Origin of the sequence: Enterobacter sp. E20 (assembly GCF_000801755.2) — a bacterium.
In the GTDB taxonomy this organism is placed as follows: Bacteria; Pseudomonadota; Gammaproteobacteria; order Enterobacterales; family Enterobacteriaceae; genus Enterobacter; species Enterobacter asburiae_B.
The window spans coordinates 2,335,417-2,391,342 of record NZ_CP012999.1; the positions used below are offsets into that span (position 1 = coordinate 2,335,417).

Annotated in this window: 60 protein-coding genes (2 of these 60 cut by a window edge); 39 read left to right on the forward strand and 21 right to left on the reverse strand. The window is 55.5% G+C overall.

Features of this window, described 5'->3' with window-relative positions; genetic code table 11:
• Positions 1–319, forward strand: partial view of a tellurite resistance methyltransferase TehB gene (tehB, locus tag NI40_RS11005; protein ID WP_071884842.1) — the 3' portion only. Its footprint begins 296 nt before the window's first position; only the last 319 of its 615 coding nucleotides appear in the window; its start codon lies off the left edge, out of view; the stop codon is at positions 317–319.
• On the opposite strand, the gene pepT is transcribed toward tehB, so the two are convergent.
• Positions 316–1,545, reverse strand: a complete 1,230-nt coding sequence (pepT, locus tag NI40_RS11010) for a peptidase T (RefSeq protein ID WP_039262510.1) — start codon at positions 1,543–1,545, stop codon at positions 316–318. The two genes, tehB and pepT, sit on opposite strands and share 4 nt — an antisense overlap.
• Before the next feature lie 111 nt (positions 1,546–1,656).
• Between pepT and NI40_RS11015 the strand changes: the two genes are divergently transcribed.
• The gene (locus NI40_RS11015; RefSeq protein WP_039262509.1) at positions 1,657–3,252 is read left to right on the forward strand and encodes an ABC transporter substrate-binding protein; all 1,596 of its coding nucleotides are present in this window, start codon (positions 1,657–1,659) and stop codon (positions 3,250–3,252) included.
• A 135-nt stretch (positions 3,253–3,387) separates the two neighbouring features.
• Positions 3,388–4,062, forward strand: a complete 675-nt coding sequence (locus tag NI40_RS11020) for a DUF3313 domain-containing protein (protein WP_033145514.1) — start codon at positions 3,388–3,390, stop codon at positions 4,060–4,062.
• A gap of 34 nt (positions 4,063–4,096) precedes the next feature.
• Here the strand turns inward: NI40_RS11020 and NI40_RS11025 are convergent, their stop codons facing one another.
• Positions 4,097–4,993, reverse strand: a complete 897-nt coding sequence (locus NI40_RS11025) for a DMT family transporter (protein WP_039262508.1) — start codon at positions 4,991–4,993, stop codon at positions 4,097–4,099.
• Positions 4,994–5,166: 173 nt separating this feature from the next.
• Between NI40_RS11025 and NI40_RS11030 the strand changes: the two genes are divergently transcribed.
• Complete coding sequence (locus tag NI40_RS11030; protein ID WP_032657103.1) at positions 5,167–6,039, forward strand: helix-turn-helix transcriptional regulator; 873 nt, start codon at positions 5,167–5,169, stop codon at positions 6,037–6,039.
• Here NI40_RS11030 and NI40_RS11035 read toward each other — a convergent pair.
• Positions 6,019–7,185, reverse strand: a complete 1,167-nt coding sequence (locus NI40_RS11035; RefSeq protein ID WP_039262507.1) for a benzoate/H(+) symporter BenE family transporter — start codon at positions 7,183–7,185, stop codon at positions 6,019–6,021. The two genes, NI40_RS11030 and NI40_RS11035, sit on opposite strands and share 21 nt — an antisense overlap.
• Before the next feature lie 92 nt (positions 7,186–7,277).
• Between NI40_RS11035 and NI40_RS11040 the strand changes: the two genes are divergently transcribed.
• Both NI40_RS11040 and NI40_RS11045 read left to right on the forward strand, forming a co-directional pair.
• Positions 7,278–7,805: a helix-turn-helix domain-containing protein gene (locus NI40_RS11040; RefSeq protein WP_039262505.1), complete on the forward strand. Its 528-nt coding sequence runs from the start codon at positions 7,278–7,280 to the stop codon at positions 7,803–7,805.
• 80 nt (positions 7,806–7,885) lie between these two features.
• The gene (locus NI40_RS11045; RefSeq protein ID WP_039262504.1) at positions 7,886–9,850 is read left to right on the forward strand and encodes a peptidase U32 family protein; all 1,965 of its coding nucleotides are present in this window, start codon (positions 7,886–7,888) and stop codon (positions 9,848–9,850) included.
• Here NI40_RS11045 and NI40_RS11050 read toward each other — a convergent pair whose 3' ends face one another.
• Entirely contained in the window at positions 9,851–10,081 is a 231-nt protein-coding gene (locus NI40_RS11050; RefSeq protein WP_039262502.1) for a DUF2554 family protein, read from the reverse strand.
• Between the two features lie 245 nt (positions 10,082–10,326).
• On the opposite strand from NI40_RS11050, the gene NI40_RS11055 reads away from it, so the two are divergent.
• Positions 10,327–10,689, forward strand: coding sequence for a hypothetical protein (locus NI40_RS11055; protein ID WP_039262500.1), 363 nt, complete (start codon positions 10,327–10,329; stop codon positions 10,687–10,689).
• A gap of 163 nt (positions 10,690–10,852) precedes the next feature.
• On the opposite strand, the gene NI40_RS11060 is transcribed toward NI40_RS11055, so the two are convergent.
• Positions 10,853–11,389, reverse strand: coding sequence for a dihydrofolate reductase family protein (locus tag NI40_RS11060; RefSeq protein WP_039262499.1), 537 nt, complete (start codon positions 11,387–11,389; stop codon positions 10,853–10,855).
• Positions 11,390–11,429: 40 nt separating this feature from the next.
• Positions 11,430–12,437 (reverse strand): transcriptional regulator FtrA, encoded by a 1,008-nt coding sequence (ftrA, locus tag NI40_RS11065; protein ID WP_039262624.1) that lies wholly within the window; start codon positions 12,435–12,437, stop codon positions 11,430–11,432.
• Positions 12,438–12,510: 73 nt separating this feature from the next.
• On the opposite strand from ftrA, the gene NI40_RS11070 reads away from it, so the two are divergent.
• The 8 genes from NI40_RS11070 (at position 12,511) to zinT (ending at position 20,528) form a co-directional block, all read left to right on the forward strand.
• Positions 12,511–12,924: a rhodanese-like domain-containing protein gene (locus tag NI40_RS11070; RefSeq protein ID WP_039262498.1), complete on the forward strand. Its 414-nt coding sequence runs from the start codon at positions 12,511–12,513 to the stop codon at positions 12,922–12,924.
• Positions 12,925–13,081: 157 nt separating this feature from the next.
• Positions 13,082–14,185, forward strand: coding sequence for a cobalamin-independent methionine synthase II family protein (locus tag NI40_RS11075; RefSeq protein ID WP_039262497.1), 1,104 nt, complete (start codon positions 13,082–13,084; stop codon positions 14,183–14,185).
• Positions 14,186–14,387: 202 nt separating this feature from the next.
• On the forward strand, positions 14,388–15,659 hold the full coding sequence (gene urtA, locus NI40_RS11080) for an urea ABC transporter substrate-binding protein (RefSeq protein WP_039262496.1): 1,272 nt from the start codon (positions 14,388–14,390) through the stop codon (positions 15,657–15,659).
• Positions 15,660–15,681: 22 nt separating this feature from the next.
• Positions 15,682–17,256, forward strand: a complete 1,575-nt coding sequence (urtB, locus tag NI40_RS11085; protein ID WP_039262494.1) for an urea ABC transporter permease subunit UrtB — start codon at positions 15,682–15,684, stop codon at positions 17,254–17,256.
• On the forward strand, positions 17,256–18,329 hold the full coding sequence (gene urtC / locus NI40_RS11090) for an urea ABC transporter permease subunit UrtC (RefSeq protein ID WP_039262493.1): 1,074 nt from the start codon (positions 17,256–17,258) through the stop codon (positions 18,327–18,329). Before urtB ends, urtC begins: the two co-directional genes overlap by 1 nt.
• On the forward strand, positions 18,329–19,126 hold the full coding sequence (urtD, locus tag NI40_RS11095) for an urea ABC transporter ATP-binding protein UrtD (protein WP_023311769.1): 798 nt from the start codon (positions 18,329–18,331) through the stop codon (positions 19,124–19,126). Before urtC ends, urtD begins: the two co-directional genes overlap by 1 nt.
• 9 nt (positions 19,127–19,135) lie before the next feature.
• The gene (gene urtE, locus NI40_RS11100; protein ID WP_039262492.1) at positions 19,136–19,834 is read left to right on the forward strand and encodes an urea ABC transporter ATP-binding subunit UrtE; all 699 of its coding nucleotides are present in this window, start codon (positions 19,136–19,138) and stop codon (positions 19,832–19,834) included.
• A gap of 52 nt (positions 19,835–19,886) precedes the next feature.
• A complete protein-coding gene (gene zinT, locus NI40_RS11105) occupies positions 19,887–20,528 on the forward strand; it encodes a metal-binding protein ZinT (protein ID WP_039262623.1) in 642 nt (213 codons plus the stop codon).
• Between the two features lie 46 nt (positions 20,529–20,574).
• On the opposite strand, the gene ydeE is transcribed toward zinT, so the two are convergent.
• Positions 20,575–21,768 (reverse strand): efflux MFS transporter YdeE, encoded by a 1,194-nt coding sequence (gene ydeE / locus NI40_RS11110; RefSeq protein ID WP_039262491.1) that lies wholly within the window; start codon positions 21,766–21,768, stop codon positions 20,575–20,577.
• A 194-nt stretch (positions 21,769–21,962) separates the two neighbouring features.
• Here ydeE and eamA point away from each other — a divergent pair, with 194 nt between their 5' ends.
• Complete coding sequence (eamA, locus tag NI40_RS11115) at positions 21,963–22,868, forward strand: O-acetylserine/cysteine exporter (RefSeq protein WP_033145532.1); 906 nt, start codon at positions 21,963–21,965, stop codon at positions 22,866–22,868.
• A gap of 32 nt (positions 22,869–22,900) precedes the next feature.
• On the opposite strand, the gene marB is transcribed toward eamA, so the two are convergent.
• The 3 genes from marB to marR are packed head-to-tail and all read right to left on the reverse strand — an operon-like array spanning position 22,901 to position 23,987.
• Positions 22,901–23,119, reverse strand: a complete 219-nt coding sequence (gene marB / locus NI40_RS11120; RefSeq protein ID WP_029741246.1) for a multiple antibiotic resistance protein MarB — start codon at positions 23,117–23,119, stop codon at positions 22,901–22,903.
• A 32-nt stretch (positions 23,120–23,151) separates the two neighbouring features.
• Entirely contained in the window at positions 23,152–23,532 is a 381-nt protein-coding gene (gene marA, locus NI40_RS11125; protein WP_008502237.1) for an MDR efflux pump AcrAB transcriptional activator MarA, read from the reverse strand.
• Between the two features lie 20 nt (positions 23,533–23,552).
• Entirely contained in the window at positions 23,553–23,987 is a 435-nt protein-coding gene (gene marR, locus NI40_RS11130; RefSeq protein ID WP_008502236.1) for a multiple antibiotic resistance transcriptional regulator MarR, read from the reverse strand.
• A 255-nt stretch (positions 23,988–24,242) separates the two neighbouring features.
• Between marR and NI40_RS11135 the strand changes: the two genes are divergently transcribed.
• Positions 24,243–24,908: a MarC family NAAT transporter gene (locus NI40_RS11135; protein WP_023311775.1), complete on the forward strand. Its 666-nt coding sequence runs from the start codon at positions 24,243–24,245 to the stop codon at positions 24,906–24,908.
• A gap of 43 nt (positions 24,909–24,951) precedes the next feature.
• Here NI40_RS11135 and NI40_RS11140 read toward each other — a convergent pair whose 3' ends face one another.
• The gene (locus tag NI40_RS11140; protein WP_039262488.1) at positions 24,952–26,148 is read right to left on the reverse strand and encodes a sugar transporter; all 1,197 of its coding nucleotides are present in this window, start codon (positions 26,146–26,148) and stop codon (positions 24,952–24,954) included.
• A 177-nt stretch (positions 26,149–26,325) separates the two neighbouring features.
• Between NI40_RS11140 and NI40_RS11145 the strand changes: the two genes are divergently transcribed.
• The 3 genes from NI40_RS11145 to NI40_RS11155 all read left to right on the forward strand — a co-directional run bounded on the left by NI40_RS11145 (position 26,326) and on the right by NI40_RS11155 (position 28,500).
• Positions 26,326–27,114 (forward strand): PhzF family phenazine biosynthesis protein, encoded by a 789-nt coding sequence (locus NI40_RS11145; protein WP_039262486.1) that lies wholly within the window; start codon positions 26,326–26,328, stop codon positions 27,112–27,114.
• Positions 27,115–27,141: 27 nt separating this feature from the next.
• Positions 27,142–27,933, forward strand: a complete 792-nt coding sequence (locus NI40_RS11150; protein WP_039262484.1) for a PhzF family phenazine biosynthesis protein — start codon at positions 27,142–27,144, stop codon at positions 27,931–27,933.
• Between the two features lie 84 nt (positions 27,934–28,017).
• Positions 28,018–28,500 (forward strand): GNAT family N-acetyltransferase, encoded by a 483-nt coding sequence (locus tag NI40_RS11155; protein ID WP_039262482.1) that lies wholly within the window; start codon positions 28,018–28,020, stop codon positions 28,498–28,500.
• Here NI40_RS11155 and ptrR read toward each other — a convergent pair.
• Entirely contained in the window at positions 28,454–29,332 is an 879-nt protein-coding gene (gene ptrR / locus NI40_RS11160; protein WP_023335713.1) for a putrescine utilization regulator PtrR, read from the reverse strand. The genes NI40_RS11155 and ptrR overlap by 47 nt on opposite strands.
• A gap of 98 nt (positions 29,333–29,430) precedes the next feature.
• Here ptrR and sad point away from each other — a divergent pair, with 98 nt between their 5' ends.
• From sad to NI40_RS11205, 9 genes are all read left to right on the forward strand, one after another.
• Complete coding sequence (sad, locus tag NI40_RS11165) at positions 29,431–30,819, forward strand: succinate-semialdehyde dehydrogenase (protein WP_039262480.1); 1,389 nt, start codon at positions 29,431–29,433, stop codon at positions 30,817–30,819.
• A 122-nt stretch (positions 30,820–30,941) separates the two neighbouring features.
• On the forward strand, positions 30,942–32,531 hold the full coding sequence (locus NI40_RS11170; protein WP_039262478.1) for a methyl-accepting chemotaxis protein: 1,590 nt from the start codon (positions 30,942–30,944) through the stop codon (positions 32,529–32,531).
• A gap of 62 nt (positions 32,532–32,593) precedes the next feature.
• Positions 32,594–33,520: a glutaminase B gene (glsB, locus tag NI40_RS11175; protein ID WP_039262476.1), complete on the forward strand. Its 927-nt coding sequence runs from the start codon at positions 32,594–32,596 to the stop codon at positions 33,518–33,520.
• Positions 33,520–33,882 (forward strand): DUF4186 domain-containing protein, encoded by a 363-nt coding sequence (locus NI40_RS11180; RefSeq protein WP_039262474.1) that lies wholly within the window; start codon positions 33,520–33,522, stop codon positions 33,880–33,882. The genes glsB and NI40_RS11180 overlap by 1 nt, the downstream gene beginning before the upstream one ends.
• Positions 33,883–33,989: 107 nt before the next feature.
• Positions 33,990–35,429, forward strand: a complete 1,440-nt coding sequence (locus NI40_RS11185; protein WP_039262473.1) for a sensor domain-containing diguanylate cyclase — start codon at positions 33,990–33,992, stop codon at positions 35,427–35,429.
• 119 nt (positions 35,430–35,548) lie between these two features.
• The gene (locus tag NI40_RS11190; protein ID WP_039262472.1) at positions 35,549–36,514 is read left to right on the forward strand and encodes a sensor domain-containing diguanylate cyclase; all 966 of its coding nucleotides are present in this window, start codon (positions 35,549–35,551) and stop codon (positions 36,512–36,514) included.
• An 82-nt stretch (positions 36,515–36,596) separates the two neighbouring features.
• Entirely contained in the window at positions 36,597–37,124 is a 528-nt protein-coding gene (locus tag NI40_RS11195; protein ID WP_039262470.1) for a GNAT family N-acetyltransferase, read from the forward strand.
• A gap of 117 nt (positions 37,125–37,241) precedes the next feature.
• Entirely contained in the window at positions 37,242–38,693 is a 1,452-nt protein-coding gene (locus NI40_RS11200; RefSeq protein ID WP_039262469.1) for a tagaturonate reductase, read from the forward strand.
• Between the two features lie 200 nt (positions 38,694–38,893).
• Complete coding sequence (locus tag NI40_RS11205) at positions 38,894–39,808, forward strand: bestrophin family protein (protein WP_039262467.1); 915 nt, start codon at positions 38,894–38,896, stop codon at positions 39,806–39,808.
• Here NI40_RS11205 and NI40_RS11210 read toward each other — a convergent pair.
• Entirely contained in the window at positions 39,796–40,344 is a 549-nt protein-coding gene (locus NI40_RS11210; RefSeq protein ID WP_039262465.1) for a GNAT family N-acetyltransferase, read from the reverse strand. The two genes, NI40_RS11205 and NI40_RS11210, sit on opposite strands and share 13 nt — an antisense overlap.
• Before the next feature lie 117 nt (positions 40,345–40,461).
• Here NI40_RS11210 and NI40_RS11215 point away from each other — a divergent pair, with 117 nt between their 5' ends.
• From NI40_RS11215 to NI40_RS11240, 6 genes are all read left to right on the forward strand, one after another.
• The gene (locus NI40_RS11215) at positions 40,462–40,932 is read left to right on the forward strand and encodes a GNAT family N-acetyltransferase (protein ID WP_039262464.1); all 471 of its coding nucleotides are present in this window, start codon (positions 40,462–40,464) and stop codon (positions 40,930–40,932) included.
• 12 nt (positions 40,933–40,944) lie between these two features.
• Entirely contained in the window at positions 40,945–41,385 is a 441-nt protein-coding gene (locus NI40_RS11220; protein WP_039262463.1) for a GNAT family N-acetyltransferase, read from the forward strand.
• A 145-nt stretch (positions 41,386–41,530) separates the two neighbouring features.
• Positions 41,531–42,526, forward strand: coding sequence for an alpha/beta fold hydrolase (locus tag NI40_RS11225; protein ID WP_039262462.1), 996 nt, complete (start codon positions 41,531–41,533; stop codon positions 42,524–42,526).
• 44 nt (positions 42,527–42,570) lie between these two features.
• Entirely contained in the window at positions 42,571–43,311 is a 741-nt protein-coding gene (locus tag NI40_RS11230) for a response regulator (RefSeq protein WP_033145553.1), read from the forward strand.
• Entirely contained in the window at positions 43,308–44,606 is a 1,299-nt protein-coding gene (locus NI40_RS11235; protein ID WP_039262460.1) for an ATP-binding protein, read from the forward strand. The genes NI40_RS11230 and NI40_RS11235 overlap by 4 nt, the downstream gene beginning before the upstream one ends.
• Before the next feature lie 135 nt (positions 44,607–44,741).
• Complete coding sequence (locus NI40_RS11240; protein WP_039262459.1) at positions 44,742–45,932, forward strand: cytochrome c biogenesis protein/redoxin; 1,191 nt, start codon at positions 44,742–44,744, stop codon at positions 45,930–45,932.
• A 4-nt stretch (positions 45,933–45,936) separates the two neighbouring features.
• Here NI40_RS11240 and tam read toward each other — a convergent pair whose 3' ends face one another.
• Positions 45,937–46,695: a trans-aconitate 2-methyltransferase gene (tam, locus tag NI40_RS11245; RefSeq protein WP_033145556.1), complete on the reverse strand. Its 759-nt coding sequence runs from the start codon at positions 46,693–46,695 to the stop codon at positions 45,937–45,939.
• Positions 46,696–47,078: 383 nt separating this feature from the next.
• Between tam and NI40_RS11250 the strand changes: the two genes are divergently transcribed.
• A complete protein-coding gene (locus NI40_RS11250; RefSeq protein ID WP_039262458.1) occupies positions 47,079–47,717 on the forward strand; it encodes an acyl-homoserine-lactone synthase in 639 nt (212 codons plus the stop codon).
• A gap of 14 nt (positions 47,718–47,731) precedes the next feature.
• Here NI40_RS11250 and NI40_RS11255 read toward each other — a convergent pair whose 3' ends face one another.
• Positions 47,732–48,424: a helix-turn-helix transcriptional regulator gene (locus NI40_RS11255; RefSeq protein ID WP_023311808.1), complete on the reverse strand. Its 693-nt coding sequence runs from the start codon at positions 48,422–48,424 to the stop codon at positions 47,732–47,734.
• Between the two features lie 302 nt (positions 48,425–48,726).
• A complete protein-coding gene (locus NI40_RS11260) occupies positions 48,727–49,311 on the reverse strand; it encodes a GDP-mannose pyrophosphatase (protein ID WP_039262456.1) in 585 nt (194 codons plus the stop codon).
• An 86-nt stretch (positions 49,312–49,397) separates the two neighbouring features.
• Between NI40_RS11260 and NI40_RS11265 the strand changes: the two genes are divergently transcribed.
• On the forward strand, positions 49,398–50,165 hold the full coding sequence (locus tag NI40_RS11265) for a DeoR/GlpR family DNA-binding transcription regulator (protein ID WP_039262455.1): 768 nt from the start codon (positions 49,398–49,400) through the stop codon (positions 50,163–50,165).
• A gap of 92 nt (positions 50,166–50,257) precedes the next feature.
• Here NI40_RS11265 and NI40_RS11270 read toward each other — a convergent pair whose 3' ends face one another.
• From NI40_RS11270 to NI40_RS11280, 3 genes are all read right to left on the reverse strand, one after another.
• On the reverse strand, positions 50,258–50,686 hold the full coding sequence (locus NI40_RS11270; RefSeq protein WP_039262454.1) for a DUF4354 family protein: 429 nt from the start codon (positions 50,684–50,686) through the stop codon (positions 50,258–50,260).
• A gap of 36 nt (positions 50,687–50,722) precedes the next feature.
• The gene (locus NI40_RS11275) at positions 50,723–51,166 is read right to left on the reverse strand and encodes a PACE efflux transporter (protein ID WP_039262452.1); all 444 of its coding nucleotides are present in this window, start codon (positions 51,164–51,166) and stop codon (positions 50,723–50,725) included.
• A gap of 75 nt (positions 51,167–51,241) precedes the next feature.
• Positions 51,242–52,204 (reverse strand): NAD-dependent epimerase/dehydratase family protein, encoded by a 963-nt coding sequence (locus tag NI40_RS11280; protein ID WP_039262450.1) that lies wholly within the window; start codon positions 52,202–52,204, stop codon positions 51,242–51,244.
• 94 nt (positions 52,205–52,298) lie between these two features.
• Between NI40_RS11280 and NI40_RS11285 the strand changes: the two genes are divergently transcribed.
• A complete protein-coding gene (locus NI40_RS11285; protein WP_039262449.1) occupies positions 52,299–53,207 on the forward strand; it encodes a LysR family transcriptional regulator in 909 nt (302 codons plus the stop codon).
• 253 nt (positions 53,208–53,460) lie between these two features.
• Here the strand turns inward: NI40_RS11285 and NI40_RS11290 are convergent, their stop codons facing one another.
• Positions 53,461–54,561 (reverse strand): alpha/beta hydrolase, encoded by a 1,101-nt coding sequence (locus NI40_RS11290; RefSeq protein ID WP_039262448.1) that lies wholly within the window; start codon positions 54,559–54,561, stop codon positions 53,461–53,463.
• A 160-nt stretch (positions 54,562–54,721) separates the two neighbouring features.
• Here NI40_RS11290 and NI40_RS11295 point away from each other — a divergent pair, with 160 nt between their 5' ends.
• A complete protein-coding gene (locus NI40_RS11295) occupies positions 54,722–55,636 on the forward strand; it encodes an AraC family transcriptional regulator (protein ID WP_039262446.1) in 915 nt (304 codons plus the stop codon).
• 81 nt (positions 55,637–55,717) lie between these two features.
• Here the strand turns inward: NI40_RS11295 and silA are convergent, their stop codons facing one another.
• On the reverse strand, positions 55,718–55,926 hold the 3' portion of the coding sequence (gene silA, locus NI40_RS11300; protein ID WP_039262443.1) for a Cu(+)/Ag(+) efflux RND transporter permease subunit SilA. Its footprint extends 2,932 nt past the window's final position; 209 of the gene's 3,141 nt are visible here — the last part of the coding sequence; its start codon lies off the right edge, out of view; the stop codon is at positions 55,718–55,720.

Here is a 55,926-nt window from a genome sequence, read left to right on the forward strand (position 1 = left end):
CGGCGAGTACGATTTCATTCTCTCCACCGTGGTGCTGATGTTCCTGGAGTCAAAAACCATCCCGGGACTTATCGCCAACATGCAGCGCTGCACCAGGCCCGGCGGCTACAACCTGATTGTTGCCGCGATGGACACGGCGGATTACCCGTGCACCGTCGGCTTCCCGTTTGCGTTCAAAAGCGGTGAGCTGAGCAACTACTACGAAGGCTGGGAGTTGCTCAAATACAACGAAGACGTTGGCGAACTGCACCGCACCGACGAAAACGGCAACCGCATCAAGCTGCGCTTTGCCACGATGCTGGCGCGCAAGCCCGCTTAGCGGGCAGCCAGCAGGCAGATCTGCAGGGCGGTGTGGTAAGACGCCTCGAACGACGACAGCGGCAGGAATTCAAACTTCGAGTGGAAGTTATGCGCGCCGGTGAAGAAGTTCGGCGTGAGCAGCCCTTTTGCCGAGAGCGCCGCGCCGTCGGTACCGCCGCGCATGGGAGTCGGCTTCGGCGTGATGCCGAGTGATTCCATTGCCTCGAACATCAGATCGATGGCGCGTCTGTCCTCACCAATCGCATTGCTGATATTGCTGTAGGTATCTTCAATGCGATAGTCCACCCTGGCCGTTGGATACTGGGCGGCAATCAGCGCGGCAACGTCGGCAATCTGCTGCTTGCGGGCGGCAAAGTTGTCCTTGTCAAAGTCGCGGATATTGGCCTTAAGAATGGCCTCGCTTTGCCCGGCCTGAATGCCGTTAAACCAGATATAGCCCTCACGCCCCTCGGTGCACTCCGGCGTTTGCTGGCGGTCAAAATGGTTGATGTAGTCAGTCGCCATCAGCAGGGGATTCACCAGCACGCCTTTGGCGGACATCGGGTGCGCCGTTACGCCGGTAAAGCGGATCTCAGCGGCTGCCGCATTAAAGTTCTCGTAGACAATTTCCCCCAGCTCGCAGCAGTCGATGGTCCAGGCGAAGTCGACGTCAAAGCGCTTAAGGTCCAGCGCTTTTGCACCGTTCAGGCCGATCTCTTCGTCAGGCACAAACGCCACGACGATATCCCCGTGCTGATGTTCCGCCGTCAGGTTTTCCAGCACCGTCATGACCACCGTGACCGCCGATTTATTATCCGCGCCCAATACGCTGGTTCCGTCGCTGAAAATAATCTCCTCATTCGGATACGCCAGAATTTCAGGGTGCTCGTTAACCCGCAGCCAGATGTCTTTCTCTTTATTCAGGCAGAGATCTTCACCGGTAAAGGTTAATATTTGTGGATGAATATCCGGTGATAATCCCACGTCCACGGTATCAATATGGGTAATAAAGCCGATGCGCGGCGCGCCGGGCACGTTGCCTTTTTTGACCGCCGTTACCGTGGCGAATTCATCAATCACAATATCGTCTAACCCCAGCTGTGCCAGCTCCTGCGCCAGCTCCCGCGCCATGTCGTGCTGGCCCGGCGTTGAGGGCAGGGTTTTGACCTTGGGGTCGCTCTGGCTGGTGATCGCGAGATAGCGGAAAAAACGGTGCGTTAATTGTCTGGAAAGCGGCGAGCCCATAGTGATTTATTCCTTATTTATTTTTCAGGTGTTTGCCACATCACTTTAATGTTATTTATGAAATGGCAAAAGAATTAATTAGCCGTCGAATTAAAAAGACAGGAATAAATGATGAAAAGCAAACTCACAACTATAACGCTGGCGCTTGCTGTACTCACGGTCAGTTCCACCGTCGCCGCGAAAACGCTGGTGTATTGCTCCGAGGGATCGCCGGAAAACTTTAATCCTCAGCTATACACCTCGGGAACCAGCGTGGACGCCAGCGCCGTGCCGGTCTATAATCGGCTGGTTGATTTCAAACCCGGCACCACGGAGTTGGTGCCAAGCCTGGCGGAGCGCTGGGAGGTGAGCGACGACGGCAAGGTTTACACCTTCCATCTGCGTAAGGGCGTCAAATTCCAGAGCAATAAATCCTTCACGCCGACCCGCGACTTTAACGCCGACGACGTGATTTTCTCGTTTATGCGCCAGAAAGACGTGAATCATCCGTATCACAACGTCTCTAACGGTAGCTACTCCAACTTCGAAAGTCTGGAGTTTGGCAGCCTGATTACCGGCATTGATAAGGTTGATGACCACACCGTGCGCTTTACCCTGGCGCACCCGGAAGCGCCGTTTGTCGCCGATCTGGCATGGTATTTTGCCTCGATCCTGTCCGCGGAATATGCCGACGCGATGCTCAAAGCGGGCACGCCGGAAAAGGTGGATATGGAGCCTATAGGTACCGGGCCGTTTAAGCTGGCGCAGTATCAGAAGGATTCGCGGATCCTGTTTACGGCGTTCGACGAATACTGGCAGGGGAAATCGAAGCTGGATCGGCTGGTGTTTAGCATCACGCCGGATGCCTCCGTGCGGTTTGCCAAAATTGAGAAGAACGAATGTCAGGTGATGCCGTTCCCGAACCCGGCGGACCTGCCGCGCATGAAGGCGAACAAAGACATCAACCTGATGAGCAAAGCCGGACTGAATACCGGCTTTCTGGCGTTTAATACCCAAAAGCCGCCGCTGGATAACGTAAAAGTCCGTCAGGCGCTGGCGATGGCCATCAATAAACCGGCCATTATTGATGCGGTTTTCCACGGCACCGGCACTGCGGCAAAGAACCTGCTGCCGCCGGGCGTCTGGAGCGCAGACAGCGAGCTTAAGGATTACGATTACGATCCTGAAAAGGCAAAAGCGCTGCTGAAAGAGGCCGGTTTTGCCAACGGCGTGAGCGTCGACCTGTGGGCGATGCCGGTGCAGCGTCCGTACAATCCGAATGCGAAACGCATGGCGGAGATGATTCAGGCCGACTGGGCGAAAGTCGGCGTGCAGACCAAAATCGTCACCTACGAGTGGGGCGAATATCTGAAACGCGTGAAGGGCGGAGAGCATCAGGCCGCGCTGATGGGCTGGACGACCGCAACGGGCGATCCCGACAACTTCTTTGGTCCGCTATTTACCTGTACCTCGGCAAACGGTGGCTCAAATTCGGCGAAATGGTGCTATAAGCCCTTCGATAACATTATTGCGGAAGCAAAATCAACGACCGATCGCGATAAACGCGTGGCGCTGTATAAAGAGGCTCAGCAAATGATGCATGATCAAATGCCGGCGGTGATGATTGCGCATTCAACCATTTTCGAACCGGTGCGCAAGGAGGTGACGGGCTATGAAATTGACCCGTTTGGCAAACATCTGTTCTGGCAACTGGATATAAATCAGTAATTTTTCACTGCCCGGCACGCTTGCGGGCAGTCTTTTCGCAATTTGTGCTCTCCGCATCATTTTTTGTCACAACAAACCCGCCGGTCTTTTGCTATAACTTCAAATGCATACTTGCAGATAACATGGAAAACTATCATGCGTACTCAAACTTTTTTTAAAGTTGCAGTGCTTACTGGTCTGTTGGCGTTGGCGGGCTGTTCTTCAAAAGTCGCGGCTCCCGAACAATATTCTGGCTTTTTAAAAGACTATTCAGGCTTGCAGCAGACGACGTCTGCGACGGGTAAACCAACGCTGCGTTGGGTTGATCCTTCTTATAACGAAGCTAATTACGACAGTATTCTCTGGACGCCGATTACGTATTATCCTGCGCCTAAACCGACCACTCAAATTGGTCAAAAAACGCTTGATGAGCTGTTGAATTACACCAATAACAAAATGAAAACCGCTATTGGTACCCGTAAGCCAGTTGTGACCACGCCGGGTAAACACAGCCTGATTTTCCGCGGTGCAATTACCGGGGTGAGTTCGCAGAAAGAAGGTCTGCAGTTCTATGAAGTGGTGCCGGTCGCGCTAGTTGTAGCAGGTACGCAGATGGCAACCGGGCATCGCACCATGGATACGCATCTCTTCTTTGAAGGCGAACTGATCGATGCGGCCACCAATAAACCGGTCATGAAGGTGGTGCGTAAAGGCGAAGGTAAAGATCTGAACAACGAAAGTACGCCGATGACCTTTGCGACGCTGAAGCAGGTAGTTGATGACATGGCGACGGACGCCACCATGTTTGATGTGAAAAAGACCGCGAAATAAAATAAAACGGCCTGCGTAATGCAGGCCTTTTTATTTACGCCATTCGTAAGCGTCTGAACCAGGTTTCTGGTTTGGTAAACATCACCATATTTCCCCCCAGAATCAGCAATAACCCCACGATACCGTTGATATGCCAGACGTAGCCTTCATACACCGTGGAGATGGACAGCGCCACCAGCGGGAAGAGCAGCGTACTGTAGGCCGCTTTGCCCGGACCGATGCGTCCCACCAGCGTGAAATAGGCGCCAAAGGCAATCACCGAACCAAACACGGCCAGATAGAGCAGCGCGCCAATGTAGCTGACGGTCCACTCTGGCGCGAAGCTGTCGCCTCTGAACAGGGCAATGCAGCCCATCACCAGCGTGCCGTAGAGCATCGCCCAGGCGTTGGTGGTCATGGTTTCAAGGCCTCTGCGCTGGTGACGCATGCTGATCATGTTGCCCAGCGAGAAGCCGTAGGTGCCGAGCGCGGAGAGACCAATCCCGGTCAGGAGCGACGCGCTCCAGCCGCTGGCCAGCAGATCGTCCCAGAAGAGGGTGACGATCCCAGTCAGGCCCAGTGCCGCCGCCGTCCAGAAACGCGCGGGCGGGCGCTGCCCGAAGAAGATAAAGCTGTTAATGGCGTTATAGAGTACGGCCATGGAAAAGATCACCGATTCCAGCCCGGTGTTGATGTGCGAGGCTGCGGCGTAAAAACACCAGAAGTTAAAGCAGAAAACGCAGCATCCCTGGAGCATACAAAAAAGGTGATCCCGCAGCGCCAGCTGGCGCAGGCGGCGCAGGGCGATTAATACCACCATCATCGTGAGGCTGGCGACGGCGAAACGCCAGAAAATAGAGACGGGCGCCGCTACGGGACCCTGCTGCAGGAAAATCGCAATCCAGGTGGTTCCCCAGATGACCACCACCAGTCCGTATAATAATGCGTTCATATTTTTCTCTTCTCAAACCACGGAAGCCCGCAGTATGCCGCTGAGATCGGTCAGGGGCTTTCACCGGCTTGCGGTCGACTTGCAAAATCTTGCGCTTTTTTCTTTCCCGGGGGCTGGCAACGGGAGACAACTCTTCTTAGACTGATATTCCAGTCAATCACGCGCTTACGGTCATGTCTCACGCTTACGATACCTTTGAAACGCTTTGCCAACAGAATGCGGTCCTGCGGGAAACCGTCTCGCTGAATTCGGGCATTCAGCTGGCAGCGTGGTACAACAAGCACGATACGATAACGGTAAAAAGTAACCACCATACCCTGAGCCTGTACGTGGCGGACGGCTACGAAAGCTACCAAAAAACGCCGGGCGGCTGGAAGAACGGCGGGGGGCCGGACCGTTTCTGCTTGATGCCAAAAGAGAGCGAATCGACGTGGGATATCCGCGATGACCTGTCGTTTGTGCATCTCTACTGCACCGATGAACACCTGCGCGACGTGGGGGAAAAGATCTGGGACAAGCGCCCGCTTTCGCTGACGCTCGACGAGCGCATTTTTGGTAGCGATCCCAAAATCACCGCGCTGTATCGCCAGTTTTTGCTCGGCTGCGACTGGCAGCAGCACGCTAACCAGCTCACCCTGAGCACGGCCTCTACGCTGCTCCTGACCCATCTGCTGCAAAACTACTCTAACGTTCAGTGGAAGCTGCCGGTCGTCACCGGCGGGCTATCGCCATTCGTACTGCGCAACGTGCTGGCCTTTATCGAAGAGAACCTCGGGCAACCCCTGACGCTGGCTGAACTGGCGGCGCAGGCCGCCCTCAGCGAATACCATTTTGCCCGCATGTTCCGCCAGTCGACGGGGCTGGCGCCGCATCAGTACGTGATGCAGAGGCGAATGGAAAAAGCGAAGGCCCTTGTGCAGAACACGGCGACGCCGCTAACGGACATCGCGCTTGCCTGCGGGTTTAACTCCGCCAGCCACTTCAGCAACCGCTTTCGCAGCGCGACGGGCATGACGCCTTCGCAGCTACGCGCGGCGAGCGCGTGAAAACAGGGCATAGCACACGCCGCCCAGCACCAGCCCCCAGAATGCCGAACCGATGCCGAGGATTGTGACGCCGCTCGCGGTCATCAGGAACGTGACGATGGCCGCGTCGCGCTCCGCCTCGTGGCTCAGTGCCTGATATAAACTCCCGCTAATGGCGCCCAGCAGTGCCAGACCGGCGAGCGTCTGGATCCAGCTGAGCGGCAGAGCGGCCATCAGCCCGGTAATCGAGCCGCCGAAAATCCCCGCCAGCAGATAAAATCCTCCTGCTGCGATGGCCGCCAGCCAGCGTTTACCGGCATCCGGATGCGCATCCGGGCTTTGACAAATGGCGGCAGTAATGGCCGCGATGCAGATAGAAAAGACGCCAAAAGGGGATAACAGCAGCGCCAGCGCTCCCGTAAAGATGATAAGCGGCGAGACCGCCAGCGGGTAACCGGAGGCTTTCATCGTGGCGAACCCCGGCGCGTTTTGTGAGGCCATGGTTACCAGGAAGAAGGGCACGCCAATACTCACCAGGCTGGTGAAGGTGAACGTGGGGGCGATAAATTCAGGCATCACAAGCGAGAGCGTGAGCTTATCTGTGACAACGTCACCGCCCGCCCATGCCACGATACCGCCGACCAGCAGCGTGACCACGATGGCGTAACGCGGCGCCAGTGCTTTTGCGATCAGCCACGCCGCAATCATGCTGCCGCACAGCAGAAAGTGACCCTCAAGATGCGCAAACGCGTGCAGGCCAAACTGCAGCAACACGCCTGCCAGCATGGCGGCGGCAAGCGAATGGGGGATCAGCCTCATCAGACGGGCGAAGAGCCCGGTGATGCCGCAAAGTAAAATGAGCGCGTTAGCAAAGATGAACACGCCGATCGTTTCCGGCAGCGTTACGCCGTGCAGGCTGGTGGCGAGCAGCGCCGCGCCGGGCGTTGACCAGGCGGTCAGCACCGGCGCTTTGTACCACCAGGAAAGCGCCAGCGTGCTGACCCCCATCCCGATCCCCAGCGCGGTCATCCAGCCTGCGATCTGCTGTGCGCTGGCACCAGCCGCCGCGGCAGCCTGCCAGATGATGGCGGCCGAGCTGGCGTAACCGACCAGCACGGCGACAAATCCAGCAAGGGCGACTGGAACAAAGTGAGAGGAAGGGCGCATGAAAACTCCGTTGTGCGTTATAACGTCCGATATAAGGTAACACTGTGCGCTATAGCGTACAAGTGGTATGCTGATCGCCATCAGGAGGGACTATGGACATCACACTACACCTTGCAACAACGCTGAAAACGCTGCGCCAGACGCGCGGCTGGAGTTTATCGAAGCTCGCGGACGAGACCGGCGTGTCAAAAGCGATGCTGGGGCAAATCGAGCGCAATGAATCCAGCCCGACGGTGTCGACGCTGTGGAAAATTGCCACCGGGCTGAACGTGCCGTTTTCCGCGTTCATCACGCCAGAGGCGGACCGGCAGGCGGTGTTTGACCCGCAGCAGCAGGCGATGGTGGTCAAACCGCTTTTTCCGTGGGACGAGACGCTCGGGTTTGATTATTTCTCCATCACGCTGGCACCCGGCGCGCTGAGTGAATCCACGCCGCATGAGGCCGGGGTGATTGAACATGTGGTGGTGGTCAGCGGCGAGCTGGAGATGAAGCTTGACGGCACGTGGCAGACGATTTCTGCCGATTCGGGCGTCCGTTTCGCCGGCGATAAACCGCACGCCTACCGCAACAGCAGCGACCGGACGGTGCATTTTCACTCCCTGATTCATTATCCCCGCTGACGCTACGCAAAACTGTTTCGCTGACGCATACTTCTGACTACAATAGCCGCCATTTTGACCATAACGGATAACGACGAAGTATGCGCCTGCAATCCCATCATCTTGAACTTTTAAGCCCGGCCCGCGACGCCGCCATTGCCCGTGAAGCGATCCTTCATGGTGCTGATGCCGTCTACATTGGCGGCCCGGGCTTCGGTGCCCGCCATAACGCCAGCAACAGCCTGAGCGATATTGCAGAACTGGTGCCGTTCGCCCACCGTTTCGGGGCGAAAGTGTTCGTGACCCTGAACACCATTCTTCATGATGATGAGCTGGAGCCTGCACAACGTCTGATTACCGATCTCTACCAGGCCGGCATTGATGCCCTGATCGTTCAGGATATGGGCGTGCTTGAGCTGGATATTCCGCCCATTGAACTGCATGCCAGTACCCAGTGCGATATCCGCACGGTCGAGAAGGCGAAGTTTCTCTCCGACGTCGGCTTTTCGCAGATCGTGCTGGCGCGCGAGCTGAACCTGAATCAGATCCGCGATATTCACCAGGCGACAGACGCGACGATCGAATTCTTTATCCACGGCGCGCTGTGCGTGGCTTACTCCGGTCAGTGCAATATTTCCCACGCGCAGACGGGCCGCAGCGCCAACCGCGGCGACTGTTCTCAGGCCTGCCGCCTGCCGTATACCCTGAAAGACGATCGGGGCCGCGTCGTGGCGTTCGAAAAACACCTGCTCTCCATGAAGGATAACGATCAGACGGCCAACCTGGGCGCGCTGATCGACGCGGGCGTGCGTTCCTTCAAGATTGAAGGGCGCTACAAAGATATGAGCTACGTGAAGAACATCACCGCGCACTATCGCCAGATGCTGGACGCCATCATCGAAGATCGCGGCGACCTGGCGCGCGCGTCGGCCGGTCGCACCGAACATTTCTTTATTCCGTCGACGGACAAAACGTTCCACCGCGGCAGCACGGACTATTTTGTGAATGCCCGTAAAGGGGATATCGGCGCGTTTGACTCACCGAAGTTTATCGGTTTACCGGTGGGCGAAGTGTTGAAAGTGGCGAAAGATCACCTTGATGTCGAAGTGACGGAACCGCTGGCGAACGGCGATGGCCTTAACGTGATGATTAAGCGTGAGGTCGTGGGCTTCCGTGCCAATACGGTCGAGAAAACCGGCGAGAACCGCTACCGCGTCTGGCCGAATGAAATGCCCGCCGATCTCTACAAGGCTCGGCCGAACGCGGCGCTTAACCGTAATCTCGATCATAACTGGCAGCAGGCGCTGCTGAAAACCTCCAGCGAACGTCGTATCGCCGTGGACATTGAGCTGGGCGGCTGGGAAGAGCAGTTGATTCTGACCATGACCTGCGAAGACGGCATCAGCGTGACGCATACGCTCGATGGTCATTTCGAGGTGGCAAACAACGCCGAAAAAGCGCTTAACAGCCTGAAGGATGGCGTGGCGAAGCTGGGCCAGACGATCTACTACGCGCGTGCGATCGACGTGGCTCTGCCGGACGCGCTGTTCGTGCCGAACAGCCTGCTTAACCAGTTCCGCCGCGAAACGGCAGAGATGCTGGATGCCGCGCGCCTGGCGCAGTATCCGCGCGGAAGCCGTAAAGCGGAAACCGTACCTGCGCCAGTCTACCCGGACACCCATTTATCCTTCCTCGCCAACGTCTACAACCATAAAGCGCGTGAATTCTATCATCGCCACGGCGTGCAGCTGATCGACGCAGCCTATGAAGCGCATGAAGAGAAGGGCGATGTGCCGGTGATGATCACCAAGCACTGCCTGCGCTTTGCGTTTAACCTGTGTCCTAAGCAGGCGAAAGGGAACATTAAGAGCTGGAAGGCCACCCCCATGCAGCTGGTAAACGGCGATGAGGTTCTGACCCTCAAGTTCGACTGCCGTCCTTGTGAAATGCATGTGATTGGTAAAATGAAAAACCACATCTTCAAAATGCCGCAGCCCGGCAGTATCGTGGCGTCCGTCAGTCCGGACGATCTGATGAAAACGCTGCCGAAACGCAAGGGCAGCTAATTACCGAACGTGCGTGTCCGGTTTGCGCGACTTCTGCCACAGGTGGTGCTCGCGCAAACCCTCCGCCGACTCTTCCGCAGCGCTTCGCAACTCATCGCTGTCGGCTTCATGACGAAGCTGATGCGCCACATTCTTGACCCACAAATACTCGTGTCCTTTGTGCCCGGCCATAAGCTGGCCGGAAAACAGCGCACAGATAAGCATGACGAAAGATAACCCTTTTTTAATCATGGATTCACCGCTGAAAAAGAATGCGGGATAATCATGTCGATTATTTTTTAGGGTTATTATTCAAAAATTAAAATTAGCGAAAAGAAAATGTCAAATAATGTGGGTTCGGAATTACGGTTAAGATATTTCCTAAAAAAACCATGACGCTTTGTAAAGTACCATTTCTGGACCTCAATTAGATATTTGCATTAAGGATAAACCTTATATAATAGTAAGTCTCTGGCTAAGGAACAGGTCATTTCTAAATGAAAAAAATAATAGCGCTTGCGCTTCTGGCGGTTGCTGTTGTGGCCGCTGCGGGGATTCGTTATGCAGCTAATGACGAACCAGAATATATTCGTTCTGCGGAAATTCGCGTGGGTTCCTATTTAACCAGCGATTATGGTGGCGTTGCCTGCTCCAGCAAAAAAATAAACGATCGGCGCTGGGAATTAGATTGTACTCATCAGGCAAGAGGAAAAACATTCCAGTTTGCGGTGTATCCCTCTGAAAAAGCACCTTATGGTGTCGCCCGTTCCTTTTATCTTGAAGCCCTTAATGACGACGCAAAACAGAGCGCTGAGCAGGGGCTTATGCGTTATTTGCAGATCAATACCCATGCAGGTTAATAAGGTTGTTTAGCGTTCGTTAAGACAAGAGGTGTTAGGTTGTAAGGGATCCGCAGCCCGGCCACGGAGTGTCGGGACGTAGAGACCAAAACACAAATCTATCCATGCAAGCATTTACCGCCAGTTATTGGCGGTTTTTTTTGTGCAGGCCCTCGCGATAGGGTTATGGCATCAGTCGATAATGTGACTGCACCAGACCCGAAGGGAAACTGCGGCTTGATACAAGCGTTAAATCGATATCCTGAGGAAGGGTTCCGAACAGCGGTTTTCCCGCTCCGAGCAGGACAGGAACGGTCGTGATCACCATATCGGCCACCAGCCCTTCGCGCAGGAATGACTGGATCACCTGTCCGCCATCGAGATAGACCCGATGAACGTTCTGCGCAGCGAGATCGTCCAGCACCTCCTTTGGCGTCCGGGATGAAAACTGCACTTTTCCCTTCAGCGCCTCCGGCACGGGCGTACCGGCCAGCTGTCGGGAGAGTACCAGCACGGGACGATCGTAAGGCCATGCGTCAAAGGTCAGTACCTTTTTATAGCTACCCCGGCCCATCACGATCCACTCTTTGTCCGCGATGAACGCCTCATAGCCATGGTCTTCTGTGGGATCGTCGCGCTGCAGCAGCCAGTCGATATCGTCATTCTGTCGGGCGATGTAGCCATCAAGACTAACCGCGATAAAAACGTGTGTAGTGACCATCAGGTGCTCCGTGTGCCAGTGTAGCCATAAAAATAACGCCTCAGCGGGCAGTACCCGGACGTGAAAATTGTTTGCGATACTGAGCCGGGGAAAGCGCGAACTGCTGGCGAAAATGATGACGCAGTGTTGACGCCTGACCAAACCCGGTCTGTTCAGCGATGCTGTCGATGCTTAACCGACTGCTTTCCAGATAATCTTTTGCTCTCAGCAGGCGTTCATTGATTAACCAGCGTGCGGGCGTCGTCCCCGTTGCCGCCTCGAAGCGACGAAGGAAGGTGCGCTGGCTCATTCCGACCCGACGCGCCAGGGAGTCGACGCTGTGCGCCTCGATAAGATGCGTGTGCAGAAAGTCAAACAGCTGGCCGAGACGCTGGCTTTCCCGCAGCTGGGCTACCGGGCGGCTCAGCTGTTGTGGCTGTGAACCATCCCGGTGAGGGGGAATGACCAGCCGGCGCGCCACGCTGTTGGCGGTGTCCATGCCATAATCCCGCCGCACAACGTGCAGACAGAGATCGATTCCCGCCGCGCTGCCGGCGGACGTCAGAATATCGCCTTCGTCCTGGTAGAGCACATCCTCAACCACGTCGATGTCAGGGTAGCGGGCTTTAAGCGCGTCGATGTAGCGCCAGTGGGTTGTGGCTTTGCGGCCGTTCAATAGCCCCGTTGCGGCCAGCACAAACACCCCCGAACAGATGGAGAGCAGCCGGCATCCTCGCGCGCTGGCCTGGCGTAGTGCCTCGCAGAGCGCGTCCGGAACCGGTGAATCCAGCCCCCGCCAGCCGGGAACCACAATCAGGTCCGCAGACGCAAGCAGGCTTAAATCACCATCGGTAACGATGCGGATCCCGCCAGTTGCCCGAAGTTCACCGCTGTCCACGCTCGCCACCGCAAAACGATACCACTCGTCGCCCAGCTCTGGACGCGGCAGGCCGAAGATCTCCACCGCTACGCCAAACTCAAAGGTACACAGACCGTCATACGCCAGCACGACCACCTGCGGGCGGGCAATTTGTCTTAAGTTTGTCATCTTTTTGCTGTTTTCTGGCATAAGCGAACGCATTCACTGGCTGAATTTGTGGATAGAGTAGTGTTAACACAAACGCCAAAAATGAGGAAGGATCATGAGCTATGTTACTGAATTTCCGGCTGCCGAGCCGCAGGAAGCCGTTACCCATTTTCTGCGCCGCCTGAGCGTTGAAACCGACTGCGCGGATGTGCATCACGCCATCGCCAATAATGAGCAGGACTTCGTGCTGCTGCACGTGGTGGGCAGCCCGGAGCAGTTTGCCCGCCGTCACGTGCCCGGCGCACTGCACCTGCCGCGGAGCCAGATGACCGCCGAGCGCATGGCCCAATGGCCTGAAGGCACGCTGTTCGTCGTTTACTGCGCAGGGCCGCACTGTAACGGCGCGGACAGAGCCGCGCTGAAGCTGGCGCGCCTCGGGCTGCCGGTCAAAATCATGCTCGGGGGGATCGCCGGCTGGGAGGATGAAAAGTTCGCCTTTGCCAGCAGCGAAACCGCCGTCGCCCTGTGAAGATGAATTTTTTTCAACACCCGTGAAATTTTCTCGTTTGCCGGAACAGGACAGGTATGACATCTTTTTTTGGACATTTAGACATCCAGAAGTCTAAAGCTTCAAGTGATGAATTATCACTGCTGGCAATTATCGCCGGCAGACTGAGGAGATTTCCATGCAACGACAGCACGCCCCGTACCGCGCCGATGTAGTCGGCAGTTTTTTACGCCCGGATGCCATCAAAGAGGCTCGCCTGAAGTTCGCCAGCGGCGACATTGACGCCGGACAGCTTCGCGCGGTAGAGGATGATGCCATTCGCCACGTCGTTGAGCAGCAGTGTGCGTGCGGCCTGCATGTGGTCACCGACGGTGAATTTCGCCGTGCCTGGTGGCACTTCGACTTCTTTGACGGTCTGCAGGGCGTTGAGCGTTACGATTCACAGCAGGGGATCCAGTTCAACGGGGTACAAACCAAAGCCCACGGCGTGCGCGTCACCGGCAAGCTGGGCTTTGGCGACCACCCGATGCTCGAAGATTTCCGTTACCTGAAAAGCATCAGCGGCAATGCTCAGCCGAAGATGACCATTCCCAGCCCGAGCGTGCTCCATTTCCGCGGCGGCCGTAAAGACATCGATGCGACGGTCTACCCGGATCTGAATGACTATTTCGACGATCTGGCGACCACCTGGCGCGACGCCATCCGCGCATTTTACGACGCGGGCTGCCGTTACCTGCAGCTGGACGATACCGTCTGGGCCTATCTCTGTTCGGACGATCAGCGCCGTCAGATCCGCGAGCGCGGTGACGATGCCGATGAGCTGGCACGCATCTATGCCCGCGTCCTGAACAAGGCGCTGGAAGGCAAGCCGGACGATCTGACCATCGGCCTGCACGTCTGCCGCGGTAACTTCCGTTCAACCTGGATTTCCGAAGGCGGCTATGAGCCGGTGGCGGAAGTGCTGTTCGGGACGGTCAACGTTGACGCGTTCTTCCTTGAATACGACAACGACCGCAGCGGGGATTTCGCGCCATTGCGCTTCATTCGCCCGGGCAAGCAGCAGGTGGTGCTGGGCCTGATCACCACGAAAAACGGCGAGCTGGAGAACCCGGAGGGGATTAAAGCCCGTCTGGAAGAGGCGGCGAAATACGTGGCAAAAGAGCAAATTTGCCTTAGCCCGCAGTGCGGCTTTGCCTCTACCGAAGAGGGCAACAGCCTGAGCGAATCCCAGCAGTGGGACAAAGTCCGTCTGGTCACGCAGATCGCCAGCGAAGTCTGGTAAAGCCTCATCCACAGCGCTGCATTATAAAAGTGCAGCGCTGTGCCATTCTGAGACGTTCTCTTTACATCCCGCGTTCCCCCTCCTGAAATAGCGCTTCCTCCATTCTGGCATCCTTTTTGCTCCTGCTTCGCTGACACATTTTTTTCCGCGTCCACGCCGTAACGGACGTTTTCGCACAGCGTTCTTTTTCAGGAGTGAAAATATGCAGCGTCGTACCTTATTAAAAGCCTTTGCGTTATCCGCATCCGTCGTGGCGCTGGGAATGAGTTTTGGCGTGCAGGCGGCCGATACCATCAAAGTGGGGATCATGCATTCTCTTTCCGGCACCATGGCCATCTCCGAAACGCCGCTGAAAGACGTCGCGCTGATGACCATCGACGAGATCAACGCGAAAGGCGGCGTGCTGGGTAAAAAACTGGAGCCGGTGGTGGTGGATCCCGCCTCAAACTGGCCGCTGTTTGCCGAGAAGGCGCGCCAGCTGTTAAGTCAGGATAAAGTGGCGGTGGTATTCGGCTGCTGGACGTCGGTATCGCGTAAATCCGTGCTGCCGGTCTTCGAGGAGCTGAACGGTCTGCTGTTTTATCCGGTGCAGTATGAAGGCGAAGAGATTTCGCCAAACGTCTTCTATACCGGCGCGGCGCCGAACCAGCAGGCCATCCCCGCGGTGGAATACCTGATGAGCGAAGACGGCGGCGCGGCGAAGCGCTTCTTCCTGCTGGGTACGGACTATGTTTATCCGCGCACCACCAACAAGATCCTGCGCGCGTTCCTGCATTCGAAAGGGGTGGAGGATAAGGACATCGAGGAGGTTTACACCCCGTTCGGCCATAGCGACTACCAGACCATTGTCGCTAACATCAAGAAATTCTCCGCGGGCGGCAAAACCGCCGTGGTGTCGACCATTAACGGCGATTCCAACGTACCGTTCTACAAAGAGCTGGCTAACCAGGGGCTGAAGGCGACCGACGTGCCGGTGGTGGCGTTCTCCGTGGGAGAAGAAGAGCTGCGCGGGATCGACACCAAACCGCTGGTCGGCAACCTCGCGGCGTGGAACTACTTTGAATCCGTGGATAACCCGACCAACCAGGCCTTCGTGGCGGATTACAAAGCCTATGCGAAGGCGCACAAGCTGCCGAACGCAGATACCGTGGTGACCAACGACCCGATGGAAGCGACTTACGTGGGGATCCATATGTGGGCGCAGGCGGTGGAAAAAGCGGGCACAACCGACGTGGATAAAGTGCGTGCGGCGATGGCCGGTCAGTCCTTTAAGGCGCCGTCAGGCTTTACGCTCACCATGGATGCCACCAACCACCATCTGCATAAGCCGGTCATGATCGGTGAAATCGAAGGCAACGGTCAGTTCAACGTGGTGTGGCAGACAGAACAGCCGGTACGCGCCCAGCCGTGGAGCCCGTTCATCGCCGGTAACGATAAAAAGCCCGACCAGCCGATGAAAACCGCCAGCAACTAAGCCATCACCAGGGAGAAACGTCATGAACGCCATGCGCATGTTCATCGCTCTTGTATGGCTTTCCGGACTGCTGCCAGGGATGGCGCAGGCATCGGATGCCGATCGTTTTGTTGCCGCCAGCCGCAGCCAGCAGGCGGAGTTGCTGACGCAGTGGGCCGCCGCGCCGGACGCCGCGAGGCTGCCGCTGCTGCAGGCACTGCAAAAAGAAAACCTCTATACCGACAGCCAAAAGCACGCCTTTGCGCAGCGCAACGGTCAAATGGTGTCGCTCGGTGACGCTAAGTCGACCGAAGGGGCAGCCAAAGCCGTTCGTCTGACCAACCGGCTGCGGGTTCTGGCCGCCACGGCCATCGCTACGCATCAGCTGGTGAGTGACAGTGTCACAGAAAGGCGGGCGGCGGCTCGTCAGCTTCAGCGGGATGCCCAGCCCGGAATGCTCGCTTTTCTGGAAAAACGGGTAAACGATGAAACGGACGCGGTGGCACGTCAGGCGCTTTTACTGGGGGTGGCGAACCTCCAGCTAGCCAGCCCGCAGGCAGAGGTGCGCCGCAAGGCCGTCGAGTTATTAGGGCAGTCCGACGATCCGGACGTGGAGTCCAGACTTACCCCGTTTACCCAGGCACAGACAGAGCCGGATGCCGGGGTGCGCGCCGCCGCGCAGGAGAGCCTGAGCCAGATCCAGCATCGACTGATGTGGGGCGATCTGCTGGGCCAGGCGTTCATGGGGCTCTCTCTGGGGTCGGTGCTGCTGCTGGCGGCGCTGGGGCTTGCCATCACCTACGGCCTGCTGGGCGTCATCAATATGGCGCACGGTGAGATGCTGATGCTGGGGGCGTATGCCACCTGGATGGTGCAGCAGGCGATGGCCGGGCTTGCGCCACAGTGGCTGGCGCTCTATCCCGTTATCGCGCTTCCGGTGGCGTTCTGCCTGACGGCGGGCATCGGGATGGTGCTGGAGCGCACCGTGATCCGCCATCTGTACGGTCGCCCACTGGAAACGCTGCTGGCAACGTGGGGGATTAGCCTGATGCTCATCCAGCTGGTGCGCATGACCTTTGGCGCCCAGAACCTGGAGGTGGCCAACCCGGCATGGCTGTCCGGCGGGGTGCAGGTTTTTGCCAACCTGACTCTGCCGTGGAACCGCATTGTGGTGCTGGGCTTCGTTCTGCTGGTGCTGTTCTTTACCTGGCTCATTCTGAATAAAACCCGTCTGGGGCTGAACGTACGTGCGGTGACGCAGAACCGCAGCATGGCCGCCTGCTGCGGGGTACCGACAGGCCGCGTCGATATGCTGGCGTTTGGGCTTGGCTCAGGAATTGCCGGGTTAGGCGGCGTGGCGCTATCGCAGCTCGGTAACGTCGGGCCGGAGCTGGGTCAGGGCTACATTATTGATTCCTTCCTCGTGGTCGTGCTCGGTGGCGTAGGCCAGCTGGCAGGCAGCGTGGCCGCGGCGTTTGGTCTGGGTATTTTCAATAAAATTCTTGAACCGCAGATGGGAGCGGTGCTGGGCAAGATCGTGATTCTGGTGGCGATCGTGCTGTTTATTCAAAAACGCCCTCAGGGGCTGTTTGCGCTGAAAGGGAGGGTGATTGACTGATGAGCCAGCCGCTGACCTTAACGCTGGCGCGCAAAGCGCCACGCACAACGCAACTTGCAGGCAGCCTGATGGTGGTGTGTCTGCTGATATTACCGTTTTTCGCCTTACTGCCTGCGACGCATCCGCTGGCGCTGTCGACCTGGATGCTGACGCTGATTGGCAAGATCCTCTGCTATGCCATCGTTGCGGTGGCGCTGGATCTGGTGTGGGGCTACGCCGGGATGCTCTCTCTTGGGCACGGTATCTTCTTCGCTCTGGGCGGCTACGCGATGGGCATGTACCTGATGCGCCAGGCTGCGGGTGACGGTCTTCCTGCGTTTATGTCGTTTCTCTCCTGGAGCGAACTGCCGTGGTTCTGGTGGGGAACCCAGCATTTTGCCTGGGCGCTGGTGCTGATTGTGATGGTGCCGGGCCTGCTGGCGCTGGTGTTCGGCTGGTTCGCCTTCCGCTCCAAGATAAAAGGGGTCTACTTCTCGATTATGACCCAGGCGCTGACCTATGCCGGGATGCTGCTGTTCTTTCGCAACGAAACCGGTTTTGGCGGCAATAACGGCTTTACCGGCTTCACCACGCTGCTCGGGTTTTCGGTAACTGAAACGACCACCCGCATCGCGCTGTTTCTGGCGACCGTGCTGTTGCTGCTTCTGGCGTTGGGCACCGGATTTGCGCTGGCGAAGAGCAAGTTTGGACGCATCCTGACCGCCGTTCGCGACGCCGAAAACCGCCTGACGTTTTGCGGCTACGATCCGCGCGGGTTCAAGCTGCTGGTATGGACGCTCTCCGCCGTGCTGTGCGGCCTGGCGGGGGCGCTGTACGTCCCGCAGGTGGGCATTATCAACCCCGGTGAAATGTCGCCGACGAACTCAATAGAAGCGGCAATCTGGGTGGCGCTGGGCGGGCGCGGCACGCTGGTCGGGCCGGTGATTGGCGCGGCGCTGGTGAACGGGGCGAAGAGCTTCTTCACCGTCGCGATGCCGGAATACTGGCAGCTGTTTCTGGGGCTGATTTTCATCGCCGTCACGCTGTTTTTACCGCGCGGCGTCTACGCTCTGTTTCGAAAGGGAGAGAAATAATGCAGCCAGCCGAAGGGTTATTCACCCGCCAGTTGCCCGGCGATCGTTACCGTGAACAGACCGACCCGGTGCTGCAGCTTGAGGCCATTAACGTCAATTTTGACGGCTTTCAGGCCCTGACCGATCTGTCGCTGAATATCGGCGTGGGCGAGCTGCGCTGCGTGATTGGCCCCAACGGCGCCGGTAAAACGACGCTGATGGACGTCATCACCGGCAAAACGCGGCCAAAGAGCGGCAGGGCGATTTACGATCAGTCCATCGACCTGACCGCGCTGGAGCCTGCGGCCATTGCCCGCCAGGGGATCGGCCGTAAATTCCAGAAGCCCACGGTTTTTGAAGCGCTGACGGTGTGGGAAAACCTGGAGATCGCCATGAAAACCGATAAATCCGTCTGGGCGAGCCTGCGGGCAAAACTCAACGGTGAACAGCGCGACCGCATCGATGAGATGCTGGTTTTGCTGCGCCTTAGCAGCGAGCGCGACCGCCGCGCCGGGCTGCTTTCGCACGGGCAAAAACAGTTTCTGGAGATCGGTATGCTGCTGGTTCAGGACCCGCACCTGCTGCTGCTGGATGAACCGGCCGCCGGGATGACCGACGCGGAAACCGAATACACCGCCGAGCTGTTCAAAACGCTGGCGGGTAAGCACTCCCTGATGGTGGTGGAGCACGATATGGGCTTTGTTGAGACTATCGCCGACCACGTCACGGTGCTGCATCAGGGACGCGTGCTGGCGGAAGGTTCGCTTCGCGAGGTGCAGGCTAACGAGCAGGTGATTGAGGTCTATCTGGGGCGCTAAGGAGCGATGATGTTACAGGTTAACGAACTGAATCAGTATTACGGCGGCAGCCATATCCTGCGCGGCGTGAGTTTTGAAGCCGTCACCGGAGAAGTCACCTGCCTGCTGGGGCGCAACGGCGTCGGGAAAACCACGCTGCTGAAGTGTCTGATGGGGCTGATCCCGGCGAAAACCGGGGAGGTCCTCTGGCAGGGTAAAAAGATCACCCACAGCAAGCCGCACCAGCGGGTGCACTCTGGCGTGGCGTACGTCCCGCAGGGCCGCGAGATTTTCCCGCGCCTGACCGTGGAAGAGAATCTTCTGCTCGGGCTGTCGCGTTTTTCCGCCCGCGAGGCGAAGCAGGTTCCGGATGAGATCTGGCAGCTGTTTCCGGTGCTTAAAGAGATGAGGCATCGTCGCGGGGGCGATCTCTCCGGTGGACAGCAGCAGCAGCTGGCGATTGGTCGCGCGCTGGCGAGCCGTCCGCAGCTGTTGATTCTCGATGAGCCGACCGAAGGCATACAGCCATCGGTGATTAAAGAGATTGGACAGGTGATCCGCACCCTGGCGAACCGAGGCGACATGGCGATCCTGCTGGTCGAACAGTTTTACGACTTTGCCGCCGAGCTGGCCGACAGCTATCTGCTGATGTCGCGCGGCACCATTATCCAGCGCGGCCGGGGTGAAAACATGGAGCAGGAGGGCGTTCGCGGATTGGTTGCGATTTAAAATGTTATAATATAACATCCGCATTCTTATAAAACGGAATGAGGGTGTTATGTTGGCTGCACATTTTGGGAAATTTGCCATGACTCTGGGGGCGCTGCTGGTCAGCGGCCAGCTGTTTGCTCACTCGCACGGCCATCAGATGACCGAAGCGGAACAGAGGGCGTCGAACGGCGTGTTTGAGGATAAGGACGTGAAGGACAGAGCGCTGTCTGACTGGGACGGGACCTGGCAGTCGGTCTATCCGTTCCTGCTGGACGGTTCGCTGGATCCGGTGTTTAAACAGAAAGCGCAGAAAGACAAAAGCAAAACCTTTGACGAGGTGAAAGCGTACTACCGCAAGGGATATGCGACGGACGTGGATGCTATCGGCATCGAAAATAACGTGATGGAATTTCATAAGGGCAAAGCGGTCAGCCGCTGTCAGTATGATTATAGCGGCTACAAAATACTGACCTACGCATCGGGCAAAAAAGGCGTTCGCTACCTGTTTGAATGTAAGGATGCCGGCAGCAAGGCACCGAAGTTTGTTCAGTTCAGCGACCACACCATCGCACCGAAGGCCTCTTCGCACTTCCACATTTTCATGGGCAACACCTCCCACGAGGCGCTGCTGAAAGAGATGGATAACTGGCCGACCTATTATCCGAATGAGATGTACAAAGAGCAGGTGGTAGAGGAAATGCTGCACCACTGATGCTTTATTGCCGGGTGGCGGCTACGCCTCACCCGGCCTGGAAGCGCTACGCCACGTTGGGCGTTTCACACCACGCCTTCACGCTCATCCCACGCAAAATCATCAGCCACGCCATGACGATGGCAACCATCATGATGACAAATAGCGACCAGTGCGGCAGGTTGGTCAGGATAATACCGGTGATCATCGGGTTTGCCGCCGCGCCGAGCCAGCCCAGCGCCTGCGCGGAGAAATAGCTTGCCTTCATCCCCGGCGGGGCAATGTTGTCGATCAGCATGTATTCGCCCGGTGCATAGATAATCTCACCCAGGGTAAAGATGGCGGCAGCGATGCCCCAGTAAACCAGGTTTTCCCCGGAGAGCATAAAGCCACCCAGCCCCACGATAAAAAACAGGGTGGCGAGGGTCATCAGCGGGCGAATATTGCTGGCAGAGATCTTGCGGCCCAGCGCATATTGCAGCGTCACCACCACGGCGGCGTTGACGGGCAATACCACGGCGACCACCTTTTCGGCGAAATTACTGTCTGCATGCGCGGCCAGAACGTATTGCGAAATGCAGGTCGCGAACGATCCGCCGACGTATGACGCCAGCAGGCCAGAGAGCGTATACCAGAACAGCGCGCGGTCTTTCAGCAGTACCGACGGCTGCCAGGGCATTTTCTCCTCGGCGGTATCCAGCGCAACGCTTCTCTGCACGAAGAAATGGATGAATCCGAGCGGCAGCGCCGCGCAGAAGGCCGCCAGCCAGAACGGCAGCTGCAGGCTGTACATCACCAGCAGGGTGCCAATCGGCGGCCCGATCGTCCAGCCAATGTTCAGAAAGCTGTAGTTAAGCGAGAAGACGCGCGCTTTCTGGCTTGCGGTGAGCACGTCGGAGAACCAGGCCTTCAGCACCGTTGAAAAGACGGAATAGGCGCAGTTGATCAGCGCAAAGAACAGCACCACCAGCGTGACGTTATCGACCAGCGGGATCGCGACAAACCCCGCGATAAAGGCCACGATCGCAATCAGCATGTAGCGCTTTTTATCAAACTTATCGGCAAGAATGCCAAATCCCAGGCTGAACACCACGCCGATTGTCAGCGCAATCGTCAGGGCATAACCAATATTCTCGACGCTCATGCTGTAGACGCGCGTGAGATAAATGGTCATAAACGGCAGCGTTGCCCCCCGACCGATGGTTAATAACAATGACGACGCCAGCAGCGCTGCGGTTGAGCGCCTGAGAGATGGTTTCATATTCCTGCCCGACAGTTGCTTATGCTTTTTTTAGACGTGTGTTAACAGGATTACCATGACATAAGGGGCTTGTATAGCACCTAATTTATCCGTAAGTGCTTAGCCTGACTGCCAGAATTAATGATCTTCTCGCCGCGCGCTTTTTTCTGTTACCTTGAACTGTTAACAAATAATTAATAATTCAGGGGCAGGGTATGACGCGTAAAGACGGGCTGCTGGCGTTGCTGGTGGTCGTAGTATGGGGGCTCAATTTTGTGGTCATCAAGCTGGGGTTGCACAACATGCCGCCGCTGATGCTGGCCGGTTTACGTTTTTTGCTGGTCGCGTTCCCGGCGCTCTTTTTCGTCGCCCGTCCGAAGATCCCTTTAAAGCTGCTGCTGGGCTATGGCCTGACCATCAGCTTTGGCCAGTTCGCGTTTCTCTTCTGCGCCATCAAGTTCGGGATGCCGGCCGGTCTGGCCTCGCTGGTGCTGCAGGCGCAGGCGTTCTTTACCATTATTCTCGGCGCCTTCGTGTTTGGCGAGCGTCTGCAGGGCAAACAGCTGGCGGGCATTACGCTGGCGGTGTTCGGCGTGCTGGTGCTTATTGAAGCCAGCCTTAACGGCCAGGATGTGGCGCTGCTCGGCTTTATGCTGACGCTGGCGGCGGGGCTGAGCTGGGCCTGCGGGAATATCTTCAACAAGCTGATTATGCAGCACGAGGCGCGTCCGGCGGTGATGTCCCTGGTTGTCTGGAGCGCGCTGATCCCGATAATCCCGTTTCTGGCGGCGTCGTTTATTCTGGATGGTCCGGATGTAATGCTGAACAGTCTGGTCGAAATCGATCTGACCACAATCCTTTCTCTTGTCTATCTGGCCTTTGTCGCCACCATTGTGGGCTACGGGATTTGGGGATCGCTGCTGGGGCGTTATGAAACCTGGCGCGTGGCGCCGTTATCCCTGCTGGTGCCGGTGGTGGGGCTTGCCAGTGCGGCACTCTTGCTGGATGAAACGCTGAGCGCGCTGCAGCTGTTTGGCGCCGTGCTGATCATGGCCGGGCTGTACATTAACGTGTTTGGTTTACGGGTTCGTCGGGCGACGCGGGTAAGCGAAAAGGCATAAAAAAAGCCCCGCGTCTGCGGGGCAAAAACGAATCAGAGGCCGTGCTGATTATAATAAGGCACGCCTAATTCGTCGGATTTGTCGCTACCAGCACCCATATGGTTGAAATCATAAGGCGACTGGTCATGTGCTGACGGCAAAATCATCGTATCAGGATTATTTTGCTGCGTTGCACGAGGGGTTTGCTCCGCGAAGGTCTGGCTGGAGAACAGCACCAGCAAGGCGAGGGCGGCGGAGGCGGTAACTTTCATGATTTCCTCGGTTACGTCTTTACAGGCGATGATTAACTACAGTGTTTTAACGGATACAGGTATCGGGATTCGCCCGGCACGCTGGTGATTCGGTACTTATGAGGCGGCACGTCAAAATAGTTCTTGAACGTACGCGTCAGGGTCTGTTGCGATTCAAATCCGTAACGCTCCGCCAGATAAAGGATCGGCTCATTGCTTTCTTTCAGTTTCTGGGCAATTTCCGTCAGCTTGCGGCTGCGAATGTATTGGCCTAATGAATGACCGGTCTCTTTTTTGAACATCCGTTGCAGGTGCCATTTGGAGTAACCTGAACGCTCTGACACTTTTTCAAGGGAGAGCGGCGATTCCAGGTTATCTTCGATCCAGTCCAAAATGCTATGAATGGTGATAGCGTCAGTATTGCGTCTGGACATCGTCATACCTCTTTTTCTGTTTACGGCAGTATTTTTTTGAGCAGAAGCTCAAGGGTTGCCACTTCATCTGCCGTTAAGTTTTTTGTTAGTTCCTGATGCAGTGTTTGTCCTACTAATTGATGACATTGCTCGCACATGGCCGCGCCATCGCTGGTCAGCTTCACCAGTACGCCGCGTTTGTCATTCGGGTTAGGGCTTCGTTCTATCCATCCTTTGCAGACGAGACGATCCAGCATGCGGGTTAACGCGCCCAGATCGACAGAGAGCACCTTTTTCAGCTCAACCGGTGTGATACACACTTCGCAGCGAATGGAACACAGCACTTTGAACTGTGTTGCGGTGATATCCAGCGGTGACAGATAGTCGTTGAGCAGGCGATCTTTTTTCTGATTTACCATATGAATAAGACGACCCAGCGGAACAACGTCGTTAAAGATATCACTGGTGCTTTTCACAATGGTTGCCCTGGCAAGTAGTTAGTCACGGCAGATATTATTGCTCAGGCAAGTATAAGTCAACTGAATGAGTCAGCCGATGCCACGAATTGCTAAAACGTTTCATGAACTTTTTTTGAGGTCTTTCAAATCATATAGATAACTGTCAGTTATCTTTCCAGGACGGAAATAATCGTTGCGTTGCACCCATGGCTCAATGTCACACTTTCACCCTATAATTGCTGTGTTAAATATGGATAAGGACAACAACGCACTATGTTGGATTTAATAAAAGCAATCAGCCTTGGGCTGGTGGTCTTGCTGCCGTTGGCTAACCCGTTAACGACGGTGGCGCTGTTCCTCGGTCTGGCAGGGAATATGAACAGCGCCGAGCGCAACCATCAGTCGATGATGGCCTCGGTGTATGTGTTTGCCATCATGATGGTGGCTTACTATGCCGGACAGGTGGTGATGAACACCTTCGGGATTTCCATCCCCGGCCTGCGTATCGCCGGGGGGCTGATTGTGGCCTTTATCGGTTTCCGCATGCTGTTCCCGGCGCAAAAAGCGCATGAGTCGCCGGAAGCGGCCAGTAAATCGGAAGAGCTGGAAACCGAGCCGAGTGCGAATATCGCCTTTGTACCGATTGCCATGCCGAGCACGGCGGGGCCTGGTACCATCGCGATGATCATCAGCTCCGCATCAACGGTGCGTGACAGCGCAACCTTCCCGGACTGGGTGCTGACGGTTGCGCCACCGCTGATTTTTGCGATTATCGGGGTTATCGTGTGGGCGTCGCTGCGCAGTTCTGGGGCCATTATGCGCTGGGTAGGCAAGGGCGGTATCGAGGCGATTTCCCGTCTGATGGGCTTCCTGCTGGTCTGTATGGGCGTGCAGTTTATTATTAACGGCGTGCTGGAAATTATTAAGACCTATCATTGATGTGATTGCCGGGTAAGGCGAAGCCGCCACCCGGCAAGAAGGCTTACCCGTGCTGACCCTGTTCCTCCAGCGCCACCGGCCATTTACGGAAGATGAGCACTGACCAGACCAGCGCCACCAGGGCCGGAATGGCGCCCAGATAGCCAATCGCCGACATCGATACGTGCAGTATTACCTGATTTCCCACCAGCGCGCCCGCGCCAATCCCCAGATTGAAAATCCCTGAGAACAGCGACATGGCGACGTCCGTTGCATCCGGCGCCAGGGCCAGGACCTTCACCTGCATGCCCAGACCAATAATCATGATCGCCACGCCCCAGAACAGGCTGAGGATCGCCAGATGGCTTTCACTGCCTGCGGCAGGCATCAGCAGCAGCAGGCAGGCCAGCAGCAGACCGATAGCGCAGCTCACCAGTGTTGACGCATGCCGGTTACCCAGCTTACCGAACAGCACGCTGCCAATAATGCCCGCTCCGCCGAGGATCAACAGCAGGACGGTGGCAAAGTTGGCGCTAAAGCCCGCCACCACCTGCACAAAGGGTTCAATGTAGCTGTATGCCGTGTAATGGGCCGTCACCACAATAACGGTAAGCAGGTAGATACCCAGCAGCGCCGGGCGACGCATCAGCAGCGGCAGGCTTTTCAGCGAGCCGGAATGTTCGCTCGGCAGCGCGGGGAGCAGCTTAATCAGGCATACCAGCGTAACCAGCGCGCCCATACCAATGGCGAAGAACGTCGTACGCCAGCCGAAGTATTGCCCTACGATGCGGCCAATCGGCAGACCCAGCACCATCGCCAGTGCGGTACCGGTGGCAATCAGGCTCAGCGCCTGGGCGCGTTTACCCGCTGGCGCGAGTCGAATAGCCAGCGACGCGGTGATCGACCAGAACACCGCATGGGCAAAGGCAATGCCGATGCGGCTAATGACCAGCACCGTAAAATTCCACGCCATAAACGACAGGACATGGCTGGTGATGAACAGCACAAACAGGCCGATCAGCAGCCTGCGCCGCTCCATCTGGCTGGTCAGCAGCATAAACGGCAAGGACATCAGCGCCACAACCCAGGCGTAGATGGTCAACATAATGCCCACCTGCGCCGTTTCCATCTGGAAACTTTCAGCGATGTCAGACAACAGCCCAACCGGAACAAATTCTGTGGTGTTAAAAATAAACGCGGCAATGGCCAGCGTGACCACGCGTAGCCACGCAACCCTGCGGGAAACTGTGTTCGTTGTCATAGGGATGTCGGAGATTCGTTGCTGAAAAGAAGAGGAGACGATCTTAAAACGTCGAACGGCGAAAACTCAACCATTATGTGACGCAGGTCTCAATATTTACCTTATGAAAGCGGTAGCCGGGAACGTCGTTTTCATTGAATATAAAAGAACAACACAATAAAAACAGGCGGTAAGACAATGCAGGAGATTGATTTTTATCTGGTAGATGCGTTCAGCGACACCTCGTTTGGCGGCAATCCGGCCGCCGTTTGCCCGCTCAAGGAATGGTTACCCGATGAGACCTTGCTGAAAATGGCGCAGCAGCATAATCAGTCGGAAACGGCTTTTTTCGTCTGCAGTAAAGGGGGCATTGAGCTACGCTGGTTTACCACGCTTACCGAAGTCAATCTCTGCGGCCACGCTACGCTTGCGGCCGCGCACGTGCTGTTTACCGAGCTGGATTACCCGGATTCGCGGATCCACTTTGATACCGCCTCTGGCCGCCTCACCGTCAGCCGGGAGGGGGAGTGGATGACGCTGGACTTCCCTGCATGCCCAACCCATCAGGAGACACCCCCGCCGGAGATGCTCTCGGCGCTGGGTATCAGCCGCTACGTTGAAGCCCGTAAAGGGCGCGCATGGCTGATCGTTCTGGAGAATCGCCAGCAGGTTGAAGCGCTTGCGCCGCGCTTCTCGGCGATGACGCCGGGCGAGCATAAGGTGAGCGTTACGGCGCGCGGTGAGGGGGAATATGATTTTGTCAGCCGCTTTTTCTCACCGGGCGTTTCCGTCCCGGAAGACCCGGTCACCGGCTCCGCGCACACCATGCTGATCCCTTACTGGAGCGAAAAGCTGGGCAAAACCACGATGTTCGCCCGTCAGGTTTCAGCGCGCGGCGGCGATGTGCGCTGTGAGCTGAAAGGTTCGCGCGTGCTGATGAGCGGGCAGGCCACGCTTTATCTGAAAGGCACAGTTTTTCTGCGCTAAAAACCCATAACAAGAGAGGAAGAGACAATGCAGGAAATTGATTTTTATCTGGTGGATGCCTTCAGCGATAAAACCTTTGGCGGCAACGCCGCAGCGGTATGTCCTCTGGAAGAGTGGCTGCCGGACGAAACGCTGCTCAAAATGGCGCAACAGCATAACCAGTCTGAGACCGCCTTTTTCGTGCGCACCGACGGCGGGTTTGAGCTGCGCTGGTTCACCACGCTGGATGAAATTAACCTGTGCGGTCACGCTACGCTTGCCGCATCGCACGTCATTTTCGAATACCTTGATTATCCGCATACCGAAATCACCTTCACCACGCGCTTCGTGGGCGAGCTGACCGTCAAGCGCAGCGGCGACTGGCTGACGCTGAACTTCCCCGCGTGGTCGACGGAAATCGTCGAAAACCCACCTGAGCTGCTGTTTAGCGCGCTGGGCATCACGGCGGCAAAAGAGGTGCGCGTCGGACGCGATTACATGGTGGTGCTGGAGAGCCAGCAGCAGGTTGAAGCGTTAACGCCGGATATTAGGGCCATGCTTCCGCTGGATAAAATGGTCTGCGTGACGGCGCCGGGAGAAGAATATGACTTCGTCAGCCGCTTCTTCTGTCCGGGCGAAGGGGTGCCGGAGGATCCGGTCACCGGATCCGCCCACAGCATGCTGATCCCTTACTGGAGCGAAAAGCTGGGCAAAACGTCACTCAATGCCCGCCAGGTGTCATACCGTGGCGGGGATCTGCGCTGCGAGCTGAAGGGCGACCGCGTGCTGATTGGCGGCCAGGCTACGCTGTACCTGAAAGGGCGAATCTTCCTGCGCTAGCTGAGTGACGCGCTATAAGTTAATACTATGAACCACCCCGGCAGGCCTGAGCTATGTTGATATAAAAACAGCAAGGAGCCTGCCATGTATTCCATTACCTCTGAATCTGCACGTCACCCGGACATTCTCGCGCTGATCGCGGCGCTTGACCGCTACCAGAGCGAACTCTATCCCGCCGAAAGCAACCATCTGCTCGACCTGTCCGCGCTGCCGGAAGCCTCGCTGATCCTGATGGTCATTCGTGACCAGCAGCTGCACGCCGTAGGCTGCGGAGCCATCGTGCTCAACGGCGACGGAACGGGGGAGATGAAGCGGGTTTATATCGATCCGGCCCATCGCGGGCAGCATCTCGGCGAGACGCTGCTGGCCGCCCTGGAAGATGAGGCCCTGAGCCGCCATTGCCACACGGTAAGGCTGGAGACGGGCATCAAACAGCGCGCCGCGGTTCGCCTGTACGAGCAGTGCGGGTACGATTTGCGTCCGGCGTTTGCCCCGTACGCTGACGATCCGCTCAGCCTGTTTATGGAGAAGGCGCTGGTTGAAGACGTTCGTTTAGCAGCGCTATAAAAGCTTCCAGCTGGCGGGTCATCGCTCCGCGCCGCCACACCAGCCAGGTTGTAAGCCAGCGCCAGTTTTCCGCCAGCGGCCAGGCTTCAACCTGATGATGTCCCGGCATACTCTCCAGCATCGAGCGCGGCATCAGCGCGATGCCCGCGCCCGCGATGACGCAGGCGAGCATGCCGTGATAGGACTCCATCTCATGAATGCGGCCGGGGGTGGCTCTGTCCGCATGAAACCAGCTTTCCAGATGTCGACGGTACGAGCAGTTCGCGCGAAAGGCGTAAACGTCGCTGCCGCTGACCTGCGTGGCGCGCGTCACCTCCGCGTGCCCGGCAGGCGTGACCAGCATCATCTCTTCCCGGTAGACCGGCATGCCTTCCAGCTCCGGGTGCGACAGCGGCCCGTCGACAAAGGCGGCGCTGAGGGTTCCCTCCAGCACGCCATCAATCATCGTCCCGGAAGGCCCGGTAGATAGGGCAAACTGGATGCGCGGATAGCGCTGGTTAAACTGCGCCAGCGTTTCGGGAATGCGCACCGCGGCGGTGCTTTCCAGCGCGCCGAGGGCAAATAGCCCCTGCGGCTCATCACCCGCGACGACCATGCGCGCTTCATCCACCAGGGCGAGGATCTGCCTGCTGTAGCGCAGGAAGTTATGTCCGGCGGGGGATAAGCGCAAACGCTGGTTCTCACGAATAAACAGCTCGACGCCAAGATCGGCTTCCAGCTGGCGGATGCGGGTCGTCAGGTTAGACGGCACGCGATGCACCTTCTGCGCCGCCTGGGTGATGCTGCCCGTCAGCGCGACGGCGTTAAACATTTCAAGCTGGGTTAAGTCCATGGCATTCTCGTTTCGTGAATAAGGTGGTTAGTATTATTCATTTTTAAGAAATAGCAGAGTGAGCCACAATGAATCAACCGAAATGCGTGGAGAACATCATGAAATATTCATCTGCTACACATGCCCTGTCCGTTAACCCGGCAACGGGGGAAACTCTCGCTGCTTATCCCTGGGCGACGGCGGAAGAGGTTGACCGCGCGATTGCTCAGTCTGACGCGGGGTATCGCCAGTGGCGACGCGAAAGCGTGTCCCACCGGGCGCAGAAGCTCCTGGATCTCGGCGCCGCGCTGCGAAACCGCGCGGAAGAGATGGCGCAGACGATCTCCCGTGAAATGGGGAAACCCATCCTGCAGGCGCGTGCGGAAGTGGCAAAATCCGCCGGTCTGTGCGACTGGTATGCCGGGCACGGCCCGGCGATGCTGCGTGCGGAGCCTACGCTGGTGGAAAACCACAACGCGGTTATTGAATACCGTCCGCTGGGGCCGATTCTCGCGGTAATGCCCTGGAACTTCCCGCTCTGGCAGGTGCTGCGCGGCGCGGTGCCGATCCTGCTGGCAGGTAACAGCTATCTGCTTAAGCATGCGCCAAACGTGCTCGGCTCTGCGGAACTTATTGCGCAGATCTTTGCGGATGCCGGTTTCCCTGAAGGCGTATTCGGCTGGGTGAACGCCACCAATGACGGCGTAAGCCAGGCGATTAACGATCGCCGTATTGCGGCGGTGACCGTCACCGGCAGCGTGCGTGCCGGTGCGGCCATTGGCGCGCAGGCAGGAGCCGCGCTGAAAAAATGCGTTCTTGAGCTGGGTGGCTCCGACCCGTTTATCGTCCTTAACGATGCCGACCTGGATCTAGCCGTGAAGGCGGCGGTGGCGGGTCGCTACCAGAATACCGGGCAGGTGTGCGCGGCGGCGAAACGTTTTATCGTCGAGGAGGGTATCGCAGAGACCTTTACCCGGCGTTTTGTCGAGGCCGTTTCTGCGCTGAAACTCGGCGCACCGGATCGGGAAGAGAACTTTATTGGCCCGATGGCGCGTTATGACCTGCGCGACGAACTGCATCAGCAGGTGCAGGCCACCCTGGCCGAAGGGGCAACGCTGCTGCTGGGCGGAGAGAAAATCAGCGGAGAGGGCAATTACTACGCGCCAACCGTGCTGGCCAACGTCACCCCGTCGATGACGGCGTTCCGCCAGGAACTGTTTGGTCCGGTCGCGGCCGTGACTGTCGCAAAAGACGCGGAGCACGCTCTGGCGCTTGCCAACGACAGCGACTTTGGCCTGTCCGCCACCGTCTTTACCGCTGACGCGGCGCTTGCGGATAAATTCTCCCGCGAACTGGAGTGCGGCGGGGTGTTTATCAACGGCTTTAGCGCCAGCGACGCGCGCGTGGCCTTCGGCGGCGTGAAGAAAAGCGGCTTTGGCCGCGAGCTTTCCCACTTTGGTTTGCACGAGTTCTGCAACGTGCAGACGGTGTGGAAGGATCGCGTGTAATTTATTGCCCGCCTGTGATTACGGCCCTCATCACGAGGGCCGTTGTCATTTATCTGCAATGGTTCTGTCATTTTCATTTCGTAGACTCGCTCGCGTCTAACGCATTGTTAATGAAGATAATTATGAACCTAACGCAAATTTTTCGCCGTATTGCGCAGCGTTTCACCCCTCGTCACTTTGGCCTGCTGACGGGTATCTTTTGCATTATTGGCCTTTTCTCCGCGCTGCAGCTCTCCTCCTCATTCCTGCTTAACGCCTCCCTGAACGACGCCCAGCGCAACGAGCAGCAAAACCTTCTGGCCTGGCAGCAGCAGAGCAAGCTGGATCTGGCCCGCGTTTCCCTGCTGGCGGCAAGCGACCTGCTTAACCGCTCCGGCGTCTGGTTTATGCAGGATAAAGAGACCGGCTCCGACGGGAGCTGGCACAGCCTGATGGATGATGCGCAAAAGGCGCTGGCGGTTTCTCAGCAGGCGTGGAAGGCCTGGCTGGCGCTGAATCCGCCGAAAGACGATGCCCTGGTGAACAGCTATCAGCTTTTTTACGGCGCGATAAACGAGCAGGCTGAAGGTCTGATTAAGACCAACACCATCGACGCGTTTTTTGCCGTACCGGCTCAGGCGTTTCAGTCTGATTTTAACGACAACTATGCGCGCTATCAGCAGGCAAGCGAGAAGCAGGCCATGCAGGGGCGTCAGAGCCTAATGGCGCAGCTCTCCGGCCTGCAAACGTTGTTCCTGTTTGCGCCGGTGCTGCTGCTCGCCATCGCGGTTGTCGTCTGGTTCGGCATGTCCAGATGGGTGATTACGCCGCTGCGTCGGTTGATTGCGCATATTAACCGGCTGGCGGCAGGGGATCTCTCCGGCACGCCGCCGACCGTCATGCGCTTTAACCGGGAGATAGGTCAGCTTAGCGACAGTATTGCGACGATGCAGCACGGTCTGCAGCAGCTGGTGACGCAGGTCAGCCATGCCACCGCAACGATGGTGGAGAACATTGACTCCCTTGCGCAGGGTAACCAGAAGCTGTATCAGCAGTCAGCGCGCCAGGCGAAAGAGCTTGAGGATGTGACGGCGCATATCGCGGCGCTGGAAAGCCATGTGGAAGGGAATACCGGCTATGCCAGGCTCGCCAGCTCGCGGGCCGATGAAGCGCGTCAGGCCGCCGTGGGCGGCGACCGGATGATGTCGACCGTGAATGCGTCCATGCAGGCGATCGTCGACCGATCTTCTGAGATGCGCGGGATCGTGGCGATGATCGACAGCGTGGCGTTTCAGACCAACATCCTGGCGCTGAATGCCGCCATCGAGGCGGCCCATGCCGGAAACCAGGGGCGCGGCTTTGCCGTCGTCGCCCGGGAAGTCGGGCTTTTGGCCAGAAAAAGCAGCCACTCGACGCAGACCATTCAGGAGCTTATTAACCGCTCGCTGCAGGGCATTGAAGACGGTTCCCGCGCCGTTACCCTGATGGAAGAGAATCTGCAGCAGGTCACCGGTCTGGTGGGCAATTTGAGCAGTTTGCTTAATGAGATCTCAACCGCCACGCTCAGCCAGGGAGACAGTATTCACCAGATGACGCGCCAGCTTCAGGCGCTGAATCAGGTCTCCCGTCAGACGGACCTGCTGGTCTCAGACGCCTCGGATGCCTCTGAGCGGCTGCAAAAGCAATCCGATCTTTTATTGCAGGCCGTTTCGCGTTTTCGTCTTAGCGCCTGACGCAATACATAAGCCTCTGTTATACTCGCAGCCCGTTTTAGCCTGAGGGCAAGGAGCAAAGTGTGGCTGCGGTCATCCATAATGAGATGTTGGACGAGATTCTGGCGCAGGTTCGTCCGTTAATTGGAAAGGGGAAGGTTGCCGACTATATTCCGGCCCTTGGCTCGGTGAGCGGGAATAAGCTGGGGATTGCTATCTGTACCATCGACGGACAGCGATACCAGGCAGGCGATGCGGCTGAGCGTTTTTCCATTCAGTCCATTTCGAAAGTGCTGAGTCTGGTTGCGGCGATGCGCCAGTATGAAGAAGAAGAGATCTGGCAGCGTGTCGGTAAAGATCCTTCCGGCCAGCCTTTTAACTCGCTGCTTCAGCTCGAGATTGAGCAGGGTAAACCGCGAAATCCCTTTATCAATGCCGGGGCGCTGGTGGTCTGCGATATGCTGCAAAGTCGCCTCAGCGCACCGCGCCAGCGAATGCTGGAGATTGTTCGCCAGCTCTCGGGCGTTGACGATATTGCCTATGATGCGGTGGTGGCACGCTCGGAGTTTGAACACTCCGCCCGTAACGCGGCTATCGCGTGGCTGATGAAATCCTTCGGTAATTTCCACAACGACGTGGCGACCGTGCTGCAAAACTACTTCCATTACTGCGCCCTGAAAATGAGCTGCGTTGAGCTGGCTCAGACGTTCCTGTTCCTTGCGCACCAGGGGCACGCGCCGCATCTCGATCAGGAGGTCGTTTCTCCGCTTCAGGCCCGGCAGGTTAACGCGCTGATGGCCACCAGCGGGATGTATCAAAACGCCGGTGAGTTTGCCTGGCGCGTTGGGCTTCCGGCTAAATCTGGCGTCGGCGGCGGGGTCGTGGCGATTGTGCCGCATGAAATGGCGATAGCCGTCTGGAGCCCGGAACTGGATGAAACGGGAAATTCCCTTGCCGGCGTGGCGGTTCTGGAGAAACTGACCCAGCGCCTGGGACGTTCCGTATACTGATGTCCGATCTGGATCCTCTCTTTTCCCGCCTGGCGCGATCGACATTTCGCTCGCGCTTTCGCTTAGGCGATAAGGAACGACAGTACTGCTGGGACAAAGGCCCCGAAACCATTGATCGGCACGCCGCGGATTTTGTCGAAAAGCGCCTTGCGCCCGCGCACCCCGCCAACGACGGTAAACAGACGCCCATGCGCGGTCACCCGGTGTTTATCGCCCAGCATGCCACCGCTACCTGTTGTCGGGGCTGTCTGGCAAAATGGCATAATATTCCACAGGGCGTAACGCTCACGGCGCCGCAACAAAATTATATCGTCAGCGTCATCCACCACTGGCTGGTGCTGCAGATGAACGCCCAAATTTGACGAGTTATGCTCCCGTGGTATTTGTGTTATAGATGCATCCCAAGTTAGTCCCGATCATGCTGACGACCGCAATAATTGCCATAAGCTTTCATATGGAATGATATTTAATGCGTTCTGCTCTTACCGCTTTCAGGCCGTTCCAGGTTGATACGCCGCTGCGAAATGCAGCGACGATCTTCATCCTCACCACCTTATTCTATTTTGTGGGCGCGGAATTACGGCTCGTTGAGGCCCTGTCGCTGTTCTGGCCGCTTAATGGCGTCATGGCAGGGATTTTCGCCCGCTATGTTTACCTGAATCGCCTGCATTACTACGCGGTATGTTATGTCGCGATGCTGTTGTACGACGCGGTAACGACCAACTGGGGTATGGCCTCCGTGGTGATCAACCTGTCAAACATGATCTTTATCGTCGTCGTCGCCGTGCTGGTTCAGCGCGACAAGCGGCTGATGAAGAAAACCCCCGATCCGCTTAACGCGCTACGCTTGTTTAACTACTGTCTGATTGCCGCGCTGCTTTGCGCCTTGCTCGGCGCGGTAGGGTCGGTCGGGATTGACAGTCATACCTTCTGGCCGCTATTTGCCGACTGGTTTAGCGAGCAGTTCTCAACCGGCGTGCTTGTTGTGCCCTGTATGCTCACGTTACGCATGCCCGGGCGTGAGCTCAGGCTACGTCTTGAGCAGCTGCTGCCGGTAATTGCGCTGATCGTCTCGGTGATCGCGTCGGTGGTGATTGGCGGAGCGGGGAGCCTCTCGTTTCCTCTGCCTGCGCTTATCTGGTGTGCGGTTCGCTACTCGTTGCCTGCGACCTGTCTGCTGACGTTTATCACGGGGGCCACTGAAATCATTCTGGTCGCCAACTCGATTATTAATATCGCCGTGGCGACGCCGTTTACGACGCCAATGATGTTTTCAGCCCGGCTGGGGATCGCCACGATGGCGATCTGCCCGGTGATGGTATCCGTCAGCATGGCGGCGATTAATTCCCTGATCCGCCAGGTTTCACTGAGGGCGGATTATGACTTTTTAACGCACGTCTACTCGCGTTCCGGGCTTTATGAGGCGTTAAAGCATGAAGAGACGTACCGGCACACGCGTTTTCTGACCGTCATGCTGCTGGATATTGATTATTTCAAAAGCATTAATGATAACTACGGCCACGAGTGCGGAGACCGCGTGCTGGCGTCGTTTGCCCGACAGGTTCAGCAGGTCGTCGGCGAAGACGGCATGGTGGCGCGCATGGGCGGGGAAGAGTTCGCCGTGGTGGTCAATTCAGGCGACGCGCAGCACGGTTTTGAACTGGCTGAACGTATCCGATCCACCGTTGCCGGCCATCCTTTTACATGGCGTCACCAGACGCTCTATCTGACGGTCAGCATTGGCCTCGGCAGCGGAAAGGCTGAGTCCTGGCAGCTGACCGAGGTCTTCAACAAGCTCATGGCCGAAGCGGACGATCATCTCTATCGTTCAAAAAAAGCGGGGCGAAACCGTACCAGCGCCCGGGTGGCGGACGAGCAGATTGCCTCGCCCTCCGGGAGTGAAACATAGCTGCGTTAATCGTCATAAGGCATTGACGTGAATAGTAAGCGGCTTAACAGGATGTCAGAACACTGACAATGTCTCTGTTTAAGCTACGCTTTTAGTAACGCTTTACGTCAGGAGACATTATGAAAGCACCTGCAACCCCTGAAAATGAAACAGACAGACTCAACTCGCTACGAGAATCAGGTCTGCTTGAGATCGACAGTTCCCCGGCGTTTGACCGCTTAACGCGTCTGGCAAAACGCTTCTTCCAGGTGCCGCTGGCGATGGTCAATCTCATTGATGAGCATTCGCTGATCGTTAAGTCGGCCGACGGTCAGGCGCCCGGCAGCGTTCCGCGCAATATCTCATTTTGCGGGCATACGATCCTCACCGAAGCGCCGCTGGTGGTGGGGGATATGCTTCAGGACGATCGCTTTGCGGATAACCCGCTGGTGGCCGGTGAGCCTCGCGTGCGTTTTTACGCGGGCTTCCCGCTGCGCCTGCGCGACGGCGCAAGCGTTGGCTCGCTGTGCCTGATTGATTACGCCCCCCGCGAGTTTTCTGCCGCCGACCTCGCCGTGCTGGGGGACCTTGGCGCGCTGGCGGAAGATGAATTTGCTGCCATCAGCGCGGCGACCACGGATGAATTAACCGGGTTATTCAACCGTCGGGGCTTTAATCAGCTCGTGCGGTTCACGCTTTCCGTTGCCCGGCGTCGCGCTGAGCCGCTCACGCTCGGCTGGCTGGATTTGGATCGCTTTAAGGAAATTAACGATCGCTTCGGGCATGAAGAGGGGGATAAGGCGCTGAAAGCGATGGCGCAGCTAATGCGCGCCTCTTTCCGCGAAGCGGATCTGCTGGTGCGTTTTGGCGGGGACGAGTTCGCCGTGCTGTTCGCCGATACGGATGAGCAGGGCGCCTGGATTGCCATGCAGTATCTTGCCGAGCAGGTAGAAAATTATAACGCCCGCAAGCTACATCCCTGGTCGCTCCATTTCTCGTGGGGGCTCAGTGAATTCGATCATAACGGCAACGACCTGCAGCAGTGGTTAAAAGAGGCCGATGAAAAGATGTATGCCATGAAACAGCAGCGACAGCGCTCCCGGTAACATAACAAAAGCGTATGTCCGATCCGTTTGCGTTAAGAAGATGTTAAATGCACAGTGACGGTATTCAACGTAAGGAAAAACAATGAATACCTCACTGCAAATCAAAAACCTCACCCGAGACGACATTCTCACCCATCTTGATGCGCTGGCCGGGATCCTCGAAAACTGTGTGAACGGCGGGGCATCCGTCAGCTTTATGCTTCCCTTTAGTCTGGATAAGGCTCGTTCGTTCTGGCGCGGCATCGCTGAAAGCGTAGGGCGCAACGAGCGTCTGGTGCTGGCCTGTATCGACCCGCAGGACGGCGTCATCGGGACGGTGCAGCTGATCGTCGACCAGCCGGAAAACCAGCCGCATCGCGCCGATGTGGCGAAGCTGCTGGTTCACGAGAAAGCGCGCCGCAAAGGTGCCGCGATGGCCTTGATGGAAGCGCTTGAAGCGGAGGCCCGGGCCAGAGATATTTCGGTTCTGGTGCTCGATACCTCCACCGGCAGCGGCGCCGAGACGTTCTACCAGCGTGCCGGCTGGCAAAAGGTGGGGGAGATCCCGCGCTATGCCCTGATGCCGGACGGCGCCATGACGGCCACGTCCGTGTTCTATAAGTTCTTATGATTATTTTGTACAACTACGCTGTGGATTGATCAAAACAGGGTTTCCGGTCGTTAAGTTTTGATAAGTTATCGGACCAATCTTATCAGGCTGTATGACTAATCATAAAGGAACCCTCTTGTGAACACGCTCAACCGTCGTGATTTTCCCGGAGCTCAATACCCGGAACGCATTATTCAGTTTGGCGAAGGCAACTTCCTGCGTGCGTTTGTCGACTGGCAAATTGACCTGCTAAATGAACATACCGATCTTAACGCCGGTGTGGTTATCGTCCGTCCTATTCAGAGCGACTTCCCGCCGTCGCTGAACACTCAGGATGGTCTCTATACCACTATCATTCGCGGCCTGAACGGGCAGGGTAAAGCGGTGAGTGAGAGCCGTCTTATCCGCTCGGTTAACCGGGAGATCGACGTCTACGGCCAGTATGATGCGTTCCTGAAACTGGCGCACAATCCGGACATGCGCTTTGTTTTCTCGAACACCACCGAAGCGGGTATCAGCTACCACGCGGGTGACCGATTCGACGATGCCCCTGCGGTGAGCTACCCGGCGAAGCTGACGCGACTGCTGTTTGAGCGTTATAGCCACTTCAACGGTGCAGCGGATAAAGGCTGGATCATTATTCCGTGCGAGCTGATTGACTACAACGGTGACGCGTTGCGCGAACTCGTCCTGCGCTATGCCCGGGAGTGGGCGCTGCCTGCCGCCTTTATCCAGTGGCTTAACGAGGCAAACAGCTTCTGCTCGACGCTGGTTGACCGTATCGTGACCGGTTATCCGCGCGACGAGGCGGCCACGCTGGAGGCTGAGCTGGGTTATCACGATGGTTTCCTGGATACGGCTGAACATTTCTATCTGTTCGTTATCCAGGGGCCGGCATCCCTTGCTCAGGAACTTCGTCTGGATAAATACCCGTTGAATGTGCTGATTGTCGACGACATCAGGCCGTACAAAGAGCGCAAAGTCGCTATCCTGAACGGCGCGCATACGGCGCTGGTGCCGGTGGCATTCCAGGCTGGGTTAGAGACGGTAGGCGAGGCGATGAATGATGCCGAGATCTGCGCGTTTGTCGAAAAAGCGATTTATCAGGAGATCATTCCGGTTCTCGATCTGCCGCGTGACGAGCTGGAATCTTTTGCCAGCGCGGTAACAGGCCGTTTTCGCAACCCTTACATCAGACACCAGCTGCTTTCCATCGCGCTTAACGGCATGCCCAAATACCGCACCCGCATCCTGCCGCAGCTGCTGGCAGGGCAGAACGTCAGCGGACAATTGCCTGCACGTCTGACGTTCGCGCTGGCTGCACTGATAGCGTTTTATCGCGGGGAGCGTAACGGGGAGAACTATCCGGTGCAGGATGATGCATTCTGGCTGGAACGTTATCAGCAGCTGTGGGCACAGCATCGCGACCAGCAGTTGAGCACCCGTGAGCTGGTGCAATCCGTGCTGAGCGTGAGCGAGCACTGGGAACAGGATCTCACGCAGGTCTCCGGGCTTGTCGACCAGGTCACCCTGGATCTTGACGCCATTCTCCTGAAGGGAATGCGCGCAGCGGTGAACCCCCTTTGCTAATGACGTCACCCGGCTTCGGCCGGGTTTAATTACATCTTATTTTAGTTACAACATACTATGTGCTCTTTTTTTAAAAGCGCATGCAGCACCGTGCGGTTATCGCTAAGCAGGTCATAAAATTCAATGTCCCGTTAACATGCTTGCAACCGTGAGGGAGATCACGTTTAATAGCCACGCTCTTTTCCTTCCTGAAACTCACTATGATTGTTCGTCCTAAACAGCACTGGCTACAACTGATTTTTGTCTGGCACGGCTCGGTACTTCCCAAAATTTACACCCGACTGCTGCTGAACTTCCTGCTTTCAATCGCCGTTATCCTGATGCTGCCGTGGTATACCTCGCTGGGCATCAAATTTACCGTGGCGCCATTTAGCATTCTCGGCGTGGCGATCGCTATCTTTCTCGGTTTCAGAAACAACGCCTGTTATTCGCGCTACGTTGAGGCTCGCCTGCTTTGGGGGCAGTTGATGATAGCGGCACGCTCGCTGTTTCGCGAGGTGAAAAACACCTTGCCTAACGATAAGCACCTGGGGGAATTTGTCCGCCTGCAGATAGCTTTTGCCAACTGCCTGCGCATGACCCTCCGCCGGGACCTGAACGCCGAACAGCTCTCTCGCTATCTTGCTCCGGACGATTTGCGTCACGTGATGAGCGCCAACTCGCCGGCGAACCGTATTTTACTGATCATGGGGGAGTGGCTGGCCGTGCGGCGGCGTAACGGGCAGCTTTCAGACATCCTGTTCCACAGCCTGAACAACCGTCTTAACGATATGTCCATCGTCCTCTCCGGCTGCGAGCGCATTGCGACTACGCCGGTGCCGTTTGCCTATACGCTGATTTTGCACCGCACGGTCTATCTGTTCTGCATCATGCTGCCGTTCGCGCTGGTTGTAGATCTGCACTACATGACGCCGTTTGTCTCGGCGCTGATCTCCTACACCTTTATCTCGCTGGACACCCTGGCGGAAGAGCTGGAAGACCCGTTCGGTACAGAAGATAACGATCTGCCGCTGGACGCCATCTGCAACATGATGGAACGCGATCTGCTGCAGATGAACGATGAAGAGAACATTCCTGAAAGGCTGATGCCGGATAAGTATTATCAGCTGACCTGACGGGCGTTCCACTCGTCGCGGGTGATCTCCCACAGTTCGGAATCCAGCATGCCGCTGACGTAGGCTTTCTTTTCCGTCCTGATAAGCCGCATGCCGCTACTGTCTGAAATACGCCGGGAGCGGCTGTTGGCGGCGGCTTTCGGGGCGCGTAATACGGGTTTGTTTAGCGTATTGAACCAGTAATCCGTCGCGGCAATGCTGGCCTCGCGCATGTATCCCTGGCCCTGAAACTCCGGGGCCAACCAGAATCCACGGTTGTTATCTTCGACGTCATACAAACAGATAATACCCATCAACTCATCCGGCACCTCGCGACGACGGATGCTCCAGAACCAGGCTATTCCTTTTGCCATATCCGGCAGCGCCACGTTGTTGACATAGTTTTCCGCGCCGTTATCCGGGTAGGGCCAGGGCACGGAAGAGACCATATAGCGGACAATCTCCCAGCGCGGATAACGCTTTTGTATCTGGGCCGCATCTTCGGCAACCAGCGGTTTTAGCAATAAGCGTTCTGTCGTGAGCGTCGGTATCGTCATCCGCGGATCTCCATATTTAAGCGTTATGCTTTTGTTTGCGTTCTGGTATTTTCATCTTTACGGCACTCTATCCCAGCGAGCTCTTTTCCCATACTACTAACAATTGCAGAGGTCAGCATGACATTAAGACGGGCCAACCCACAGGAAGCCGAAATACTCTGGAATATTCGCAATCAGGCGATTCGTCACGGCTGTAAAACCAGCTACGACGCCGACGTCATTGCGCGCTGGACGCCCGATCTCATGCCCGAACGCTTTCGCCAGATGGTCATTGAATACCCTTTTTATGTGGTGGAAGATGAAAAGGGTGATATTGCGGCAACCGGCTATCTGGATCTGGATACCCACTGTCTGGAGGCGATATTCACCTTGCCCGCGGCATTCGGTAAAGGCATGGCGACCCGGATTATCGAGGCGCTAAAAAATGAGGCCCGCAGCCGGGGGATAACCCGCCTGAGGCTGGATGCAACGCCTAACGCCCAGTCGTTTTATCAGAAACTGGGGTTTGTCACGCTGAGCGAAACCTATCATCACTCGCGTATGGCAGGTGTTGATTTACGCTGTTTCGAAATGGCGATCGATTTGTAATGTGAGGAACACATGGCTGTCACGGTAAGACCTCTATGCGAAGACGATTACTCCCAATGGCGACCGCTTTGGGATGGCTATACCCATTTTTATGATTGTTACCTCGAGGAATCCGTCACCGCATCGACATGGGAAAGGGCGCTCTCAGCGCATTCCTCGATGTTTTGCCGCGTGGTAGAAACGGATGAAAAGGTCATCGGTTTCGCGATGTGCATTCTGCACGAAGGAACCTGGTCAACGGCCCCCGTTTGCTACCTGGAAGATCTGTTTGTTGATGCCGACGAACGCGGGGCGGGAGCCGGTAAGGCGCTCATTGATGCTCTGATTGAGGAAGGCAAACGCGAAGGGTGGTCAAAACTGTACTGGGTCACCCGGGAGAATAACCCGGCGCGCAAACTTTATGACAAATACGGTCAAGCTGACGATTACGTCCGCTATCGCATCACCCTTTAAGGCGACAAGGCCTGGGTTTGTATCACACTGTATCTGCATCGCTGGTACATACACAGGCTTGCAATAAACCCGCTTTCGCACATATCCGCTATACATTGCCGTGTTGTTATATCCCCGTGAACTGTACTCAACCGGAGATACCAACATGTTTAGCAAACTCGCGTACTCAACTCTCGCACTGACCGTTTCTCTTGGCACCGTGATGTCCTGTCAGGCTGAAGTCACCGGCACAAATTTCGCGGCAGCCTTTGATCATCCGCAGCAAATTAACGCCGGCGATCTGAATGTCGGTTATGTCGACATCGGCCCGAAAAACGGCCAGCCGGTTATTTTACTGCACGGCTGGCCTTACGATATTCACAGCTACGCCGACGTCGCCCCCGCGCTGGCGGCAAAAGGCTATCGGGTGATTGTGCCTTCTCTGCGCGGCTACGGCACCACGCGCTTCCTGTCAGCCAAAACGCCGCGCAACGGCCAGCCTTCAGCCATGGCGAAAGATATTGTGAACCTGATGGATGCCCTGAATATTAAGCAGGCGGTATTTGCAGGATATGACTGGGGTGCCCGTACGGCGGATATCGTTGCGGCGCTATGGCCAGAGCGCGTTAAGTCACTGGTGTCGGTGAGCGGGTATCTCATCAGCAGCCAGCAGATTGGCAAACAGCCGCTGCCGCCAAAAGCGGAACAGCAGTGGTGGTATCAGTTCTATTTCGCTACCGCGCGCGGTGCGGAAGGCTATGCCAAAAACACGCATGACTTCGCCCGTTTGATCTGGTCTCAGGCCTCGCCTGACTGGAAATTTAGCGATGCTGTCTTCAACGCCAGCGCCAAATCCCTCGATAACCCGGATCACGTCGCGGTGACGCTCAGCAACTATCGCTGGCGTTTAGGGCTGGAAAAAGGCGAGCGCAAATACGATAGCTACGAGCAAAAACTCGCTACGCTGCCGAATATCACCGTTCCAACGATCACCATCGAAGGTGGGAACAACGGTGCGCCGCATCCGGCTCCGCAGGCCTACGCGGGTAAATTTACCGGTAAATATGAACACCGCACCTTCGGGGCAACCGTGGGGCACAATCCGCCTCAGGAAGATCCGCAGGATTTCGTCAAGGCCGTCGTTGACGCGGACAAGCTCTGAAATGTGCTATTTTCAGTACGTTACCCTTCGGTCTGGAGATTTCGGTGGAGCATATTGATCATATCCTTGTCGTCGATGACGACAGGGATATTCGTGAACTGATTGTCGATTATCTCGTTAAGTCTGGCTATCGCGCGACGGGCGCGGCCAACGGCAAAGAGATGCGCGTCGTGCTGGATAAACAGCATATCGACCTGGTGGTGCTGGATGTCATGATGCCCGGCGACGACGGGCTTACGTTATGTCGAGAGCTACGCGTCGGGAAATACAAAGATCTGCCCATTCTGATGCTGACGGCCCGCAACGAGGAGACGGACAGGATCCTGGGTCTGGAGATGGGCGCGGATGACTACGTGGTGAAGCCGTTTGTCGCCCGCGAACTGCTGGCGCGTATCAAAGCGATTTTACGGCGTTTTCGCACGATGCCGCCCAATTTGCAGGTGACAGAAGCCGGGCGGCTGGTGATGTTCGGTGAATGGCAGCTCGATACCGTTGCCCGTCACTTAATCGATCCGGAAGGGGTGATCGTGGCGCTCAGCGGGGCGGAGTATCGCCTGCTGCGCGTTTTCCTTGACCATCCTCAGCGGGTGCTGACCCGCGATCAGCTGCTCAACCTGACGCAGGGGCGAGACGCCGAGCTGTTTGAACGTTCTATCGATCTGCTGGTTAGCCGGGTCCGCCAGCGCCTGAATGAAGATGCCCGCACGCCCGCCTATATCAAGACCGTGCGCAGCGAGGGCTACGTTTTTACCATGCCGGTGACCATCAAAGAGGCTAACGAATGACGCTCTGGCCACGCTCGCTGCTGGCCCGCTTGCTGCTCGTCGTGCTGTCCGGCCTGCTGCTGGCCAACGCCCTGAGCCTGACGCTGGTCATGATTGAACGAATGCACAGCGCCAGAACGGTGATGCTCGGTAATCTGGAAAACGACGTCGCAACCAGCGTCGCCATTTTAGACCGCTTACCGGCCAGCGAACGCGCGGCCTGGCTGCCTAGGCTTGAACGGGGCAACTACCGCTATATTCTGGGACCGGGAGAGCCCGGCAACGCGCCGACGGATAAGCGTTCGCAGGACGCCATCCGAACCTTAAAAGCGACGCTTGCGTCACAGTACCCGCTCAGCTTCACCGCCGTTCCCGGTGCCGTTTCACACATCCAGGCGCATCTGACGTTACGCGACGGCGCGCCGCTGACCATTGACCTGATCCCACGCATGCCGCCGGTCGCCAGCTGGCTGCCCGTAGTGCTGATCCTGCAGCTGCTGTTGCTGGCTGCGTGCGCCTGGATTGCCGTACGGCAGGTGGTGCGGCCTTTTTCACAATTTACCCGCGCGGTGGATTCGCTGGATCCGGCGGCCAGCACGCCAATGACGGAGAAAGGGCCGCTTGAGGTGCAGCGTGCAGCGCATGCCTTCAACGCGATGCAGGCGCGCATTCAATCTTATCTCCGGGAGCGCGCGCAGATCCTGGCGTCCATTTCTCACGATCTCCAGACCCCGATTACCCGCATGAAGCTGCGCGTCGAGATGGCTGGGGAACCCGAACTTCGCGACAAGCTCCTGAACGATCTTGATAGCATGACGCGTCTTGTTCGCGAGGGCATTGCGTATGCCCGGTCATCAGAATCACTGGAAGAGACCCCGCTGAAGCTGGAGCTGAACGCCTGGATCAACAGCATCGCCTGCGATTATCAGGACATCGGTAAAAACGTGCAGCTTCAGGCAAACGATACCCGCTTGCCGATCGTTACGCGTCCGCAGGCGCTTCGTCGGGTGATGACCAACCTGCTGGATAACGCCCTTAAGTTCGGTGGGTATGCCGTTATTGCCATTGATAATTCGTCTTCCGCAGAGGTGGTGATTCACATCACTGACGGCGGACCGGGAATACCCGATGACGAGCTTGAGGCGGTATTACAGCCGTTTTACCGGGTGGAAACATCGCGCAACCGCGATACCGGCGGAACAGGACTCGGACTGGCGATTGCCGCGCAGCTCACCGCTCAGCTGGAAGGAAAGCTCAACCTGACGAACCGTGCCGGAGGCGGACTGGATGTCTCCATTACGCTACCGCGCCGTTAATTGTACGGCTTTGTATCTCCCGGCCCGGGTGATACAGAGCCAGACAAAACCTGCGTTTTTACACATATCCTGAACACATCCGCACGATGAAATAGCCTCACTGCAGCGTCGCAGGACTTGTATTGTGAGGTGTCTATGTTTCTGGTAATCGCTTTTCTGGGCGGGATGATAAGCCTGCTCAGTCCATGTACGCTCCCGGTTATTCCACTCCTTTTCGCCGGCTTTCAGGGACAACGACGACATATTCTGGCCCTGCTGGCGGGGATGATCGTGATGTTTACCCTGGTGGCGATGGCCGTCACCGTCGCCAGCGAGTGGATAGCAGAGGCAACCATCGTCGGGCGCTGGATCGCTCTCGTTATTCTGGCCACGGCCGCGCTGGCCTTAATTTTTCCGTCATTCGCCCAGCGTATTGCGGGTCCGGCCGTCAGCGCGGGAAATGTCCTGAACACCCGAAGCGGCCAAACGCGCGGTATGGCATCGGCTTTTCTGGCCGGGCTTGCGGTGGGGCTGCTCTGGTCTCCCTGCGCCGGTCCCATACTGGGCGCCATTTTCAGCATTAATATCGCGGGCCATTCGGCCATTACGACGGGCGCGCTGCTGGCGGCCTACGGCAGCGGATGCGCGCTAATGCTGAGCCTGCTCGTTTCAGGAGGCCGCACGCTGATGGCGCCGTTAAGAGCAAAATCGGCGCTGATGGAAAAGCTGCGGCAGGGGGCGGGCGTGGCGATGCTGGCGGCTGTCGTATTCAACGCGACGGGAATGACTTCACTTCTGACAGGAGCAAACGGCGTTGCGGACCGTCTGGAGGCAACACTCCTGACGCTGGCGAAACCCACAGCCGCGCCGGTGAAGCTCCAGCCGGTCGTGATGACTGAGCCCAGCAGCCAGCTGCCTTCATTAAGCGGGGGGACAGGGTGGATTAACGGTGACCCTGTCACGTCTGAATCCTTGCGAGGGAAGGTGGTGTTGATTGATTTCTGGACCTGGGATTGCATTAACTGTCAGCATACGCTCCCGCACGTGCGGGACTGGGCCACGAAGTATCAGTCGCAGGGGCTGGTCGTGATTGGGGTTCACACGCCGGAATATCCCTGGGAAAAACCGCTCGCCTCGGTGAAAAACGCGGTAAATAAATGGCAGCTGCCGTACCGGGTGGTGACGGATAACAACTATCAAATCTGGAACGCTTTCGGGAACCAGTACTGGCCAGCGCATTACTATTTCGATGCCAAAGGCCAGCTACGGTATACCGCCTTTGGCGAAGGAGATTATGCGCAACAGGAAAAGGTCATTCAGCAGCTGCTGAAAGAAGCCCGGTCATAACCCGTCAGGGCTGGCGTTGCGCCACGATAAACAGCCGCGGAAAAGCGAGCAGTATCTGCCCATTTTCCTGGAGCGGATACTGCTCTTCCAGCAGTTCATGGTAGCGTTTCAGGAAACGTTTCTGCTCGCTCTCGTTCAGTTCCTGGAGCCACGGGCGCAAGCCGGTGGCGCTTACCCAGTCAATAATGGCCTGGTGCGAGCTCATTTTATGGAAATAGGTTGTCCTCCAGATATCCACGTCACAGCCGGCCTCCGACAAGATATCGTAGTAGGCATGCACACCCGGGAGAGGTTCGCGGCCGCGGTCAGGATAGTCTTGTTCCAGCGCCACTTCACGCATCGCCACATGAGTAGGTTCAAGCCAGTTGTCAGGCATCTGGATTGCTAATACGCCGTTAAGCGTGAGTAAAGAAACGAGATGAGGCAGGAGATCGTAATGGTCAGGAACCCATTGCAGCGAAGCGTTGGCATAAATCAGGTTCAGCGGCTGGCCAGGCTTGTACTGGCGGATATCGGCCTCAACAAAATGGCAGTCAGGCAATGCGGCTCTTGCTTCCTCAAGCATTGCAGGGGAGTTGTCGACCCCGGTAACGCGTGCCGAAGGCCAGCGATGCTTCAACAGCGCGGTGCTGTTTCCCGGCCCGCAGCCTAAATCAGCGATGGTGGAGACCTCATCCAGAGGAATTCTGGCGAGCAGTTCAGCGGCAGGACGCGTTCTTTCCGCGCCGTACTGCAGATAAAGAGAGGGATTCCAGTCGGCCATTTTGATTCTCCGTTTAGCATGCTTCTGCAAGAGTAGCACAGCATTAAGAACAGAGATAATAGGAGAAAAAATAGAAAAAGGAAATATTACCCCTTAAATACTTAAGGGGCAATACTTTAATTGTAATTATTTTATGATTATCGTTTTTTAATATTTTATCGGCTAAGTGCTTCTTACGCTCTGTACCCGAAACTATAAATATTAGATAATCATGAATGGATATATCCCTGGTGTTTCGTAGGTCTTTGACCTCCTGGCCACTGAGTTTCACGAGGACTTAGTGGCCGGGTACTTTTTAAGTATAAGGAATACCATGCACAATGAAAGCTGTCCTAAAAGACAGGGGATAATAGTTTCAGGTGTTATTATCAGGAATAAGAGCAATGAATTCTGTTATTGAGTTTTTTTTGCATGATTACGATGATTTACCGTCAGCATTAGCCCGCGAACTTTTCCGACTCAGGAGAAAAACCTTTCGGGACCGACTCGACTGGAAAGTTGAATGCGTTGAAGATATGGAAAAGGATCAGTTTGACAACCCAAACACGACATACTTGCTGGGTATGTATGAGGGACAGTTGTTATGCGGCGCACGATTCATTAACTCGACGCATCCGACGATGATAAGCGAAATCTTTCACAATTATTTTGACGAAGCCATTATATTCCCGGCAGATGTTCCCTGCTGTGAAATTAGCCGTTTATTTTTAGATAAAGAAATACGAGACTCCGCAAGTCTGCAGGGCGTGCCCGCAAGTAAGGCATTGTTTCTTGCGATGAATATGTATTGCATAAAGCAAAAATACCATGGAATGTACGCAGTCGCCAGTCGCGGTATGTATGCCATATTTCGCCATGCGAACTGGAAAGTTGAAGTTATTCAACGCGGTGTTTCTGAAAAAGGGGAGGTTATTTACTATATTTATATGCCTGCCAGCACCAGCATTATTGAAGACATTATTAGCAAAGACAAATCCAGTCACTGGCTTCGCGAAATGCTGGAGCATTTACGCCACTTATAACCAGTGACTGAGGCTCAGTCGTCCAGTAAACGTAGTTCTGTTCCAAGCTTTATTGCGTGTCTGGCATTATTCACACCGAGCTTTTTCATTACATTTCCCATATGGAACTTAACGGTGCGTTCAGCAATAGACAAAATAACAGAAATTTCTGCGTAGGTTTTCCCGGCGCTGACCCATTTAAGGATTTGTCGCTCACGTGGCGACAGAAAAACATTCTTTTTCTGTTGATGCTGGCTATACAGATTGAGTGTCTTCTGATGCAGTTGAACAAGGAAGCTTAGAAATTGTGGCCGATATTTTTCTATATCAATACCAGAATGCTTAGGACTGATGACGGATAAGACGACAAGATTATTCAGATAGTCATGCAGAGGAAAAGTCTGTCCCTGGTAGATATCATACTGGACGCTTTCGTTGAAAATGCGCGTCAGGTTATAACCATCCGACAGAATGACATCACTTTCCCAGAAAAAATCTTCAACACAGCGCAAAGCCCGAATGATAACAGGGTCAATGAACTGATATTTCCTGTCGAGGTAGATATCAAACCACTCGGGGCTGTTATTGATTATCCGCATCTGGGAAGGATCTTTCTTGTTCATAATGGCGTAGGCGAAGACGATCCCTTTGAAATCCTCAAAAAACGCGTCCAGCTCACTCTGAATTAGCGTATTGATCGCTATGTCGTTGTAATATGTATCCTTCACGTGAGTTGCTTGCCTCCTGTTCGAGTGGAGGAGCAAGTATAATATGCTTCGTTATCTGTAGCGAGTCGCATTTTAATCCAGCCAACAGATAAGACAGGCTACCTAAACTGGTAGCCTGGCCAACGTGTGGCATTTCTAATGGTAAATGCAGATGACTCGGCGAATTTTTAAAGATTTTGTGAAATCCCGAAATAGTTCACTAAATATAGTAGGCTGCAAAATTTAGGAGGTTTTCCGCTTTACATTTGAGTAATGGACAAGCGTACCGACCCAGATTCAAAATCAGGATTTTAACCAGCAGTCTACATAATGCCTTTAAGAGCAATATGATAAAGCAGCATGATGGTTTTACCGTCGACAATCTTGCCTGTTTCAATGCCGCGTAATGCCTCTTCAAGCGTCATTTCCAGCACGTCGATATCTTCTCCCTCAGCCTTGATCCCGCCGCCTGCGCCGGTTCTGTCTTTCGGCTGATACTCGGCAAGATAAAAATAGAGTTTTTCCGTGACAGAGCCCGGGCTCATATAGGCTTCAAAGATTTTCTGCACCCTCGAAACCTGAAATCCTGTCTCTTCTTCCGCTTCAGCTTTTATGCGGCTTTCGGGATCCATGTTGTCCAGCAGTCCCGCCGCGGCTTCGATTAAATCGTCCTCATGGCCGTTGATAAAGACGGGAAAGCGGAACTGGCGCGTCAGGATCACCGTTTTTTCCTCACGGTAGTAGAGAAGAATAGTCGCGCCGTTGCCACGGTCGTAGACCTCCCGTTGCTGTCTTTGCCATTCGCCGTCACGGCGCTGCAGGTCGAAGGTGTATTTTTTAAGGTTGTACCAGTTATCTGACAGGGTTTCACTGTCAATGATGCGCACATCTGCACGTTTTGATTGCACGTTTGTTCCTCCTTACGTAGAGTAATTATCATAAACAGCATTATCGTGCACTTTCAAGATAAAGCATGCAACATCAGGAATTCATGATGCTCACCAGTCAGCGAAAAAAATTGATCCTCGAAAAGCTCGGCGCAGAAGGTCAGGTCCAGTCAAAAGCACTCAGCATGCTCTTTGACGTCTCTGAAGACACCATTCGGCGTGATTTACGCGAGCTGGCGGCAGAAGGGCGTTTACAGCGGGTTCACGGCGGCGCGCTGCCGTCATCTTCTGCTATTGCTCCCTATGCCGAACGGCAATCCGTGAAGATGGATGCAAAAAAGAGGGTCGCCCGGAAAGGGGCACAGCTGATTTCATCAGGGCAGGTGGTGATCGTTGACGGTGGCACGACAACATCGGAGCTGATTACGTTTTTCCCTCCAGACCTGCGCATCACGGTGGTTACGCACAGCCCGAGCATCGCCCTGGGGCTCGTGGATCATCCGTCCATCGAGGTGATTCTGATCGGCGGTCGCTTGTATAAGCACTCCATTGTTGCGGTTGGCGCTGCAGCGATCGAAGGCATCGAAAATATTCATGCAGATCTGTTCTTTATGGGCGTGACCGGGATCCATCCTGAGGCGGGGCTGACAACCGGCGATTTCGAAGAAGCGTGCATCAAACGTGCATTTTCCGGCAGAGCCGCGGAGACGGTCGTCCTGGCATCTCCGGAAAAGGTCAACACAGCGTCTTCGTTTGTGATTGGCGATGTGTCATCGGTGAACACCATCGTCGTTGAAGACAATACCGATCGGGACTGGATCCGCGCGGTATCGGAAAAGGGGGGCTCCGTCGTGTTGACCTCAGAGAGTGACTGAAAAATGGTTCCTTCCTTTATGAGATGGAGAAATAACCAGTATAGAAGGAGAGTGGGGCGACCATACGAAAGAACGTGCCAATGTGACAGTCATCAATTTATGCAGTCTTTTCCGATGCCGAAGCGGACAAATGGCATATTTAAAACGTCAGGATTTGAGCTGGAAAAATAGACCAATCCGGTTCTGTTGTCCCTTGGGTTGTATTTTTTCAGCATTTCAAGCTCAATGCCGGTGCTCATAAATGTTTTTCCGTTTTTATCAAACAGGAAGAAACACATCTTATTATCTTTGCCCGGCTCAATACTTTTACCCGACGCGTTATCAAGCGTAACCTTGTAGCTAACCATATATTTTGCTTCGCCCGTTGTACTGTCCCATTGGCTTCCCTGAGACTCTTTTTGAGCGAAAATGGTTATCCCGGTGAGCTTGTCGTCATGGCTCTCTTTCTTACCGGCCTGAGCCGTCCCGGCGGCCGACAGCGCTAACGCAAGACAAATTCCTTTAGTCAGCAGACTTCGCATTTTTCTTCCTCTTCATTTTTACATTGATTCACTTAGCTATAACGCCGAACGCTTCCGTCCAACGAACGTCCAGCGCAGGTAGTCGTAAAGCCAGTTAAACAGCATCGTATAGGGCAGGAAAAACAGCACCAGGCCAATCTCAACAAAAAATGCCTCCGTCACGGTCAGGTTCAGCATAACCATTGCCACAGGGATTAAGGAGATGATAAGTCCCGTTTCAAAACCAACAGCATGGATTGCGCGAACGAGAAATGTGCGTTGAAACTGATGTTTTTTCTGCAGTGAATCAAAGAGCTTATTAAAAATAAAATTCCAGACCGTTGCGGTAAGTGCAGATATCACGGACAACGAGCCTGACTGAAGTACCGACACGTTCATCAGCCAGGCGAGTGACAACGCGATGATAACGTTGGCCGTCACTTCAAAAATGACAGCATGGAAAACTCTCTCTTTAATACTTTTATTTAATTCAATTTCCATTTGCTTACGACAGCGTTTTTCAAAAGCTGAAGTATATCAGACATTTTTCAACCCTTTCTAAACGTGCAGGTTATGTTAAATACAGCCCAGGCCCGCTAGTGTAGAGCGCACGGCCTCGGTAAGAGGGGTCTGCGGTTCATGGCCTAAAAAGGCGATCAGTTTTGAATTATCCATCTCTATTGTCTGCTCCCAGAGATAGCGCATCTCCCGCATTTCACGCAGCGTGGCGTTAAACGGACTCATTGCAGAGACCAGCCACCATGGAAATGACTTCACCTTCGCCTTAATACCGGCATGCTCCGCGACGTGCTTTATGGCTGCGGTCATCGTTGTCCCATCAGGATCCCAGTGTCCACGCATATGGAAACAGGAAAACGGTTCGAGTTCATCCCGCCGCGCCAGCAGTGCCGCAACGGTTTCGGCGACATCCGGCAGATAAGCCCACTGATGTCCTGCGCCGGTTTGCCCGGGATTTTTAACGACCTTCGGTGGATGCCCTGGTTTTACCAGTCCCTGTGAAAACCAGTTGTTGCCTGCGAGGGGACCAAAAAAGTCGCCAGCCCGCAAAATGAGCACCTTTCCGCCACGCTGAGCATAGGCTGAGAGCGCCTTCTCCATTTGAACGCGTATGGCTCCTTTTCGGGTAACCGGATCCTGAGGGGAATCCTCGCGTAAGAGGGGAAAAGCATCCGGACCGTAGTTATAAATCGTGCCCGGCAGAACGATTAATGCACCGTTTCGCTCCGCTGCGTTGATGGTGTTATGCAGCATGGGCAAAACCAGCTGTTCCCAGTTTCGATACCCCGGCGGGTTAACGGCATGGACAATCACGCTGCAATCTGACGCTGCTGCCTCAACCCGTTCAGCATTCTGCGCGTCGCCGCTTATCCAGGTCATGCTTTCGTTCCGATCGTCATGTTGAGGAGCGCTGCGGCGCAATGCCCGAACATCCCATTCATCACGGATCAATTTACGGGCAATTTCGCCACCGATTCCACCCGTTGCGCCCAGTATTAGTACCTTATTTGTGCTTTTCATCGTCTGGCCCTTATTGGATATCTGCTTGACATCTTAAGGGCCGCACGGGCTAAATGTAATTGCATAATATAAGCCAGCAGGTATGCATTTTTGTATGAAGCTAAATATCCCGTGGGAATGGTATCGCACCTTTTTGGCCGTGATGAAAGAAGGGTCTCTGTCAGGGGCCGCACGCAGGCTTGCCATTACCCAGCCAACCGCCGGACGACATATTGCAGCACTGGAATCAGCCCTGGGCCTCGTTTTATTCACTCGTTCGCAGACAGGATTGCAGGCCACGGATGCAGCCGTTGAGTTGAAGGGCCATGCGCAGGCAATGGAAAATACGGCCATGATGATTGAGCGGTCGGCTGCGAGTTTCAGCTCCGGCGCAACCGGGTTGCGGGGCGTGGTGCGCGTCGCCGCCAGTGAAATCATCGGCACGGAGGTTCTGCCTCCCGTGATTGCACAGATAAAGGATGCATATCCGCAAATAACCGTTGAACTGGTTCTGTCTAATCGAGTTCAGGATTTACTGAATCGGGAGGCGGATATTGCCGTACGCATGGCCACGCCGGTGCAGGAACAACTGATTGCCCGTCGGATGGGCAGGGTTGAAATAGGTCTGCATGCCGCGCCAGCCTATCTGTCACGACGTGGTGCTCCGGAAAGTATTGATGAGTTATTCACCCATACGCTTGTCGGTTTCGATAATTTGACACCCTTTATTTTACAGGCACTTAAACAATACCCACAGCTAAACCGCGATCTGTTTACCGTACGGACCGACAGTGATATTGCCCAATTAAACCTTATTCGCGCAGGCGCCGGTATCGGAATGTGTCAGGTACAACTGGCAGATTTTTCTCCGCCGTTGCAGAGGATAATGCCTGATTACTTTGCATTTCATCTGGACACCTGGCTGGTGATGCATGAGGATTTACGCCACAGTCAGGCCTGCAAAACGGTGTTTGATTTTCTTGCAGAGGGTTTACAGGCTTATATCAACAGGGCAAAACGGTAAGCCATACACTGTGAGACGATCAGCGTGACGATAGCAGCACGTGAGAAGACACTATCAGAGGTCATCAGCATCCAGGCCCAACGTGTCCATAAGATGCCAGATTTCTTCTGATTCTATGTTGGTGCGCATAATGTATATTATGTTAAATAGGATGTGAGCATTATAAAAGAAGCCATAAACCGTCCAGTCAAGATCCTCATAGTTACCTTCCCTCTCATATCAATACAGTGCACTGTATCGGTTACTGAGGAAATTATCGTTTATTCAGATATTTATTGAAGTATGCCGTGATGTTATCGAACGGGATCTTATCCATACGATCATATAAATCGACATGCGTGGCATCTTTAACAATCAGAAGCTCTTTTGGCTGATTTGCCGCTTCATAAGCCGTTCTGGAGAAGTAAAGCGAATGCGCTTTATCGCCATGAATGAACAGGATTGGTCGCGGAGAAATTTCCTTAATGTATGTCATCAGCGGGAAATTCATGAAGGACATCGGCGTTGTCACGGACCATGAATTGCCAGAGTTGACGGCTCGTGGATGATATCCGCGCTTGGTCATGTAATAGTCCGCATAGTCCACGAGGAACTGTGCTTCATCGCCCTTCAGCTTATTGTAGGCTGGCTGGTAGGCCGGTTTGCCGTTTGCCGCATCTTCCCAGCGCTGAAGGCTCATCTTCTCCAGGGCCTGCTCGCGTTGCTCCGGTGTTACGCTGTCATTATAACCTTTCGACATCACGCGGCTCATATCGTACATGGTGCTGGCAACCACCGCTTTTACGCGTTTATCCACGGCAACAGCATTCAGGGCAATCCCCCCCATGCCGCAGATACCGATGACACCGATACGTTCACGATCCACATAAGGTTGCAGCCCAATAAAATCGACTGCTGCCATAAAGTCTTCGGTATTAATATCAGGTGAAGCAATATTGCGGGGTTCACCACTACTTTCACCGGTATAAGACGGATCAAATGCCAGCGTCATGAATCCGCGCTCGGCTAAGGTTTGCGCATAGAGACCAGAGGCCTGCTCTTTTACCGCGCCAAAAGGCCCGGAAATAACAAGTGCAGCAAGCTTCTTATTTCCGCGATCTTTAGGGAGATACACATCAGCGGCCAGCGTAATGCCGTAACGGTTTTTAAAAGTTACTTTTTGATGATCCACTTTGTCGCTCCTTGGGAAGGTTTTATCCCACGTCTGAACCAGACGCGGTGAAGAGTCTGTTGCGCCTGGTGCAGGCTGGGCGATCGCAGTTTCTGTTGAAATCAGAGCCATCGCTCCGGCAAGGAGTGCGCCATTTAAGAATCGCGTTGAAGATTTTGTCGTCATGCTATTAAAACCTTTCATTCAGTGAATTCAGGGTTGTTATTTTGGGAGTCTTTAACGAAAGGTGTTATTAAAATACTCTGCATTATTTGCCCGATCCTCTAAACCTGATGCCAAAGCGTATATTTCAGTTTTCATAACTGCTACGTTGATTACGTCGTAAAATGTGAGGCATTACAGAATGATTTCAGACAAGTCGGTTGAGAAACTACTCGGTAAGCTTTCCCGGGATATTGCTCAGCGCACGCCCTGTACCGGTGATTTCCCTACAGCCGTAGAAGGACTGGAGTTATTCCGGCGGAACGAACCCGCTCCGCCGGTGAGCTGCCTGGTCCCTCCCAGTATCGTTCTGGTGGCCGATGGCGCTAAGATCATGTGGGTTGGTGGTGAACCTTATGAATATAATGCGGAAAAATTCCTGATCACGTCTCTCGACCTGCCGGCCAACTCTGAAGTAATACAGGCGTCGGCAACCCGGCCCTGTGTCGGCGTAGCCTATAAACTTGACCAGCGCGTGCTGATGGAATTAATTGCACAGGGAAGCCTGCCGCCCGTCAAAAAACGAGACGCGGGAACGGGTGTAGGGATCGGTACTGTTACTGATGTTTTGCTGGAGCCTTTCTGCCGCCTGCTCTCATTGCTTGACGAGCCTCAAGCCATTCCTGTTCTCGGGCCGCTGATTCAAAGGGAGATACATTACAGGCTTTTGATGAGCGATCGGTCCGATCATATCAGGCAGATTGCCGCAGTAGACGGCCATGGCTACCGTATCGGTAAAGCTATCGACTGGTTAAAGACCCATATCGCGTCACCTTTACGTGTCGAGGAGTTGGCAAGCCGCGTGCAAATGAGCACGCCCTCTTTCCACCAACATTTCAGACAGCTTGCGGGAATGAGTCCGCTCCGTTATCAGAAATGGCTGCGCCTCAATGAAGCCAGACGACTGATGCTGAATGAGCATTACGATGTCACCACAGCGGCCTATGCTGTCGGTTACGAAAGCTTATCCCATTTCAGCCGGGAATATTCGCGGATGTTCGGGGAATCACCCAAGAGGGATATTACTGTGCTGAGAAAGTCTGCCGGTAAGCTTTAATATTTCCTGAGCTGACATGTTTCTCTGCGAGGATATGAAGTGACATTTCTGTCACTAACCCGCCGCTACCGGCGGGTTTTTTTAGGATTTTTTATGCCTGCGCAGCCAGATTAACTTGTACGCCGCAGGAATAATAAACAGGGATAACAACGGCGCCGTGATCATCCCGCCAATCATCGGCGCCGCTATCCGGCTCATGACCTCTGACCCTGCCCCCGTTCCCCAAAGAATGGGCAGCAGGCCGGCAATAATCACCGCGACGGTCATGGCCTTTGGCCGCACGCGCAGCA

Excerpts from the sequence above, each read along its gene's own strand:
- pepT (WP_039262510.1), bottom strand. The coding sequence starts at position 1,545 with ATGGGCTCGCCGCTTTCCAGACAATTAACGCACCGTTTTTTCCGCTAT.
- NI40_RS11015 (WP_039262509.1), top strand. The coding sequence starts at position 1,657 with ATGAAAAGCAAACTCACAACTATAACGCTGGCGCTTGCTGTACTCACG.
- NI40_RS11020 (WP_033145514.1), top strand. The coding sequence starts at position 3,388 with ATGCGTACTCAAACTTTTTTTAAAGTTGCAGTGCTTACTGGTCTGTTG.
- NI40_RS11025 (WP_039262508.1), bottom strand. The coding sequence starts at position 4,993 with ATGAACGCATTATTATACGGACTGGTGGTGGTCATCTGGGGAACCACC.
- NI40_RS11030 (WP_032657103.1), top strand. The coding sequence starts at position 5,167 with ATGTCTCACGCTTACGATACCTTTGAAACGCTTTGCCAACAGAATGCG.
- NI40_RS11035 (WP_039262507.1), bottom strand. The coding sequence starts at position 7,185 with ATGCGCCCTTCCTCTCACTTTGTTCCAGTCGCCCTTGCTGGATTTGTC.
- NI40_RS11040 (WP_039262505.1), top strand. The coding sequence starts at position 7,278 with ATGGACATCACACTACACCTTGCAACAACGCTGAAAACGCTGCGCCAG.
- NI40_RS11045 (WP_039262504.1), top strand. The coding sequence starts at position 7,886 with ATGCGCCTGCAATCCCATCATCTTGAACTTTTAAGCCCGGCCCGCGAC.
- NI40_RS11050 (WP_039262502.1), bottom strand. The coding sequence starts at position 10,081 with ATGATTAAAAAAGGGTTATCTTTCGTCATGCTTATCTGTGCGCTGTTT.
- NI40_RS11055 (WP_039262500.1), top strand. The coding sequence starts at position 10,327 with ATGAAAAAAATAATAGCGCTTGCGCTTCTGGCGGTTGCTGTTGTGGCC.
- NI40_RS11060 (WP_039262499.1), bottom strand. The coding sequence starts at position 11,389 with ATGGTCACTACACACGTTTTTATCGCGGTTAGTCTTGATGGCTACATC.
- ftrA (WP_039262624.1), bottom strand. The coding sequence starts at position 12,437 with ATGCCAGAAAACAGCAAAAAGATGACAAACTTAAGACAAATTGCCCGC.
- NI40_RS11070 (WP_039262498.1), top strand. The coding sequence starts at position 12,511 with ATGAGCTATGTTACTGAATTTCCGGCTGCCGAGCCGCAGGAAGCCGTT.
- NI40_RS11075 (WP_039262497.1), top strand. The coding sequence starts at position 13,082 with ATGCAACGACAGCACGCCCCGTACCGCGCCGATGTAGTCGGCAGTTTT.
- urtA (WP_039262496.1), top strand. The coding sequence starts at position 14,388 with ATGCAGCGTCGTACCTTATTAAAAGCCTTTGCGTTATCCGCATCCGTC.
- urtB (WP_039262494.1), top strand. The coding sequence starts at position 15,682 with ATGAACGCCATGCGCATGTTCATCGCTCTTGTATGGCTTTCCGGACTG.
- urtC (WP_039262493.1), top strand. The coding sequence starts at position 17,256 with ATGAGCCAGCCGCTGACCTTAACGCTGGCGCGCAAAGCGCCACGCACA.
- urtD (WP_023311769.1), top strand. The coding sequence starts at position 18,329 with ATGCAGCCAGCCGAAGGGTTATTCACCCGCCAGTTGCCCGGCGATCGT.
- urtE (WP_039262492.1), top strand. The coding sequence starts at position 19,136 with ATGTTACAGGTTAACGAACTGAATCAGTATTACGGCGGCAGCCATATC.
- ydeE (WP_039262491.1), bottom strand. The coding sequence starts at position 21,768 with ATGAAACCATCTCTCAGGCGCTCAACCGCAGCGCTGCTGGCGTCGTCA.
- eamA (WP_033145532.1), top strand. The coding sequence starts at position 21,963 with ATGACGCGTAAAGACGGGCTGCTGGCGTTGCTGGTGGTCGTAGTATGG.
- marB (WP_029741246.1), bottom strand. The coding sequence starts at position 23,119 with ATGAAAGTTACCGCCTCCGCCGCCCTCGCCTTGCTGGTGCTGTTCTCC.
- marA (WP_008502237.1), bottom strand. The coding sequence starts at position 23,532 with ATGTCCAGACGCAATACTGACGCTATCACCATTCATAGCATTTTGGAC.
- NI40_RS11135 (WP_023311775.1), top strand. The coding sequence starts at position 24,243 with ATGTTGGATTTAATAAAAGCAATCAGCCTTGGGCTGGTGGTCTTGCTG.
- NI40_RS11140 (WP_039262488.1), bottom strand. The coding sequence starts at position 26,148 with ATGACAACGAACACAGTTTCCCGCAGGGTTGCGTGGCTACGCGTGGTC.
- NI40_RS11145 (WP_039262486.1), top strand. The coding sequence starts at position 26,326 with ATGCAGGAGATTGATTTTTATCTGGTAGATGCGTTCAGCGACACCTCG.
- NI40_RS11150 (WP_039262484.1), top strand. The coding sequence starts at position 27,142 with ATGCAGGAAATTGATTTTTATCTGGTGGATGCCTTCAGCGATAAAACC.
- NI40_RS11155 (WP_039262482.1), top strand. The coding sequence starts at position 28,018 with ATGTATTCCATTACCTCTGAATCTGCACGTCACCCGGACATTCTCGCG.
- ptrR (WP_023335713.1), bottom strand. The coding sequence starts at position 29,332 with ATGGACTTAACCCAGCTTGAAATGTTTAACGCCGTCGCGCTGACGGGC.
- sad (WP_039262480.1), top strand. The coding sequence starts at position 29,431 with ATGAAATATTCATCTGCTACACATGCCCTGTCCGTTAACCCGGCAACG.
- NI40_RS11170 (WP_039262478.1), top strand. The coding sequence starts at position 30,942 with ATGAACCTAACGCAAATTTTTCGCCGTATTGCGCAGCGTTTCACCCCT.
- NI40_RS11180 (WP_039262474.1), top strand. The coding sequence starts at position 33,520 with ATGTCCGATCTGGATCCTCTCTTTTCCCGCCTGGCGCGATCGACATTT.
- NI40_RS11185 (WP_039262473.1), top strand. The coding sequence starts at position 33,990 with ATGCGTTCTGCTCTTACCGCTTTCAGGCCGTTCCAGGTTGATACGCCG.
- NI40_RS11190 (WP_039262472.1), top strand. The coding sequence starts at position 35,549 with ATGAAAGCACCTGCAACCCCTGAAAATGAAACAGACAGACTCAACTCG.
- NI40_RS11195 (WP_039262470.1), top strand. The coding sequence starts at position 36,597 with ATGAATACCTCACTGCAAATCAAAAACCTCACCCGAGACGACATTCTC.
- NI40_RS11205 (WP_039262467.1), top strand. The coding sequence starts at position 38,894 with ATGATTGTTCGTCCTAAACAGCACTGGCTACAACTGATTTTTGTCTGG.
- NI40_RS11210 (WP_039262465.1), bottom strand. The coding sequence starts at position 40,344 with ATGACGATACCGACGCTCACGACAGAACGCTTATTGCTAAAACCGCTG.
- NI40_RS11215 (WP_039262464.1), top strand. The coding sequence starts at position 40,462 with ATGACATTAAGACGGGCCAACCCACAGGAAGCCGAAATACTCTGGAAT.
- NI40_RS11220 (WP_039262463.1), top strand. The coding sequence starts at position 40,945 with ATGGCTGTCACGGTAAGACCTCTATGCGAAGACGATTACTCCCAATGG.
- NI40_RS11225 (WP_039262462.1), top strand. The coding sequence starts at position 41,531 with ATGTTTAGCAAACTCGCGTACTCAACTCTCGCACTGACCGTTTCTCTT.
- NI40_RS11235 (WP_039262460.1), top strand. The coding sequence starts at position 43,308 with ATGACGCTCTGGCCACGCTCGCTGCTGGCCCGCTTGCTGCTCGTCGTG.
- NI40_RS11240 (WP_039262459.1), top strand. The coding sequence starts at position 44,742 with ATGTTTCTGGTAATCGCTTTTCTGGGCGGGATGATAAGCCTGCTCAGT.
- tam (WP_033145556.1), bottom strand. The coding sequence starts at position 46,695 with ATGGCCGACTGGAATCCCTCTCTTTATCTGCAGTACGGCGCGGAAAGA.
- NI40_RS11250 (WP_039262458.1), top strand. The coding sequence starts at position 47,079 with ATGAATTCTGTTATTGAGTTTTTTTTGCATGATTACGATGATTTACCG.
- NI40_RS11265 (WP_039262455.1), top strand. The coding sequence starts at position 49,398 with ATGCTCACCAGTCAGCGAAAAAAATTGATCCTCGAAAAGCTCGGCGCA.
- NI40_RS11270 (WP_039262454.1), bottom strand. The coding sequence starts at position 50,686 with ATGCGAAGTCTGCTGACTAAAGGAATTTGTCTTGCGTTAGCGCTGTCG.
- NI40_RS11275 (WP_039262452.1), bottom strand. The coding sequence starts at position 51,166 with ATGGAAATTGAATTAAATAAAAGTATTAAAGAGAGAGTTTTCCATGCT.
- NI40_RS11280 (WP_039262450.1), bottom strand. The coding sequence starts at position 52,204 with ATGAAAAGCACAAATAAGGTACTAATACTGGGCGCAACGGGTGGAATC.
- NI40_RS11285 (WP_039262449.1), top strand. The coding sequence starts at position 52,299 with ATGAAGCTAAATATCCCGTGGGAATGGTATCGCACCTTTTTGGCCGTG.
- NI40_RS11290 (WP_039262448.1), bottom strand. The coding sequence starts at position 54,561 with ATGAAAGGTTTTAATAGCATGACGACAAAATCTTCAACGCGATTCTTA.
- NI40_RS11295 (WP_039262446.1), top strand. The coding sequence starts at position 54,722 with ATGATTTCAGACAAGTCGGTTGAGAAACTACTCGGTAAGCTTTCCCGG.